Below are 56457 nucleotides of genomic sequence, written 5' to 3'. Positions count from 1 at the left end.
TAAGTATAGAACGTGGATCCGGGGATGGGAGGAAGACAGAGAAGTCTTAGTCCATCACGCGGTGAGTGACGCCATATCAATCACAAAACGATATTTCACATCGCTTTTGAGCATTCTTTCAAATGCGTCATTAATCTCGGCCATCTTGATCACCTCAACGTCTGACGTAATACCGTGCTCACCGCAGAAATCGAGCATCTCCTGGGTTTCGGCAATTCCCCCAATGCAGGAACCAGCAATGGATTTACGGCCAATAATCATTGGAACCGTGTTCACTGGCGGGTTATCTCCCAGGAAACCCACAAACACCAGCGTCCCGTCCAGCGTTAACGTCGACATATAAGGGTCGATATCATGAACGTACGGCACCGTGTCGATGATCAGGTTGAACTGATTAGCGACGGATACCATCTGATTATCGTCCGTTGAATAGACAATCCGGTCAGCCCCTAAACGTCGGGCGTCGGCCTCTTTGCCGGGCGAGCGCGTGAATAGCGTCACTTCAGCCCCCAGACCGTGAGCCAGTTTAATGGCCATATGACCAAGCCCACCTAGCCCAATGACTGCAACCTTGCTGCCCTTACCAATATTCCAGTGACGCAGCGGCGACCAGGTGGTGATACCGGCGCACAACAGCGGTGCGGCGCTTTTCAGGTCCATATTTTGCGGAATGCGCAGCACGAAATCTTCGCTGGCAACGATGGTTTGAGAATATCCACCGTAGGTAGGCCGTTGGTCAAAACGGTCATGACCGTTATAGGTTTGAATATTCCCTTCTTCGCAATACTGCTCAAGGCCCTGCTGACAGGGATGACATTCGCGGCAGGAATCCACCATACAGCCGATACCCACCAGGTCATCCGCTTTGAATTTAGTGACACTGTCACCAATTGATTTTACACGGCCAATGATTTCATGGCCTGGTACGATGGGATATTCGCTAAATCCCCAGTCGTTTCGAGCCTGATGGAGATCGGAATGGCAGACACCGCAGTACAGGATTTCGATAACCACGTCATCAGGACGCGGCTCGCGGCGCTCAAAGTTGAACGGTGCCAGTGGAGCCGTTGGCGTTTTTGCTGCATAACCCAAAACTTTCATCTCTCAACCTCACATGATGGTGCTGCACAGAAGACCCCCAACCTACTGGAGCCCTTCCACGCTGACTATGGATAAAAGTGGAATAGCGTAATGAGCGTAGCTCATTAATCAGGTGAGGCTTCGGACAAGTTCGTCGAGGAACACGCGTTGCGCGGCAGGCTGAAAATCGCGTGACTGGTAAATTCCATAGATTGCCAGCGGCTTAGGCGTCAGTACAGGCAACACGCAGACGAGCAAGCCGCTATCAATTGCCGATTGCGCTTCACTCTCCGGGAGCATTGCGATGCCACAGTGGTTGATGGCCGCCTCCAGCAATAGCGCAGAAATGCTGGCGCTGAGGTTTCCACTTACCGCCACCGAGACCATTTCGCCCCCGGTCGTGAGAAAATTCCACGACTGCCCGGCAAAAAAGCTGTAATGCAAACAGTTGTGTTGCGCCAACTCTTCCAGCGTTTGCGGGGTACCGTTGATGTCGAGGTATCCAGGCGATGCGCAGAGCACCGAGCGGCACTCTCCCAGGCGACGGGCAATCATCCCCGGTTCCGGGTTATCCGTAATGCGGATCGCCACATCGATACGTTCACCCACCAGACTCACAGGATGGTTATTCACATCCATTTCCACCCGAAGCGCGGGATAACGTGCCAGAAAAGCGGGCAGGACGGGAGCCACAATTTGCATCGCGGTGAAATGCGCGCAAGCTACGCGCAGCGTGCCTGTGGGAGTGTCTTTCGATGACTGGTCCTCAATTTCCTGCGACAGTCGCGACAAATTTCGGGTTTTTTGTAGCACCTGTTCCCCGGCTGATGTCAGAGTCAGCTTGCGCGTCGAACGATGGATCAGCCGGGTTCCCGCCCACTTTTCCATCTGCTCCAGGTAGCGACTCACCATAGGCCGCGAGATCCCAAGCGCCCGGGCGGCCGCACTTAAACTCCCCAATTCACATATTCGGTTATAGACCTGGGCTGCGATAACGCGATCCATTCCTGCGACTCCATCTGCTCGATTTATGAAACTAAGCATGTCTTGTTTCAGGAATTCTGGCAAATGAAGAGATCCGTACAATAGAGACTTTCCTAAAACAGAGACATTATGATGAAGCTTACTCGCCTTGCCCTGCTCACTTCCCTTTTCACTCCTGCCGTTTTTGCCGCGCCGCTGGCCCTGGACACCTATAACCCACAGGACAAAGGCATTTTTGCCGTTTCGTCAACGCTGGTTTCCGGGCCAAAAGAAGCTGTGCTCTTTGATGCTCAATTCAGCGTGAAAGAGGGTGAAGCGCTGGTTGATAAAATTCGTCGCAGCGGCAAAACGTTAAATAAAATTGTGATTACCTCCGGAGATCCTGATTTCTACTTTGGTCTGCAACCGCTGGTTAAAGCCTTCCCGAATGCAAAAGTGGTAGCGACTCAGCACGTGGTTGACCATATCAAAGAAACCAAAGATGCCAAACTGGCCTTCTGGGGCCCACAGATGAAAGACGGTGCGCCAACGAAACTGATTGTCCCGCAGGTTATCGCTTCAACGACGTTTATGGTGGATGGCGAGAAAATCGAAATTAAACAGCCTGACAGCTACGCCGCTTACGTCTGGGTTCCTTCTGCAAAAGCCATCCTGGGCGGGACCGGCGTGTCGTGGGGCATCCACCTCTGGACTGCCGATACGCAGACCAAAGAGAGCCGTCAGCAGTGGTTGACTACGCTTGATGAGATGTCGGCCCTCAATCCTGAGCGCGTCATTCCTGGGCACTACCTTGGGACACCACCCGCTGGTCTTGACGCTGTGAATTTCACCCGCACCTATTTACAGCAGTTTGAACAGGCGCTGGCGGAAAATAAAAGCTCCGCACAGGTGATTACCGCGATGAAAAAGCAGTGGCCAGACCTGGCAGAAGAGAGTTCGCTGGAGCTGAGTGCCAAAGTCAATACCGGCGAAATGAAGTGGTAAAACGCTAATTCCCCCCTGCTATATTTAATATATTTATAGCAGGGGAAATATGAATAACCCCGAACCTGACAAGGATGAATAAAAAGAGTTAATTATGATATTTTTATTTCCAGGATGAATCTGAACCACAGCGGAATAAATATTTGCCATTGTGAATGCGAATTACAATTTGTAAACCGGAACATTACACAGATAACGACACGGAGGCAGCATGTTTACTCATTACTCAGCAAATACTCATTCCGCACAACCGGCCCTGGTAAACGCTATTGAACAAGGCTTACGCGCAGAACATGGCGCGGTCACTGAAGATGACATTTTGATGGAACTCACCCGCTGGGTAGAAGCCTCTGACAATGACATCCTCAGTGATATTTATCAGCAGACAATTAACTACGTCGTGAGTGGTCAACATACTCCCCTGTAAAAACCTGCTATGCTGGATCGGCAACCTAAGGGGTACATTTCGTTTGCGAAAGCAAACTTGTCCTTAAAACTATCAACAGGATTGAGGCGTCATATGAAATCGAACCGTAAGGCACGTCATATTTTGGGATTGAACTACAAGCTCTCTAATCAGCGTAAGGTGGTGATTGAGGGCAGCAATGAAACCGTAGTGACCCATGCGTCCGGCAGAAAACGCCACGCAGACAAATAAGATCCCGCGTACGACTGACGACACCATCGGCAAAACCGATGGTGTTTTTGTTTGTGCGTTGAGGTAATTCATATTCACCTCCTTTATAATACCAGCCGACCCAACTCCCTGGCAGTAAGCCAGAAAGATGACAAATGACAGTGCCAGGGACGGATACCCAAAAATCGAGTGAGTAACATGGACAATAACGCCAAGAAACATCGTTCCCTTTACATCCCGTACGCTGGCCCGGTTCTGCTGGAGTTCCCGCTGCTGAACAAAGGCAGCGCTTTCAGCATGGAAGAGCGCGGAAGCTTTAACCTCCTCGGTCTGCTTCCCGAAGTGGTTGAGACCATTGAAGAACAAGCGGAACGCGCGTGGATCCAGTACCAGGGTTTCAAAACCGAGATAGACAAACACATCTACCTGCGCAACATCCAGGACACTAACGAAACCCTCTTCTACCGACTGGTACAAAATCATCTCGAAGAGATGATGCCGGTTATCTATACCCCTACGGTAGGTGCCGCCTGCGAACGTTTCTCCGAAATTTATCGTCGTTCGCGCGGGGTCTTTATCTCCTATCAGAATCGTCACAACATGGACGATATCCTGCAAAACGTGCCGAACCACAATATCAAAGTGATCGTGGTAACCGACGGTGAGCGTATTTTGGGTCTGGGCGACCAGGGCATTGGTGGTATGGGGATCCCTATTGGAAAACTGTCACTCTACACCGCCTGCGGCGGCATTAGCCCGGCGTACACCCTGCCGGTGGTGCTGGATGTCGGGACTAACAACCAGCAGTTGCTGACCGACCCGCTGTATATGGGATGGCGTCACCCGCGTATTACCGATGATGAGTATTACCAGTTTGTTGATGACTTTATCCAGGCGGTAAAACAACGCTGGCCGGACGTACTTCTGCAGTTCGAAGACTTTGCGCAGAAAAACGCCATGCCGCTGCTTAACCGCTACCGTGACGACATTTGCTCCTTTAACGACGATATTCAGGGTACCGCAGCCGTCACCGCCGGTACGCTTATTGCCGCCAGTCGCGCTGCTGGAAGCCAACTGAGCTACCAGAAGATTGTCTTCCTGGGTGCAGGTTCTGCCGGTTGCGGGATCGCCGAGCAGATCATTGCGCAAACCCAGCGCGAAGGTTTAAGCGAGGAGCTGGCTCGTTCTCGCGTGTTCATGGTTGACCGCTTCGGCCTGCTGACCGACGCCATGCCAAATCTGCTGCCGTTCCAGAACAAGCTGGTGCAAAAGCGCGACAACCTGAAAAATTGGGATACCGATAACGAAGTGCTCTCCCTGCTCGACGTGGTGCGCAACGTTAAGCCCGATATTCTGATTGGCGTTTCTGGACAAACCGGCCTGTTCACCGAAGAAATTATTCGCGAGATGCATAAGCATTGCGAACGCCCGATCGTTATGCCGCTGTCTAACCCCACCTCTCGTGTCGAAGCCACGCCCCAGGACATCATCGCCTGGACCGAAGGCAACGCGCTGGTTGCTACCGGCAGCCCGTTCGATCCGGTTATCTGGAAAGACAAGCTCTACCCGATTGCGCAGTGCAACAACTCGTACATCTTCCCGGGAATTGGCCTGGGCGTGATTGCCTCTGGTGCAAAACGTATCACCGACGAAATGCTGATGTCCGCGAGTGAAACGCTGGCAAAACATTCACCGCTGGTGAACAACGGCGAAGGGCTGGTTCTGCCCGAGTTAAAGGATATCCATAAGGTTTCTCGCGCGATTGCCTTTGCGGTCGGGAAGATGGCGCAGCAGCAAGGTGTTGCGGTGAAAACCTCCGCCGACGCGCTGCAACAAGCTATTGATGAGAACTTCTGGATGCCGGAGTACCGCAGCTACCGCCGCACCTCGATTTAAACGTAAAAAGGCAACGAAAGTTGCCTTTTTTAATGTTCCCGTTACACTCTCAGAATACATTAACCAACTGAATATATAAGGAGGACTCTTATGCTGTACTGTGAAATTTTCAATTTTTCACATACTTTAGGCGATCGCATCGACTCAAGCGTTATCGGTATCGTGCTGCGATAACTTCTGCTTGAGCGAAGACAACTTATCCTGATTCCCTTCCCTCAGGCTTACTGAGTTATCGTCAGCGATGTTTGACGAGGCATTCCCATGCCTGTAACTCTTGAGTAAGCAACAAATGAGCACATTACTAACTGCACAATCTCTCCGTGTTGATACTGCGTTTGGAACGCTTTTCGACTCGCTCTCTTTTACCCTGAAGAAAGGTGACCGCATTGGTCTGCTGGGCGATAACGGCTGCGGTAAAAGCACCCTGCTGAAAGTCCTGGATGGTACCGACTCACCCGCCGTCGGCTCGGTAGCCTTAGCCGGGCACTGCCTGATGGCCCGCATTGAACAGCATCTGCCTGAGTCCGTTTTCCCGCTCACCATGCTGGATGCCGTACTGACTCAACTCCCCCTCGCCGAACGCGAAAGCCTTCGCTGGAAAGCTGAAACGCTGCTCGCGGGAATGGGCTTTAGCCCGCAGGATACTGGTCTGCAAACGGCCACCTTAAGCGGCGGGCAACACACGCGTTTACTGCTTGCCCGCGCGCTCGTTAACGATCCCGATCTGCTGTTGCTGGACGAACCGAGTAACCACCTCGATCTTCCTACCATGCTGTGGCTGGAGCAGTTTTTGCAGTCCTGGTCCGGCAGCTTTGTGCTGGTGTCCCACGACAGGCAGTTGTTAGATGTGGTTACCAATAAAAGCTGGATTCTGCGCGATAAAACCTTGCATGACTTCGCGCTTCCCTGCACCGCGGCGCGCCGTGCGCTGGCGGCAAAAGACGAGAGCGATGCCCTGCGGCACAAAGCCGAACAAAAAGAGATCGATCGCGTTGCGGCCAGTGCCAAAAGACTGGCAACCTGGGGCAAGGTTTACGACAACGAAGATCTGGCCCGCAAAGCCAAACAGATGGAAAAACAGGTCGATCGCCTGAAGGAGAGTCAGACCTACCTCACGGCGGGAAGCCAGTGGACGTTAACTCTGCGCGGTGATGCGCTGCGAGCCGATCGTCTGCTGGAAATGGACGCACTTGCCGTGCCGCCAGCACCGGGCCTGCCTGCGCTCTTTTGCGTGGACATGGCGAGACTCAAAAGCGGCGACCGGGTAGCGATTGTCGGACACAACGGCTGCGGAAAATCATCTTTAATGAAGCTAATCTGGCAGCAATTTACGGCCGAACAACACGCAGGTGAACTGAAAATCCATCCCCGCGTCACGCTCGGCTACTATGACCAGACGTTGCGTCAACTACCGGATGATGCTTCGCTGCTCGACGCGCTCGAGCCCTTTGCACCCAACCCGCAGGATCGCAAAATGGCGTTGATTAGTTCGGGCTTTCCCTGGGCACGGCACGGGCAAAAAGTCAGTGTCCTGAGCGGCGGCGAACGCTCGCGCCTGCTATTTGTGGGGCTGACGCTGGCACGCTATAGCCTGTTGATGCTCGACGAACCCACCAACCACCTGGATATGGAAGGCAAAGAGGCATTAGCCCACACGCTGAATCAGTTCGAAGGCGGCGTGCTGTTGGTGAGTCACGACCGGCAGTTAATTAGCCAAAGCTGTAATCGGTTCTGGCTGGTTGAAAACGGCATGCTGACAGAATGGCATGATGCTGAAGCGGTGTTTGATCGCCTACGAGACAAGAGCGGACTGACACATTCCGTCACGCCGTTATCTGTCGCCAGCGCTGGGCACCGGGAAAGCGACGATATCCTTGAAAGACTGGTCACTCTGGAAACACTGCTGGCTGAGGATTTGGCACGCAAACCAAAGCATCAAAAACGCCAGCTTCAGGCGCAATGGCAGGATGAAATTAAGGCCTTAGAAGCGCAACTGTAAGCCTGAGCCCGTCGGTGTAAATCGTCGGGCTTTTTCGTTGTCTTTTTGCCACATACTTTGTATGGATTAATCTCATTATTTCCGCAATAAATGTTCATAAAGACGATGAAATTATTACATTATGTTGCAGTCGCCTTGCATAAGTGATTCAAACAACTAATTCTAAAGGAGTAGAACACCTGCTGTGCAGAATCTCATCATGAACATGGAGAAACATATGAAAGCTGCTGTTGTCACTCAGGACCATCAGGTCAATGTCACCGAAAAAACGCTACGTTCTCTGGAACATGGCGAAGCGTTACTGTCAATGGAATGCTGCGGCGTTTGCCATACCGATCTTCACGTCAAGAACGGTGATTTTGGTGACAAAACCGGGGTTATATTGGGCCATGAAGGGATTGGGATCGTAAAATCAATCGGCCCGGGTGTTAAATCACTTAAAGTGGGCGATCGCGCCAGCGTCGCCTGGTTTTTCGAAGGTTGCGGTCACTGCGAATACTGCAACGCCGGCAACGAGACGCTCTGCCGCGATGTGAAGAACGCTGGATATTCCGTGGATGGCGGCATGGCTGAAGAGTGTATTGTCGTTGCAGACTACGCGGTGAAAGTGCCGGATGGCCTGGAATCCGCTGCTGCCAGCAGTATTACCTGCGCTGGCGTCACGACTTATAAAGCGGTGAAAATCTCTCACATCAAGCCAGGCCAATGGATTGCCATTTATGGTCTGGGCGGTTTGGGTAATCTTGCGCTGCAATACGCAAAAAACGTCTTTAATGCCAAAGTGATTGCTATTGACGTCAATGACGAACAGTTAAAACTGGCCGCCGAGATGGGAGCCGATTTAACCGTTAACTCTCGCACAGAAGACGCCGCGAAAGTGATTCAGGAAAAAACCGGTGGCGCGCATGCCGCTGTGGTCACTGCGGTGGCAAAAGCGGCATTCAACTCAGCGGTAGATGCCGTACGTGCAGGTGGACGCGTGGTGGCGGTCGGTCTTCCGCCAGAGTCAATGAGCCTGGACATCCCGCGTCTGGTGCTTGATGGTATTCAGGTGGTCGGTTCGCTGGTGGGAACACGTCAGGATCTGATTGAAGCTTTCCAGTTTGCAGCCGAAGGCAAAGTGGTTCCAAAAGTTACGATGCGCCCGATGGAAGACATCAATGCCATCTTTAAAGAGATGGAGCAAGGACAGATCCGCGGTCGTATGGTTATCGATCTGCGCTCTTAAACCTGTATGGCCCTTTCCGATCATGGAGAGGGCTTCACGTCACGTTGCACTACGTCTGTCGGTTATCCAGTCCTGAACCTCAATCAAAAAGGTGTCCGGCGCTTTTCGGTACATCTTGCGTGCCAGATCGAGAATAGTATGGCGGCCTAACTCCTCTTCCATACGCTGCTGCGCGCTATCCATCACTGAACGCACCCCGCACGGCCCGTCACACACCCAGGCTGGCGGAGTCTCATCAAACACCGCCAGACGCTGACGCACTTCCCGACACTCAAACATATTTTTCTCACCGTCGATGGCATGTGCCACGTCCAGCACGGTAATCAGCTCGGCGGGCCGCGCAAGCTTAAACCCACCGCCCTTGCCTTCCGTACTGCTCACCAGTCCGGCGCGTGACAGACGCGTGAAGATTTTACCCAGGTAATCGTATGGCACGCCCTGTAAGGCAGCCATCTCCCTGACGCTCATTTCACGCTCGTTACCCTTAGCATCCACCATACACATCAGGCTATGAATGCCATATTCCACACCGGAACTGTAAAAAGCCATGGTTAACTCCGAAATCAATAATCGTGGTTATTATAGCCAGGTTACCGAAAAGAGAAACAGCCAAAAAGATACGCAGTTGTAACCCACTATTTTTATTGCAGTTACGATCATCATTCCGCGCAAACTCAGAAAGAAGTTGTCGTAGTTAACTCCGACAAGTATAGTTGCAGTTATGTCAGACACAAAGCCTGGCGATCAAAAGGAACGAAGATGAAAAAGCAAATTTTAATTGTGGGTAGTGGTTTTTCCGGCATGTGGGCAGCGGTCAGTGCGGCACGCCTGGCAGAACTGAATCAGTGTGATGACCTGTGTATTACGGTACTGTCCCCGAAACCCGAGCTGCGGGTTCGACCACGTTTTTATGAGGAAAAAGTATCAGGCTTTGTCGCCCCTCTGAGTGCGTTATTTGCTGAGCTGGATATCACCTATATTGCAGGCAGCGCAGAACGTATTGACACAAAAGAGAAAATCGTTTGGTACCGCGATAAATCCGGCAACACGACCTCTGCGAGCTTTGAACGTCTGATCCTCGCGACAGGCAGCCAGACTAAACGCCCATCGATAGCGGGCCTGGCAGAATTTGCCTTCGATATCGACCAGATTGAATCTGCACAGGTATTTGAAAACCACCTCGATGCGCTGACGACGCAGCCATCAACGCCTGCTCGTAACACCGTTGTCGTCTGCGGTGGGGGTTTTACTGGTATTGAACTGGCCACCGAACTCCCTGCCCGACTTCGCGCCCGTTTCGGCGATGATACCAGGATTAAAGTTATCGTAGTTGAGCGTGGTGCAGTGAAGGGTGGCCGCTACAGCGAAGCCCTGCGCAGCGTGATTGAAGAGGCCAGCAACGAGTTAGGCATTGAGTGGCGTCTGAACAGCGAAATCGAAGCGATTGACGCCAGCGGCGTGACCTTGAAAAATGGTGAGCGTATCGAATCCTCATCGGTAGTCTGGACAGCGGGCGTGGAAGCGCACTCTCTGACGGGACAGATTGATGGCGAACGCGACGGTCAGGCACGTCTGCGGGTGAACGCGCTTTTACAAGTTCCAGCGCATCCAGAGGTGTATGCTACCGGCGATACGGCTCACGCCAAAACCGATGACCTGGGTAATACGGCACTGATGACCTGCCAGCACGCTATTCAACTGGGTAAATTTGCCGGGCACAACGCCGCCGCAAGCCTGCTGAACGTTGAGCCTTACCCATATCGCCAGGTTAACTACGTCACCTGTCTGGATCTGGGGGCCTGGGGCGCGGTTTATACCGAAGGCTGGGAACAGGACGTCAAATCCGTACGTGCAGAAGCAAAGAAAATCAAAATTGCCATCACCAACGAACTGATTTATCCCCCTGCAGCAGATCGCGCGGTGGCCTTTGCGGCGGCCGATCCGCTGGCGAAGTTTGTTTAACAGACAGGTTTACCGCCCATAGCTGGTCAGGCTAACGCATTGTCGTTGGCCTGACCTCTTTTGGCCTTCTTGTGGCCGTACATCAGCAGCGACGACATCGCCGCAAATGAAAGAAGTGCCGCTGGCAGAGTCACGTAGCTCCAGCTATAGCCAAGCGTGATCATCATTCCTCCGAACCAGGCACCAATTGCGCTCCCCAGATTAAACGCGACCTGACCACCCGCCGCCCCCAACAGCTCTCCGCCTTTCGCATTCTGTAATAACATGATTTGTAAAGGTGCTGACAGCGCGAACAAACCCATACAGCAGATGAAACCCATCATTAGCGATGCCGGCTTGTACTGTCCGAAGGTGAATAACAGCAACAGCGACAGCACAATCACCAGATTGGTGGTTGCCGCTATTCGCAGCGGGCTGTACCGCCCGGAGAGTTTTCCGCTGAGCATATTGCCGAGCACCATTCCCAGCCCCATCAGCATCATGATCGCCGTCATGAAGACTTCTGAAAACCCGGAGACATTCACCATGAATGGCTTAACGAAGCTAAACCAGGCGAATACTCCCGCATTACCAAACATCGTCGCTGCGAAGATAAGCCACGGTTCGGGCCGCTTTAAAAAATGGAATTGTTCGGCAAGTCTGGTATTAGCTTTATCGTAAAGGTTGGGTACCCAGAGGATAATCGCCAGAATCACCAGCGCATCAAACGCGGCGATCATAAAGAAGGTATAGCGCCAGCTATATTCATGCCCAAGCCAGGTCCCCAATGGAACGCCCAGCAGGTTGGCCACCGTCATCCCGGCGATCATCCCGGCTACGGCTAAGGTCACTTTCCCCGGCGGCGCAATTTTAGAGAGGATTATCGCCCCCACGCCAAAAAATGCCCCATGCGGAAAACCAGAAACCAGTCGCCCTATCGCCAGCATGGTATAGGACGTCGAGAAGGTAAAAATAGCGTTACCCGCTACGCACAGCGCTACCAGGAAAAGCAGAATAGTTTTTAAGGAGAACTTGCTGGAAAAGAGCGCAATAATCGGTGCGCCAATCACCACGCCAAAAGCGTAAAACGAAATCATATTCCCGGCCGACGGGATCGTAATCCCCGTATCCTGCGCGAGTTCGGTCAGGACGCCCATGATACCGAATTCAGCCATCCCCAGGCCAAAGGTCCCTAACGCCAACGAAAAAACGGTCTTCTTCATTCCACAACCACTTGTTAAAAATTTGCAACAGGCATTATTGACCAATCTGGTATGGTGAGCCAGTTCGAACTCACCTTCTGACCCATTCATCCATTATTTCGACTTGAGTTGTGTATATGCTTAGCCCATCACCAGGATCCCGAGGCGCTCCATTATTTGCGACACCTGATAGCTGTCTATTTTAACGCCCTGTAAATCAGTGCGGCGAACGTCAAGATCGCCCAGTTCGGAATTAGTGAGGTCGCAATGGGTAAAATTGGCCGCTCGCCAGTCAAAGGAAGAAAACTCGCCGCCGGAGAGATCGGACCCGCTAAAGCTCGCACCAAGGATATTCGCTCCGTTCCAGCGGTTTTCCCACAACTCGCATTTCTCCAGGACCACTTTAGAAAAGTTCGCATAGCTGAGATTGGATTTCGTGATGTAAGCACTGCAAAACCAGGTACGCGAGGTGATCATATTCATAAAGCTGGCACCACGAAAGTCCGCGCCCTGCGCCCGGCAATCGCGGATTTCGATACCCAGCGCGCTGGCGTTGCGAAAATCAGCCATCGATAAATCGCAGCTTTTGAAGGCGGCATCTTTTAATACGGCGCGGCTAAAATTGCCACCCTGCTGGCTCTCGCGATCGTAAAACTGACAGCCCACAAACTCGGTATCGGTCAGATCCGCACCTGAAAAATCACAGTTATAAAACGCGCTATTCTCAATTTTTGCGCCGGTAAACCGGCTACGGTCAATTTTCTCGCCGTTCAATGTCAGCATTATTGCATCACCTGTTTATTTATACAGTATCGCGGAATTCTAACCCGAACGCCGCCGCTACGACATCAAAAATTTCCCACGAAGTTTAAGGGGGCCAATTACACTTCAATATGTTACCTCCATCCACGATACGAGCGTTGCTATGGGAAATTCAAAAAAAGCTAAAACTTCTGCTGAGAAGGTGATTTACGTTCCGCTCAAGCAGAAGGAGTATGAAAAGGAGTTACGCCGTCTTCATGTGGAGCTGGTTAAGCTCCAGCAGTGGGTCGTTAGCAAAGGGCTCAAGGTATGCATCGTTTTTGAAGGACGAGATGGTGCGGGCAAAGGCGGCACGATCAAAGCCATTACCGAGCGTGTCAGTCCTCGCGTTTTTCGCGTTGTCGCGCTACCCGCGCCAACCGACAAAGAAAAAAGCCAGCTCTACTTCCAGCGCTACGTGCCTCATCTCCCTTCTGCCGGCGAAATCGTTATTTTCGATCGCAGCTGGTACAACCGAGCGGGCGTTGAGCGAGTGATGGGTTTTTGCACATCCGATGAGGTCAATAAGTTCCTGGACGGTGCCCCCATTATCGAGAAGGCGATGGTCGATGCCGGTATCATCTTGATAAAGTACTGGCTCGAAGTCACACCGAAAGAGCAGGAACGCCGCCTGCACGACCGCATCAACGATGGACGCAAAACCTGGAAGCTTTCCCCAATGGATATAAAATCCTTCAAGCTGTGGGATGAATATACCGTCGCGCGCGATGCCATGTTTGCCTCTACCGATAGTGCCTGGGCCCCCTGGTTTGTCGCGCGTTCAGAGGATAAAAAACGCGTACGGCTCAACGTCATTTCGCATCTGCTTGCGCAAATACCTTATAAATCACTGCCAGTCGAGCCGGTGAAATTACCAAAACGTAAAGTGGGTAAAGTGAAACCAACCGATTATCCGTTCCGCTATATTCAGGAGCGATTTTAATAAGACGTTTTTTTGTAACTTACATTCCCCACTGGAATGATGCTCGCATTTTTTATATTACCAGGGGGAACGGTATTGTTTTTTATTGGAGAGTATTGATAATGCGTGCACCAACACAGGAGGTGAAATGTGAAAACACAAAGTGTTACCAATCGCAAGGCAGAGCAGCCGATGGCAGGCGCACTGCCACGTCCAGAGATATCAACAGAGGAACGAAACCAGCAACGCCAGCGAGATAAAAAATTCATACGAGCTATGAATGAGTTCACAAAGAAAGCAGGTTTATTATCTGATGATCCTTTTTTTGGAGGATTGTGATGGGTTTTCAATTTGATATTTACCGAAATACATCAGACAAAACCCGCGAACTACAGCCTTATTTTATGATTATCCAACATGATTACTATGATGATCTATCAACGAGGCTTATTTTACCCCTGAGTTACTGTCGTCATATTCACGGTCATAATCATGCAGTAACACCATTAGTGAATATTGATTTTCAGAAATTTTTTCTCAATACTCCAGGGATTACGCATGTGGAGAGAAAGAAGTTAAATAATAAGAATTTTGTATGCAATCTTCGAAACGAAAGAAGCTGCATCGTTTCCGCTATTGACGCCTTAATCACCAATACCTGACTCCCGAAATACCCGCACCGAATCAATATCACCATCCGGTGCGGGGGATCTTACAGAGACTTACTTCATCCCTTCGGTACTCTCTTTTTTCGCTTCCATACGTTCAACGTCGCGATACCAGCGCGGGTGGTGTTTTTGCGCCCAGCGGCGGCTCACCTTCCCTTCAACCATGCCCTTAATCGATCCTTTCACCCAGAACGCCATATACATATGGATCAGGATGGCGTGGATCAAAATAATGGCCGACGTCGCATGGATGAGCAGACTGTAGCGAATCACCTGCATCGGGAAATAGTGGGCAAAATACGGACGCCAGATAATAACGCCGGTCACCAGCAGCACAAAAATCATACTCATGATGGTCCAGAACATCATCTTTTGTCCGGCGTTGTATTTGCCGACTTCAGCCACTTTATGCTCGTTCCCTTTCAGGACTTCGACGATCCCTTTCACCCATGGAATATCCTGCTTGTCCGGGATGTTGTGATGCACGAAGCGCACGAACATAAACATCAGCACCACGAAAATCAGCACGCCGAAGAACGGATGCAGAATACGCCCCATCTGCGGGGTGCCGAAGGTCTCGGTCAGCCATTGCAGCGTCGGGAAGAAGAACGAAATCCCGGACACCGCCACCAGGAAGAAGCAAATCACCACTGTCCAGTGACAGGCGCGGTCGATAAACGTCGTGCGCATAATCATCTTCGACTTACTCATGGCGATCTTCCTCGTCATCGTCCACCTCTTTGTTCGGCCCGATACCAATGTAGTGATAAATCAATCCGGCAAAGGTGGCGATAAAGCCCGCGGCGGCAAGCGGCTTAAGCGCCCCTTTCCACAGGTTGATTGAAGTATCAATCGCGGGTTCTTTCGGCAGATTGTGATACAGCTCTGGCCGATCGTTATGGTGCAGCACATACATCACGTGCGTTCCCCCGACGCCCTGTGGGTTGTAAATCCCGGCCTTGTCGTAGCCGCGTGCTTTTAGCTTATCCACACGCTCCTGCGCCACATCCAGCATCTCTTTCTTGGTACCGAAATGAATTGCTCCGGTCGGGCACGTTTTCACGCAGGCAGGTTCCTGACCCACGCTCACACGATCCACGCACAAGGTGCATTTGTAGACCCGGTTATCGTCTTTATTCAGACGCGGGACGTTGAATGGACACCCGGCAATGCAGTAGCCGCAGCCGATGCAGTTGTCCTGCTGGAAATCGACGATACCGTTGGCATACTGAATAATCGCCCCGGCAGACGGACACGCCTTAAGGCACCCGGGATCTTCGCAGTGCATGCAGCCGTCTTTGCGAATTAACCATTCCAGCTTGCCGTTTTGGTCGGTTTCGCTAAAGCGCATCACCGTCCAGGATTTAGCGCTCAGATCCGCTGGGTTGTCGTACACCCCGACGCAATGCCCGACCTCTTGACGGATATCATTCCATTCTGAACAGGCCACCTGGCAGGCTTTGCAACCCACGCAGGAGGAGACATCGATAAGCTTCGCCACTTCTGCCTTATAATCCCGCACGCGGGGCGCGGGGGTTATCGGGTTGGTCGCTGAGCGTTTAATAACGTCTTGTGTTTCCATCGCCATTTAATCGCTCCTTACGCTTTCTCAATGTTGACCAGAAACGCCTTATATTCCGGCGTTTGCGAGTTGGCATCACCGACGTTTGGCGTCAGGGTATTGGCGAGATAGCCTTTTTGCGCGACCCCTTCAAAGCCCCAGTGCAGCGGAATACCGACGGTTTCGACCTGCTGGCCGTGAACGTTCAGGCTCTGCAAACGACGCGTCACCACCGCCACCGCGCGAATAAACCCACGCTTGCTGCTCACCGTCACGCGATCGCCATTCGCAATCCCTTTCGCTGCCGCCAGCGTTTCGCTGATCTCCACAAACTGTTCAGGCTGTGCGATAGCGTTAAGCCGCGCGTGCTTAGTCCAGGTATGGAAATGCTCGGTCAGGCGGTAAGTCGTCCCCACGTACGGGAACGTGTCCTTTTTGCCCAAACGCAGCACATCGTCTTCGTAGATGCGAACCACCGGGTTCGATACCACATTCGGGTGCAGGGGGTTGGTACCTAGCGGCGTTTCCATCGGCTCGTAGTGTTCCGGGAACGGTCCTTCTGCCAGCTTATCGAGGGCAAACAGACGTCCTAACCCTTCCGGCTGCATGATGAACGGCCCGGTCGCACTGCCTGGTGCGGCAGTGTTGTAGTCAGGAATATCGTTACCCGTCCACTTCGATCCGTTCCACTCGATCAGCATGCGCTTCGGATCCCACGGTTTGCCGTTGACGTCCGCTGACGCGCGGTTATAAAGCACGCGACGGTTTAACGGCCACGCCCACGCCCAGCCGAGCGTATTGCCAAGGCCTGACGGGTCGGCGTTATCGCGGTTAGCCATCTGGTTGCCCTGCTCCGTCCAGCTACCGGCATAAATCCAGCAGGAAGAGGATGTGCTACCGTCATCACGCAGCAGCGCAAAGCTGTTTAGCAGTTGGCCTTTTTTCGCCACAAGGTTGCCGTTAGCGTCATAGAGATCCGCCAGCGCCTCGCCGTTGTTCTCCTTTGCCACCTCTTCTGATTCCGGATGATCTGGTCGCTTATAGCTCCAGCTCATCTTCAGCAGCGGTTCGACGCCTTTACCGCCATCAGTGCGATACATCTCGCGCAGGCGATGGTAAATCCCGGCCAAAATCTCGCCGTCGTTACGCGCTTCGCCTGGCGCATCCTGACCTTTCCAGTGCCATTGCAACCAGCGACCGGAGTTAGCAATTGAACCATCCTCTTCGGCAAAGCAGGTCGACGGCAGTCGGAAGACTTCGGTCTGAATCGACGCGGTATCGACATCGTTCATCTCGCCATGGTTCTGCCAGAAGTTCGAGGTTTCAGTTACCAGCGGGTCGATGACGACCAGGTACTTCAGCTTGCTAAGCGAGCGCACGACTTTGTTTTTGTCCGGGAAGGACGCCACCGGGTTAAAGCCCTGGCAGATATAGCCCGTGACGCGGCCCTTATCCATCATGTTGAAATACTTGATGACGTCGTACGCCTGATCCCACTTGGGCAGCCACTCAAAGCCCCAGTCGTTCTCTTTCTGCGCTGCATCGCCGTAGAAGGATTTCATCAGACTGACAAAGAACTTTGGATAGTTGCCCCAGTAATTCACCTGATCGGCGAGCGTCGCTTTCGGCGTAGTGGCGGTGAGATAAGTCTGCAAGTCCGTCTGTTTATCGGACGGCAAAGTCAGGTAGCCCGGCAGGCTAGTGGAAAGCAGTCCCAGATCGGTTAGTCCCTGAATGTTGGAGTGTCCACGCAGAGCATTCACGCCGCCACCCGCCATCCCCATATTGCCCAGCAGCAGTTGGATCATCGCCATGGTACGGATGTTCTGCGCACCGACGGTGTGCTGTGTCCAGCCCAGCGCATACAGGAACGTTGTGGTTCTGTCCGCCGCGCTGGTGGAGGCCAGCACTTCACAGATTTTCAGGAAGTCGGCTTTTGGCGTACCGCAGATATTTTCCACCACGTCTGGCGTATAGCGAGAAACGTGTTGTTTCAGCAAATTCCACACGCAGCGCGGGTCGGTCAGGGTTTCATCGCGTTTGGCGTAGCCGTTTTCGTCGAACTGATAGTTCCAGCTCGATTTATCGTATTGGCGTTTTTCAGCGTCATAGCCGCTAAATAAACCGTCGTCGAAGGCAAAATCTTCCCGCACCAGCAGATTGGCGTTGGTGTAGTGCTTGACGTATTCCGCATTGATTTTGTCGTTTTCAAGAAGGTACAGCAGCACGCCGGACAGAAAAGTAATGTCCGTGCCGGAGCGAATTGGCGCATAAATGTCAGCCACCGATGCCGTACGCGTAAAGCGAGGATCGACGACGATCAGTGTCGCATCGTTATTATTTTTCGCTTCCATCGCCCAGCGGAACCCCACTGGATGGGCTTCAGCGGCGTTACCGCCCATTACCATCACGACGTTGGCGTTTTTGATATCAACCCAGTGGTTGGTCATCGCACCGCGACCAAATGTTGGAGCAAGACTTGCTACCGTTGGTCCGTGTCAGACGCGCGCCTGGTTATCGACTGCCAGCATGCCGAGCGAGCGCACAAATTTTTGCGTCAGCATGCCGGTTTCATTACTTGCCGCAGAGGCACACAGCATCCCGGTGGAAAGCCAGCGGTTAACGGTCACGCCCTGGTCATTTTTCTCAACGAAGTTGGCGTCACGGTCGGCTTTCATTAATTTTGCTATTCGGGCAAACGCGTCATTCCAGGAAATACGCTGCCACTGGTCTGAACCTGGCGCGCGGTACTCCGGATAACGCAGTCGGTTGTCGCTGTGGACGTAGTCCAGCAGGCCTGCCCCTTTCGGGCAAAGCGCCCCACGACTCACCGGATGATCCGGATCCCCTTCAATATGATAAATCGTTTCTTTGGCGTTCTTCGCGCCATCGCCCAGGCTATACATCAATAGCCCACAACCCACGGAGCAGTATGTGCAGGTGTTGCGGATCTCTTTGGCGCGCAGCAGTTTATAGTTACGCGATTGAGCCAGCGCCATTTTGGGAACAAATCCCAACGCAGCAGCTGTTGTTCCGGCCATACCGCCCGCGCAGATTTTGAAAAACTTTCTGCGGCTGACGTCCATCGTTGTCCTCGTGATAGAAATAAGACTTCCGGCCGCAAACTAACAGCAATGCCTCTGCATTTTTTGCGTCAAATCAATCTCCCGGATCTTCGCCCCCTTAATAGTCAACGCTGGCGATTTTGAATAATACCTTGGGGTTATTTGCAGGTAGTTATAGTCGTGGAACCCCCTGAAAAAATGCTATAAATTTGCTCTTTGGCAGGAATATCGTTAGGGAAAAGATGGACAGAAAAAAAGCAACGCTCATTGGCCTGGCCGCCATTATATTATGGAGCACAATGGTCGGGCTGATTCGTGGCGTAAGTGAAGGCCTGGGGCCCGTGGGGGGCGCTGCCATGATTTATACGGTGAGCGGATTGCTCTGTCTGGTCACCGTCGGCTTCCCCACTATTACGCGTTTCTCACCGCGCTATCTTATTGCTGGCAGCGTGTTATTTGTGAGCTACGAAATTTGTCTCGCGCTTTCCCTCGGATACGCCAGCACCCGTCATCAGGCGATCGAAGTGGGCATGGTGAATTATCTGTGGCCCAGTCTGACCATCGTATTTGCCATTCTGTTCAACGGGCAAAAATCCACGCTGTGGGTGATACCAGGATTAATGATTTCGCTGCTTGGCGTCGCGTGGGTTTTAGGTGGCGAAGGTGGGTTACACGTTGATGAAATCATCAGCAACGTTGTGTCCAATCCACTGAGCTATGGCCTGGCGTTTGCCGGCTCCTTTATCTGGGCCGCGTACTGCACCGTGACCAGCAAATATGCCAAAGGGCAAAACGGCATTACGCTGTTTGTGCTGCTGACTGCGTTGAGCTTGTGGCTGAAATATCTGTTTAGCGAACAGCCTGAAATGGTCTTTAGCGTGCCGGTGGTGATTAAGCTGTTGATGTGCGGCGTGGCGCTGGGATTTGGCTATGCGTCATGGAATATCGGCATTCTGCACGGCAACGTATCGGTGCTGGCGACCGTCTCCTACTTTACCCCGGTTCTCTCCGCCGCGCTGGCGGCGGTGTTGCTCAGTGCCCCTCTCTCTTTTGCTTTCTGGCAAGGCGCGCTAATGGTGTGTGCAGGGTCATTAGTGTGCTGGTACGCAACGCGACAGCGAAAATAGTCTGGAGCTAGACCCGAGGCTAATCAAATGGCTTGAGAAGAATCTCAAGCCATAATGTTATCTATGCCTCACCGGTATAAAAGTTAATTAATTGTGACATCGCCTGTAATTCTGCTTTTGATATCTGGTAGTTCGATTTAGCTTTTGACAATATGCGCTTTCGGTAACGTTTTCTTACATTATCACTGACGTAAACTGACAACGATAAGTAACTAATAACTTCCTTATATTCCCCACCGATATAGCACGTTATGCAATAGTGTGTTTCTGAATATTTCAAATATATTAGCTCAAATATCGCCCAGTCAATTCATCAAGCCACTGTTTTTGAAAAAGTTTAAATCTCGAAAAGATAAGCATTAACGTGATATTGCTGTTAATTACTAAAGAAAATTAAAACAGGTGAAAACTATCCCCCCTAATATGATTAACCAAAGAAAATAATATAGTCCAGATTATTAAATAATCAATTTTGGCATTTTTAGCCTCTTTTATCCGATCTCGATCACACTCTTTGCAATTATAGGTAATAAATTGAAACTTATTATTGAAACAACACTACAAGATTCATAAAAATAGCATGCCGTTGACGAACCACCTCGTTTAGAAAACGTTTAGAAATGGCACAGGAAATATCCAAATAAAATTATAAGGATTATTACAATGAATCTTAAATTAGTTGCAGTGGCAGTGACTTCCATGTTGGCGGCAGGTGCGGTAAACGCTGCCGAAGTTTATAACAAAGACGGTAACAAGCTGGATCTGTACGGCAAAGTAACAGGTCTGCACTATTTCTCTGATGACACCGATAGCGACGGCGACAAAACTTACGTTCGTCTGGGCTTCAAAGGTGAAACTCAGATTAACGACCAGCTGTCCGGTTACGGCCAGTGGGAATATGAATTCAAAGGCAACAACGAAGAATCCAACGGCGACAAAGGCAACAAAACTCGTCTGGCGTTCGCTGGCCTGAAATTCAACGAATTTGGTTCTTTCGACTACGGTCGTAACTACGGTGTTGCTTACGACATCGGCGCATGGACCGACGTTCTGCCTGAGTTCGGTGGTGATACCTGGACGCAGACTGATGGCTTTATGACTGGCCGTACTACCGGTGTGGCAACTTACCGTAACCAGGACTTCTTCGGTCTGGTTGATGGTCTGAACTTTGCTGCTCAGTACCAGGGTAAAAATGACGAACGCAGCATCACCGAAGCAAACGGCGATGGCTGGGGTCTGTCATCTACTTATGAAATGGACGGTTTCGGCGTGGGTGCAACCTATGCGAAATCTGACCGTACCGACAACCAGGTTGCGGCTGGCCGCGTAGCGGGCACCATGAATGCTGCCGGTGAAAATGCAGAAGTGTGGGCTACTGGCCTGAAATACGATGCGAACAACATCTATCTGGCAACGACCTACTCTGAAACTCGCAACATGACCAACTTCGGTGATGGTTATATCGCGAACAAAGCACAGAACTTCGAAGTAGTGGCTCAGTACCAGTTCGATTTCGGTCTGCGTCCCTCTATCGCATACCTGAAATCCAAAGGTAAAGACATCAACACCTATGGCGATCAGGATCTGGTTGAGTACATCGACCTTGGCGCGACTTACTACTTCAACAAAAACATGTCCACCTATGTTGATTACAAAATCAACCTGATTGATGACAGCAACTTCACTAAAGCTGCTGGCGTTTCTACCGACAACATCGTTGCTCTGGGTCTGACCTACCAGTTCTAATCATGTGTTGTTAAAAAGGCCAGCCCATGTGGCTGGCTTTTTTGTATTGCAGTCATCTGGCGTGATAAAGGAGTACGCCATGCCTATGTATACTGGACGCTGCTTATGTGGGATGAGTCATTTCAGCGTAAATATTGAGGCTCTTGATGTTTACGCTTGCCATTGCACCCTGTGTCAGAAATGGTCAGGCGGCATCGCTATGTATCTGGAGGCCAGCCAGCCAGAAATAGAAAAAGAGTCGATAGCCCCTTCTCATTTCGCTTCCTCGGCTCGCGGAGAGCGCTGGTTTTGCCCAGGCTGCGGCTGCCATCTCTGGTTTCAACTCACTACCGTCGACCGCTATTTCGTTCCCTGGACGCTTCTGGATCTGAACGAGAGCGAACGTCGCAGGCTCGTGCTGGCGGCAGAAATCTATACCGAAACACAGCCAGCCTTCTGGCGGCTGACAGGACAATACGCACGCTTTAGCGGAACGGAAATCGAAGCGCTGGATAAAGGCTGTACCTTTACAACGTAATCTCGCCGCTCCCGGCCACGCGACGTAGCCAGGATTGCAGCAGCTTGCCGTCCTGGGTCATCTCGGAATCCTGACGGACGCACAGATAATAATCGCGCCCGTCTTCTATTGGCGCATCGATGATTTTGACCAGTTCACCGCTTTCAAGATAGGGTGCAATTAAAGGCTCACGCATCAGCGCACAACCCAATCCCGCTTGCACACCCGCCAGCGTCAGTAAACCGTCTTCAAACATCGGCCCACTGCGGCGCGGTGGACGCTTCACGCCCTGTTGCATAAACCATTGTTGCCAGGTGGAACGTTCTTCATCGTGCAGCAGCGGCATTTGCAGCAGCTGATCTGCGGTATCGATATGTCCGTGGACGCGCAGAAACGCGCGACTGCACACCGGCACCATCTGCCCCGAAATCAGTTTTTCACTTTGATACCCCGCCCACTGGCCATTTCCAAAACGAATCGACATATCCGATGCGTCGCTCAAATAGTTACGGTGGTTAGCGTATACCACGTTGATTTCCGTTTGCGGATTGGCGCGCATAAACGCAGGAAGACGCGGAATAAACCAGCCCATACCGAACAGCGGAATAAGGCTGATCGTGACCTGCCGGGTCTGCGCCTGCTCGACCAGATGCTCCGTTGCCTGGCGCAGGACGTTAAACGCCGCACGTATCGAGCGGTAATAGTCACGCCCCTGCTGGCTCAGAACCAGCCTGCGCCCCTGTCGCTCGGTGAGCGGCATCTGTAAATACCCTTCCAGCACTTTGAGCTGATGACTCACTGCCGAAGGTGATATCGCCAGCTCAATCGCGGCCTGCGTCACGCTTCCTAAACGGGCAATGGCCTCGAAGGCACGCACGGCGCGAAGCGGCGGATCGTTCGCCAGACGGCTTTCGGCATAGGCAGGCAGCGCGATCGATTGTTCTGTTTTATTCATATGTTGATTTTATTGGCGTAGTCAGGGTCTTTGGGGTGTTTTCTATTGTGTTGTAAATCATAAAGATAAAACAAGTTCGAAATTTCATAAGAAATAATATATGCGTATTTCACAATTTAATTCATTTGTTAGATGTTACCCGCTGAAAGAGCAATTTGTCGGGTAGGAACGTTGGACACTCTCATACAACAACTGATCAACGGCGTGATGCTGGGCAGCATCTACGCGCTGATCGCGCTGGGCTATACCATGGTGTATGGCATTTTGCGCATTATTAACTTTGCTCATGGCGATATCCTGATGGTGGGCGCACTCACCACGCTGTCGGCCATTAACGCCCTGAACAACACTTTTCCTCATATGCCGCTGCTATTACAGCTGGGTTTCGCGCTGGCGATCGCCATGGCGGTCTGCGCCCTGTTGGCAATGGCCGTGGAGCGATTTGCTTATCGCCGCCTGCGCAATGCGCCGCGCCTGGCCCCGCTAATTTCGGGGATTGGCGTGTCGGTGTTGTTGCAAACCGTGGCGATGATTATCTGGTCGCGCAATCCGCTGATGTTCCCGCAGATCCTGCCAATGGACCCCATTGCCGTCACTGCGGGTAGCGAAGGCCATCCCCCGGCGATTGTAACCGTCACGGGTATCGTCACCGTAGTGCTGGCGCTGGTCGTGATGACCGGCCTGTGGCTGTTAGTGGAATATACCCGCCTCGGGCGCGGCATGCGCGCCGTGGCCGAAAACCCGCGCGTCGCAACGCTGATGGGCGTCAATCCCAACGCCATTATCACTCTCACCTTTGCAATTGGCGGCGTCTTTGCCGCACTTGCCGGCGTGATGATGGCAAGTAACTACGGCAACGCCAGTTTCTCGATGGGTTTTTTACCCGGCATCAAAGCGTTCACTGCCGCGGTGCTGGGCGGTATCGGCAATATTCGCGGGGCGATGGTGGGCGGGATCCTGCTGGGCATTATTGAAGCGCTCGGCGCGGGCTATCTTGGCGAACTTACCCACGGCGTCTTTGGCAGCAACTATCAGGACGTCTTCGCTTTTATCGTGCTGATACTGGTACTGGTTTTCCGTCCGGCGGGCCTGCTGGGTGAACGCGTGGCGCACAGGGCCTAGAGGATAATATGACGACTGCACAAATACAGGCTCCGGCCACCTCTCGCCGTCTCTGGTCCGGCATGACGCTATTTATTGTCGCGCTGCTCGTTGCCCCCGTGGTGGCGAGCCAGCTTGGCGGCAACTACTGGGTGCGGGTGATCGATTTCGCACTGCTCTACGTGATGCTGGCGCTGGGCTTAAATATCGTCGTTGGCTACACCGGCCTGCTGGATATGGGCTTTATCGCCTTTTACGCCGTCGGCGCGTATCTGGCTGCACTGCTGGCCTCCCCACATCTGCTTGACGTTTTTCCGATCCTTAACGTCTGGTTCCCGAACGGGCTGCATACCTCTTACCTGTTGATTATCCCGCTGGCAGCACTGGTCGCCGCGGTGTGCGGCATTCTCCTTGGCGCGCCGACGCTCAAGCTGCGTGGAGATTATCTGGCGATTGTGACGCTGGGCTTTGGCGAGATCGTCCGTATTCTGATGCGCAACCTTGACCGCCCGGTGAATATCACCAACGGCGCAAAAGGCATTACCGGCGTCGATACGCTCAACTTTTTTGGTCTCAAGTTTAGCGGCGTATACCACTGGTTAGGCGTCAAGGTTCCCGCCCTGTGGCTGTGGTATTACCTGCTGATGCTGGTGATTGTAGCGATCATTTTTGTCTGCCTGCGCTTACAGCACTCGCGCATCGGCAGGGCGTGGCATGCGATTCGTGAAGACGAAGATGTGGCCCGCGCCATGGGCATCAATGTGCGAAATTACAAACTCTTAGCCTTTGCGATAGGCGCATCGTTTGGCGGCGTAGCGGGCGCGCTGTTTGGTGCATTCCAGGGCTTTGTCTCTCCGGAATCCTTCACCTTGCAAGAATCTATCGCCGTGCTGGCGATGGTAGTGCTCGGCGGAATGGGCCACATTCCGGGCGTTATCCTCGGCGCAGTGCTGCTCACCGCTTTGCCGGAGATTCTGCGCAGCCAGGCCGCCCCTGTTCAGCAGGCACTGTTCGGTACGGTTCTGGTGGATCCGGAAATCTTACGTCAGCTGTTTTACGGCCTGGCATTGGTCGGTGTGATGCTGATCCGCCCTTCCGGGATTTGGCCCGTTCGTCACAAGGAGGTAAAAGTATGAGCCTGCTCAGCGTACGCAACATGTCGAAGCGCTTCGGTGGCCTGACCGCCGTGGACGACGTTTCACTATCAATCAGCAAAGGCGAAATCTATGGGCTGATTGGCCCCAACGGCGCGGGGAAAACGACCTGCTTTAACCTGATTACCGGACTGTATCCAGCCGATAGCGGCGAGTTTTCGATTGCCGATAAGCCCTATTACCCTAAAAAAATCGAGAAAGTGACCGCCGCGGGCATCGCACGCACGTTCCAGAACGTACGGTTATTTAACGAGATGTCGGTGCTTGAAAACGTGATGGTTGGTCGTCACGTGCGCACCCACAACGGACTATGGGCGGCGTTGACCCGGCATAAGCGCGCGCGTGCTGAAGAAGCACAAACCCGCGAACTGGCCTGGCATTGGCTGGACTACACCGGCATCGCCAAATTTGCCCATTACCGCGCCTGCGATTTGGCCTACGGCCATCAGCGTCGTCTGGAGATTGCCCGTGCGCTGGCCACCGACCCGCTTTTGCTGGCACTCGACGAACCCGCAGCGGGGATGAATGCGGTCGAAAAAAACGCCCTCGGTGAATTGCTGATCCGCATTCGTGACGACGGCAAAACCTTACTGATGATTGAACACGACGTTAAGCTGGTCATGGGCATTTGCGATCGTCTGACCGTTCTCGATTACGGCAAAACGCTCGCCAGCGGCACGCCGGACGCTGTACGCCGAGACCCGAACGTGATCGCCGCCTGGCTTGGAGGCCATGCCCATGTCTGAACTGCTGAAAGTTGAGCATCTTGACGTGCATTACGGCGGTATTCAGGCGGTGCGTGATGTCTCTTTTTCACTCAATGAAGGCGAACAGGCGACGCTGATTGGTGCCAACGGCGCGGGCAAAAGCTCGACCGTGCGGGCGATTACCGGGCTTGAAACCTTTGGCGGCAACATCGTATTTAACGGCAAACCGGTACGCAAGCATAACGCTGAAACGCTGCTGCGCGACGGGCTGGTGATGGTCCCGGAAGGTCGCGGTATCTTCGCACGCATGACGGTGCTGGAAAATTTACAGATGGGGGCCTGGTTAAGGCGTGACACTGTCACGATAAAACAAGAGATGAAAGCGATTTTCGAGCGCTTCCCGCGCCTCGGCGAGCGTCAGCATCAACTGGCCGGGCTACTGTCTGGCGGTGAGCAACAGCTGTTGGCGCTGAACCGCGCCCTGCTCAGTCACCCGCGTCTGTTGATCCTCGATGAGCCATCGATGGGGCTGGCACCCAAAATGGTCGAGAACATTTTTCAGGTTATTGCCGGGCTGCGTGAACGCGGCGTCGCCTTGCTGCTAATTGAACAAAATGCGCGGCTGGCGCTGGAGGTCACCGATAACGCCTGGGTGATGGACAGCGGCAGCATCGTTCACCACGGCGAATCGAAGGCCATGCTCGCCGACGATCGCATTGCACAAATTTATTTGGGCGAATTGCCCGTTTAACACACCAACCAACACCAGAGAAAACAATGAAAACAGTAAAAATCAGTGCGCTTAGCGCCGCCATTCTGCTCAGTGGTTTTACCTCTACGGGCGCATGGGCGGCAGACAGCGAAACCGTCATCATCGGCCTAGCAGGCCCGCTGACCGGCCCTTCCGCACGTATCGGTAAGGATCTGGAAAACGGCGCACAGCTAGCAATTGATGATATTAACAAGCAGCATCCGATCATCGGTGGGAAAGCTGTCACCTTCAAATTGCAGTCCGAGGATGATCAGTCCGATCCGCGCACTGCGGTGGCCGTCGCCCAGCGCCTGGTCGATAACGGCGTCGCAGGTGTGGTGGGTCACTGGAACACCGGGACCAGCATTCCGGCAGCGCGTGTTTATCACGATGCGGGCATCGCGCAGGTTGCCCCGGTTGCGACTGGACACGCCTATACCAAACAAGGTTTTGACACCAGCTTCCGCGTGATGGGCCACGACGATGACGGCGGCCAGTTTGCCGGGGAATACGCGGTGAAGACGCTGAAAGCCAAACGCATCGCGGTGATCGACGACCGTACTGCGTTTGGTCAGGGCCTGGCGGATGAGTTCATCAAATCGCTGGAAGCCCAGGGCGTGAAGATTGTTGACCGCCAGTATGTCGATGATAAAACCGTGGACTTCAGCGCCGTGCTGACCGCGATCCGTAGCAAAAATGCGGATCTGGTCTTCTTTGGCGGCGTGGATAGCCAGGCGGCACCGCTGGCGCGTCGTATCAAACAGCTGGGTATGAACGCCACGCTGATGGGCGCAGGCGGCTTTGTTAGCCAGACCTTCCTGCAACTGGCGCAAAAAGAAGGCGAAGGTGTCGTGGCGCTGGAACCGGGTCTGCCGGTTGACCAGATGCCAGGCGGCAAAGCGTTTGAGCAGGCGTATCAATCGCGCTATCACACCCATATCGAACTGCACGCGCCGTTCGCCTATGACGCCACCCGCGTGCTGGTTGCCGCAATGCAAAAAGCCGACTCGGTCGATCCATCTGAATACCTGCCCGCCCTGCGCGCTATCCATTATTCCGGCGTCACCGGGCAGATAGCGTTCGACAAAGAAGGCAACCTACAGGCCCCGTCATTTACCGTTTACAAGGTGGTCGATGGCAAATGGCAGCCGCAAACCGTCCTGGGCGGCGCAAAAGCGAAGTAACGTCGTGAGGCAATGTGATGAGTGATAATAACGAGCTGGGCATTCTCGCCCGCCGCAAAATTGAAGCAGAAATTATTAAGCCAATTTATGAAATCCTGGTGCGCGAGATAGGGAAAGCTCGCGCCCAGGCGGTTATTGGCGAGGCCATTGAGCAAGCGGCCATCGATGCCGGGCAGCACTTTGCCCGTCAGGAACCCAACGGCGCTGACGTCAAAAGCTTTATCGCCCTACAGTATCTTTGGGAAAAAGATAACGCGCTGGACGTAAAAGTGATCGACGCAGATGACCAGCAGTACAACTACAACGTCACCCGCTGTCGTTACGCCGAGATGTATCACGAGATGGGACTGGGCGAGATTGGACACCTGCTCTCCTGCGCGCGTGATGAGAAATTTATCGTCGGCTACGCGCCGGACGTGGAGCTGACGCGCACCACTACCATCATGCAGGGCGGCGCGTGCTGCGATTTCCGCTACCGCAGCAAAAAGGATGACGCATGATCCGCATTAACGCACAACGGCTGTGGTCTTCGCTTGAGATGATGGCGCAGATCGGCGGCACGCCCGCGGGCGGCGTTACCCGCCTCGCCTTAAGCGAAGAAGACCGGATTGCGCGCAACCTGCTGCGCGACTGGGCGCAGGAAGCCGGTTTCACCTGCGACGTGGACAGCATGGGCAACATGTTTATTCGCCGCGCGGGCAAAAACCCGGCGCTACCGCCGGTCATGACCGGATCGCACGTAGACACTCAGCCGCTAGGCGGAAATTACGACGGGATTTATGGCGTGCTGGCCGGGCTGGAACTGCTGCGCACGCTCAACGACGGTGGCATCGAAACCGAGCGCGATATCGTGCTGGTGAACTGGACCAATGAAGAAGGCGCGCGCTTTGCTCCAGCGATGCTCGCCTCCGGCGTCTGGTCCGGACAGCTATCTCAAGCGTTTGCCTATGCCCGCACCGATAACGCGAAAGTGACGGTACGCGAAGCACTCGAAGCTATCGGCTATCGTGGAGACATCCCTGCCCGGTCTTTTCCGGTGCATGCCTGTTATGAACTGCATATCGAGCAAGGCCCGATTCTGGAAGATGACGCGGTTGATATCGGTCTGGTGCGAGCGGCGATGGGCCAACGCTGGTTTACCATTACACTCGATGGTTTCGCTGCCCATGCAGGAACCACCCCGATGCACAGCCGGCGCGATGCGTTAACCGCGTTTGCCGAACTGGCGCTGAAGGTCGAAACCATTGGCTATCAGCACGCACCGGATGGGCGTGCGACCATCGGCATGGCGCAAGTCACGCCGAACTCACGTAATGTCGTCCCCTCGCGCGTGGTGTGCAGCGTCGAGTTTCGCCATCCGCATTCAGACGCGCTTGAGGCCATGGAAGCCTCATTGCATCAGGCGGTGCAAAGCCTGGAAGCGCGCGGCGTCACGGCCAGCGTGGAGCGTATATTTGACTATGCCCCCATTGCGTTTGACGCCGACTGCCTGGCCCGAAGCGAACGGGCGGTTTCAGCGCTGGGATATTCATCCAAACCGATGGTTTCAGGCGCAGGGCACGATACCTGCTATATCAGCAAGGTTGCGCCTGCCAGCATGATTTTTATCCCCTGCGTGAAAGGCATCAGTCATAACGAAGCTGAACGGATCCTCCCTGAATGGTCGGAGAAAGGCGCAAATGTCCTGCTGCATAGCGTGCTGAGTGCGGCACTGGAGCGTTAGAAGGTGTCCATCTGGAAGCGGGAAATATCCCATTTTTAAACGAGTAAAGACTGGCAGGCCACTATTACGCCTGCCAGAAGCCCCCTTACTCTTCTTTGGGGTTGCCCCGCTTCATCATTATCTCAGTCTTGCCGGGCTTTTCAGCATCCAAATCAGAGCCATACTGCAGATCATGACAACCGCCGCCAGCAACGCCATGGTCTGAAGACCGACTCTCGTTGACACCTGCCCTCCGACAAGCGCGCCGGTACCGATTGCGGCATTGAAAATGGCGACGTAGACCGCTGATGCAGGCTGTACCATCTTTCCCGCGCTACGCAGCAGCCAGGTTTGTAAACCAACGAATACAATGGCCATTCCTGCTCCCCATATTGCCAGCAGCGTACCGGTGAACCAGATCGGAAGCGATGACCCGCTCTTCATACCCAACATTCCCAACGCGCCTGCACTTAACAGCAGTGAAGTCATCACCAGTATCTTGATATGTCGATCAATCAGTTTACCTGCAATGATATTTCCCAGTAGTCCGGAGAGTCCTGAAATAAGCAGCAGAGCTGAAATGGTTCCCACCGGTATCCCATGGGTTTGAGTCAGCAAGGGCTCAATGTAGGTGAATGCAGCAAAATGGGCGGAAATAATGCAGGCCGTGGCGCCAAAGAGTGAAAGCAGTCGCGGATCTTTAAATATCCCGAGGTAAATCCTCAGTCTCAGCGGTTGCGGTGCAGCCAGCGTGGGAAGCGTCCAGAATAACGCTACTGCGGTAGCCAATGACAGTAGGGTTATCACGGTGAATGCCTGTCGCCATCCGGCTATGTCGGCAATCAAACTGGATAACGGTACACCCAGCACGCTGGCTGCTGAAACGCCTGAGAAAATGATTGAGGTGGCCAGCCCCAACCTATCCGCCGGAACCAGCTGTATCGCCACGGTACCAATTAATGCCCAGAAAGCGCCGTGTGCCACTGCCCCTGACATCCGTGCCGTCATAAATGTCTGCATGGTGAGTGACTGCGTTGCCGCCAGGCAAGAGAGTGCCAGAATCAGCATCAGCGCAATCAGCAGCGCCTTGCGAGAAAACCGGGAGGGGATCGCTCCGGCCAGCAAAGCGGCAAGCGCGGCCACCCAGCCGTAGGCGGTAACGGCAAGACCGGCTCCCGCTTCCGTCTGGTGTAAATCTTTAGCCAGTGCGCTGAGCATGCCAACGGGTGCAAGTTCGCTGGTCACAATCGTAAATGCGCTGATCCCAAGAGCGGTTACCGCGAGCCAGGCACGCGTAGGTACCTGGTTTACCTGTAAAATACTGTCGTTCATGTCATGTATGTCCCTGAAAAAAATTGATGAAAAAGGATTGGCTTACCCGATGCGGTCGGATTATTACGTCACTCCTCATTGCCATCTCGTTGCATGGCGTGCAGTATCATCCTGAGATAAGTGATAAAATAGCCCTGAAAACGGAGAGCCGTTTTCCATAAACGGAAAATGATGAAAGCAGATTTTAACTGGGACGATGCGCGGATTTTTCTGGCTGTCGCCCGCGCGGGTACGCTAAGCGGTGCAGCAGAAGCCATGGATATGGGTATTGCCACCCTGTCAAGAAGGCTGGACCGGCTTGAAAAGTCACTGGCTATTCCTCTTTTCAGCCGACATCAGAGCGGCTACCAGTTAACGGATGATGGCGAGGCACTGCTGGAACACGCCGAGGCGCTTGAATATGCCGGACTGGCATTTGGAGAAATGGCGAGACTGCAAGGGCACGTTGCCGGCCATGTCCGGCTGGCTACGTCGGATAATCTGGCCGCGCATTTTATTTTGCCTTCGCTCAACGCGTTGATGGAAAAACATCCTGACCTGCGGGTAGAAGTGCTCAGCGGCGTGAAATCGCTAAATCTGCATCGACGGGACGCAGATTTAGCGATACGAATGGTCAAACCTGATAGCGGAAACCTGACGCTGAAGCGTCTCGGAAGCGTGGGGTTTGGCTTATACGGCGCAGCCTCCTATATCAAAACGTATGCTGAAGGCACTGCTGACATCGCGTTCAGTCACGCTCAGTATGTTGGGTGGCCAGAATCTCATCAGCACCTGCCTGCTGCACGCTGGGTCACGCGGACACTTCGCGGCAGGCCGTGCCGGATGGAAGCCAACACGCTAGTGGCCCAGTTAGCGGCTGTGTCATCCGGTATAGGCCTTGGCGTATTGCCGCACTTCATGGCGAGGAAAAACGGCCTGCATTGTGTGAATGCGCAGCTCGGCGTCGATCAAACCCTATGGCTGGTGATGCATTCCGACTTAGCCAACTCGCGGCGAGTCAGAGTTATCGCCGATCATTTAATTGCCCTGTTTGCTGAAATAAAAGATCAGCTAACGCTGCCATAACCCTGCAACGAAGGCCCTAAATCGGTATGAGAACATTATCAACCTGACGTGCACCTGAAAACCTGCTGGGTCTGTCACGATATAAACCCAATGCCGAACAACTTTTAATGTCTGGATAAGGTTGACTACCTTGGCACTTTCGCCAGACTAAACCACATCCCGACTGCCAGCAGCATTAGCATCGCCCCGGCGCTCCCCAATGCCACGCTGTGCGAGGTGATAAACGCCGCTTTGGCGGCCTCAATCACCGAATCCGCCATCGCTGGCGTGAGATCTTGTGCGACCTTCATCGCCTCACCAATAGAGGACGAGACTTTGTCTGCCAGACCGGCATTAAGTCCCTGCGGCACCGCGATTGATGCCGAGAAGCTGCGGGTCAGCAGCAGGCCGAAAATCGCGATCCCCAGCCCCGCGCCTAATTCATAGGACATGGTTTCGATCGCACCCGCCGCCGCTGCTTTCTCTTTCGGAGCGGCGGCCATGATTGCAGAGGTCGAGGCCAATAACGCACTCGCGGCACTGAATCCAAGCAGGACCATCAGGCTCCAGGCCTGCCACTGCTGGGTGCTGAAATCAAGCGTCGAAAGCCCGAGGAAGCTCACCGCGCTCAACCCCATGCCACCCGCTGCAACAATCCGCAGGCCCAGCCTGCCGACCAGCACGCCCGCAATGGGTCCGCTAAAACCGCTGGCTACCATCACCGGCAGCATAAACTTGCCCGCTTCAAACGGCGTGAAGCCGTGGACAAACTGGAGCTCTTGTGCCATCAACAGTTCAAAGCCCACCAGCGCAATCATGGCCGTCATCGCCATCACCACGCCGCTTAAGATGATGCGATTGCAGAACAGACGCATGTCGATCATCGGCGTGCTGGCGCGCAGTTGAATGCGTACAAAAATGAACAGCATCACCGCGCCGGTCAGCAGCGTCCCCGCTACCATCCACGGTGACAACACGCCCTTCAGCGCGGTTTTGGCGCTGTACACCAGCAGCAGAATGGCCACGATCAGCATCAGCGCGTGGCTGATATTCAGCGGTTGTTCAGGCCGTCCCTGCTGTGCCGGAACAAGACGAGCAGCCAACGCCACCACCACGATGACGATCGGTACGTTGATCAAGAAGACCGAACCCCAGTAGAAGTGCTCCAGCAACATTCCGCCGACCAGCGGACCAAACGCCGCACCGCCCGAACCAACGGCTGCCCACACGCCGAGCGCAATATTACGATGACGCGCGTCGGTAAACAGCGTGCGGATCCCGGCAAGCGTGGCCGGAATGATCATCGCCGCACCAATCGCGAGGGAGGCACGCGCCGCTATCAGCCATCCGGCCGTTGGCGCAAACGCCGCCGCCAGCGATGAGACGCCGAACAGCACGCTGCCCAGCATCAGCAGCTTTTTAAAACCGATACGATCGCCCAGCGCGCCCATCGGCAGCACCATGCCCGCCATCACCAGCGAATAAATATCGATAATCCACAGCAATTCATTGCCGCTGGCTCCCAGCGTCATGCTCAATGTTGGCGCGGCAACGTGCAGCACCGTCGCGTCAATCGCTACCGGGATATACACCAGCACGATAATCACTAACGCTAACCACTGACGAAACATAAATTTCCTTTTCATACGAAACCTGGACACATGTCCAGGATGCGATCCTACGGAATGTTGAACGCATGTCCAGCTTTTTGTTACACTCGTTTCATTGCCATTGAGAGTAAAAAAACATGACCTATCTAAGCAAGGACGAGCGCAGAGAAGCAATCCTTCAGGCCGCCATGCGTGTGGCGCTGAATGAAGGGTTTACCGGCATGACGGTCCGACGCATTGCCGCCGAAGCCAACGTCGCCGCCGGGCAGGTTCACCACCATTTTGCGAGTATTGGAGAACTAAAATCTCAGTCCTTTATTCACCTGATACGTGCCCTTCTCGATGCTGAGGTCGTACCTGAAACGGCAAGCTGGCGCGAACGCCTGCACGGTATGCTGGGCAGCGACGAAGGAGGACTGGAACCCTATATTCGCCTGTGGCGTGAAGCACAGTTCCTGGCAACCCGTGACCCAGAGATTAAAGGCGCTTATGTGCTGACGATGGAAATGTGGCATCAGGAAACCGTCGCTATTATTCGTGCGGGTGCGGCGGATAATGTTTTTATTTTAAAGGATCGCCCGGAAGATATTGCCTGGCGTTTAATCGGACTGGTGTGTGGGCTTGATGGTATTTATGTCCTGAACATGCCCGACATGGATGACGACGCATTTAATAGCCATCTTGATAAATCTATTTCCCTGGAATTATTTAATACTCCTAACTGAGTATTAAAACGCGATTGTTTTACAATTAGTAACACTTAAAGCGAGCCCTCTTTTCCCTTCCAAACACAGGGGTTCGCATTTTTATCTATCCTTCAGACGTATCCCAAAATATCCAAAAAATTCATAAAGTCACATCTACAGGCAACTGCCTGTAATCACTTTCCTTTTTCTGTCAGATATGGGTAAGTATGAGGGCGATATGTCACAACAAGGTGAGAAAAATAATCATTATCTTTTGAATAACTGGAAACCTGAAAACCCGGCTTTTTGGGAAAATAAAGGTAAACCTATCGCGCGACGAAACCTGTGGATCTCCGTCGCCTGCTTACTTCTGGCGTTCTGCGTGTGGATGTTATTTAGTGCTGTTGCGGTCAACCTTAATAAAGTCGGATTTAATTTCACCACCGATCAGCTTTTCATGTTAACGGCGTTACCCTCTCTTTCTGGCGCAATATTGCGTGTCCCCTACTCCTTTATGGTACCGATATTTGGTGGCCGTTGGTGGACGGTATTAAGTACGGTCATTTTAATTATCCCCTGCGTATGGTTAGGGATTGCCGTGCAAAATAGCGCAACCCCTTACTGGGTCTTTATTACCATTGCGCTGCTGTGCGGATTCGCGGGCGCGAACTTTGCTTCCAGCATGGGCAATATCAGCTTCTTTTTCCCGAAATCCAAACAAGGCAGCGCGCTGGGCATCAACGGAGGGCTTGGCAATTTGGGCGTCAGCGTGATGCAGATGGTTGCGCCAGTGGTCATCTTCCTGCCGATGTTTGCGTTTATGGGCGTACACGGCGTGCTTCAGGATGATGGCTCAACGCTCTCGCTGGCCAACGCCGCCTGGATTTGGGCACCGCTGTTACTCCTGGCGACTATTGCGGCCTTCTTTGGCATGAACGACATTGCCAGCTCAAAGGCCACTATAGCCAGCCAGCTTCCAGTGTTAAAACAACCACATCTGTGGCTGATGAGCCTGCTTTATCTGGCCACCTTCGGCTCCTTTATTGGTTTTTCAGCGGGTTTTGCGATGCTGTCTAAAACCCAATTCCCCGATGTGAATATTCTCCATCTTGCGTTCTTCGGGCCATTAATCGGTGCGCTGGCGCGATCGGCGGGCGGCGTGGTGTCGGACAAGCTCGGCGGGGTGCGCGTTACGCTTGTGAACTTTGTCTTTATGGCAATTTTTAGCGCGCTCATTTTCCTCACATTACCGGGTTCAGGCTCGGGCAACTTTACCGCTTTCTATCTGGTCTTTATGGGCCTGTTCCTGACCGCCGGTTTAGGCAGCGGATCGACCTTCCAGATGATTGCGGTCATCTTCCGCCAAATTACCGTCTACCGGGTCAAGCTGCACGGCGGCACCGAAGAACAGGCGCAGAAAGAGGCAGTGACGGATACCGCCGCCGCGCTGGGTTTTATCTCCGCGATTGGCGCGGTGGGCGGGTTCTTTATCCCCAAAGCCTTTGGCACATCCCTCGCCATGACCGGCTCGCCGGTGGGTGCCATGAAGGTCTTCCTGGTCTTTTACATCGTCTGCGTGCTGGTGACCTGGCTGGTCTATGGCCGCCGCCAAAAGCACGTCAAATCATAACCATTCAGTTCGACACTTTGTGAGCAGTGTAACCACGGGGCCGGAGTTGCCCCGTCAGGAGAAACGTCATGAGTAAACTGTTGGATCGCTTTCGTTATTTCAAACAAAAAGGCGAGTCTTTTGCCGACGGGCACGGTCAGGTGTATCACACCAACCGCGACTGGGAAGACAGCTATCGCCAGCGCTGGCAGTTCGATAAAATTGTACGATCCACTCACGGCGTGAACTGTACCGGCTCCTGTAGCTGGAAGATTTACGTCAAAAATGGCCTGGTGACGTGGGAAACGCAGCAAACCGACTACCCCCGCACTCGCCCTGACCTGCCCAATCACGAACCGCGCGGCTGCCCGCGAGGTGCAAGCTACTCCTGGTATCTGTATAGCGCCAACCGCCTGAAGTATCCCCTGGTGCGCCGCAAGTTGATTGAACTGTGGCGTGAAGCGCTGGGTCAGCACAGCGATCCGGTGAACGCCTGGAACGCGATCATGAGCGATCCGCAAAAGACCCAAAGCTACAAACAGGCACGCGGACACGGTGGTTTTATCCGCTCAAACTGGAAAGAGCTGAATCAGCTGATTGCCGCCGCCAACGTCTGGACGATAAAACAGTACGGTCCGGATCGCGTCGCCGGTTTTTCGCCTATACCCGCCATGTCGATGGTGTCGTACGCCGCCGGTACACGTTATCTCTCGCTGCTCGGCGGCACCTGCCTGAGCTTTTACGACTGGTACTGCGATCTCCCGCCCGCCTCGCCGATGACCTGGGGCGAGCAGACCGACGTGCCGGAATCCGCCGACTGGTACAACTCCAGCTATATCATCGCCTGGGGCTCTAACGTGCCGCAGACGCGCACGCCGGATGCCCACTTCTTCACCGAGGTGCGCTACAAAGGCACCAAAACCATAGCCATCACGCCGGATTTCTCGGAAGTCGCCAAGCTCAGCGACCAGTGGCTGGCACCTAAACAAGGTACGGACAGCGCGCTCGCCATGGCAATGGGTCATGTGATCCTCAAAGAGTTTCACCTCGACAACCCGAGCGAGTATTTCCTTAACTACTGCCGCCGCTACACCGACATGCCGCTGCTGGTGATGCTGGACGAGCGCGAGGACGGCAGCCTGGTGCCGGGGCGCATGCTGCGTGCCTCCGATCTGGCGGACGGTCTGGGCGAAGCCAATAATCCGGAATGGAAAACCATCGCCTTTAACGTGGTGGGCGACCTGGTGGCACCCAACGGATCGATTGGTTTCCGCTGGGGAGAAAAAGGCAAATGGAACCTCGAACCGGTGGCGGCAGGTCAGGAAATCGAGCTGACGCTGTCGCTTTTGATTACTCACGATAACGTGTCGAACGTGGCATTCCCCTACTTTGGCGGCAATGAAAATCCGCATTTTCGCAGCGTGAAGCAGGAACCAGTGCTCATTCGCAAGGTGCCGTCAAAAACCTTAACCCTCGCCGAAGGCAGCCAGAAGCAGGTCGCCAGCGTTTACGATTTGGTGCTGGCAAACTATGGGCTGGACCGCGGCCTTGACGATGAAAACGCCGCCAAAGACTACGCCGAGGTCAAAGCCTATTCTCCCGCCTGGGGCGAGCAGATTACCGGCGTACCGCGTCGCCATATCGAACAAATCGCCCGCGAGTTTGCCGATACCGCAAATAAAACCCACGGTCGTTCGATGATCATTCTGGGTGCGGGCGTTAACCACTGGTATCACATGGACATGAACTACCGTGGGATGATCAACATGCTGGTCTTCTGCGGCTGCGTGGGGAAAAGCGGCGGCGGCTGGTCGCACTACGTCGGCCAGGAAAAACTGCGCCCGCAAACCGGCTGGCTGCCGTTGGCCTTCGCGCTGGACTGGAACCGCCCACCGCGCCAGATGAACAACACCTCCTATTTCTACAACCACGCCAGCCAGTGGCGCTACGAAAAACTCACCGCGCAGGAGTTGCTTTCACCACTGGCGGATGCGTCGAAGTTTACCGGGCATTTGATCGACTTTAACGTGCGTGCCGAACGCATGGGCTGGCTGCCCTCCGCGCCACAGCTGGACCTGAATCCGCTACACATCAAGGCTCGCGCTGACGCAGCGGGCATGACGCCGCAGGATTACACCGTGCAGGCGCTAAAATCAGGTGACGTTCGCTTCGCTTGCGAGCAGCCGGACAACGGCAAAAACCATCCGCGCAACCTGTTCGTCTGGCGCTCAAACCTTCTCGGCTCGTCCGGCAAGGGCCACGAGTACATGCTCAAGTACCTGCTCGGAACAGAGAGCGGCATTCAGGGCGACGATCTTGGCTCAACCGATGGCGTCAAACCAGAAGAAGTCGAATGGCAAACCGCCGCTATCGAAGGCAAGCTCGACCTGCTGGTGACGCTCGACTTTCGCATGTCCAGCACCTGCCTGTTCTCGGACATCGTGCTGCCGACCGCGACCTGGTATGAAAAAGACGACATGAATACCTCGGATATGCATCCGTTTATTCACCCGCTCTCTGCCGCCGTCGATCCCGCCTGGGAATCACGCAGCGACTGGGAAATCTATAAAGGGCTCGCCAAAGTGTTCTCGGAGGTGTGCGTCGGCCATTTGGGCACCGAAACCGACGTGGTGCTACACCCGCTTCAGCACGACTCTCCGGCGGAGCTGTCTCAGCCGTTTGATATTCAGGACTGGCGCAAAGGCGAGTGCGAGTTAATCCCCGGCAAAACTGCGCCGAATATCGCCGTGGTTGAGCGCAACTATCCTGAAACCTACGAGCGATTTACCTCGCTCGGCCCACTGATGGACAAGCTAGGCAACGGCGGGAAAGGCATTTCCTGGAACACGCAGGAAGAGATCGACTTCCTCGGCAAGCTGAATTACGTCAAGCTCGACGGCCCGGCAAAAGGTCGCCCGCTGATTGATACCGCGATTGATGCCTCAGAGGTGATACTGGCGCTCGCGCCAGAAACCAATGGTCATGTGGCGGTGAAAGCCTGGAAGGCGTTAAGCGAGTTTACCGGTCGCGAACACAGCCATCTGGCGCTCAACAAAGAAGACGAAAAAATTCGCTTCCGTGATATTCAGGCCCAACCGCGCAAAATCATCTCCAGCCCAACCTGGTCCGGCATCGAGAGCGAACACGTCTCCTACAACGCCGGATACACCAACGTTCACGAGCTGATCCCGTGGCGCACGCTCTCCGGGCGTCAGCAGTTGTATCAAGATCATCAGTGGATGCGCGCCTTCGGTGAAAGCCTGGTGGCCTATCGTCCGCCCATTGATACCCGCAGCGTGACGCACATGCGTGAGATCCCGCCTAACGGCTTCCCGGAAAAAGCGCTGAACTTCCTGACACCGCACCAGAAATGGGGCATTCACTCTACCTACAGCGAAAACCTGCTGATGCAAACCCTGTCGCGCGGTGGGCCAATTGTCTGGATAAGCGAAGCTGATGCCAAAGAGTTAGACATCGAGGATAACGACTGGATCGAGGCCTTTAACGCCAACGGCGCCCTCACCGCCCGCGCGGTGGTCAGCCAGCGCGTGCCGCCGGGCATGACCATGATGTATCACGCGCAGGAGCGCATCCTGAACATTCCAGGCTCGGAAGTGACCGGACGACGCGGCGGGATCCACAACTCCGTCACCCGCGTCTGCCCGAAACCCACGCACATGATCGGCGGCTACGCGCAACTGGCCTACAGCTTCAACTACTACGGCACAGTCGGCTCGAATCGCGACGAGTTCATCATGATCCGCAAAATGAAAAACATTAACTGGCTGGATGGCGAAGGTCGGGATCAGGTACAGGAGGCGAAAAAATGAAAATACGCTCACAGGTTGGAATGGTTCTGAATCTCGACAAATGCATCGGCTGCCACACCTGCTCGGTGACGTGTAAAAACGTCTGGACCGGGCGCGAAGGCATGGAATACGCGTGGTTTAACAACGTCGAAACCAAACCGGGTATCGGCTATCCCAAAAACTGGGAAGACCAGGACGAGGGGCAAGGCGGCTGGGTGCGCAGCATCACCGGTAAGTTAACGCCACGCCTCGGCGGACGCGTGGGCGTGCTGTCGAAAATTTTCGCCAACCCGTCGCTGCCGGGCATCGACGATTACTACGAACCGTTCACCTTTGACTATCAGGATCTGCACCGCGCGCCGGAAGGCGATCATCTGCCCACCGCCCGCCCACGTTCGCTGATTAGCGGCAAACGAATGGACAAAATCGTCGGCGGCCCCAACTGGGATGAGCTGCTCGGCGGCGAGTTCGAGAAACGCGCTCGCGACCGCAACTTCGACAAGATGCAAAAGGAGATGTACGGTCAGTTCGAAAACACCTTCATGATGTACCTTCCGCGCCTGTGTGAGCACTGCCTTAACCCAAGCTGCGTCGCCACCTGCCCGAGCGGTGCTATCTACAAACGTGAAGAAGACGGCATTGTGCTGATCGACCAGGACAAATGCCGTGGCTGGCGCATGTGCATTAGCGGCTGTCCGTACAAAAAAATCTACTTCAACTGGAAAAGCGGCAAGTCAGAAAAATGCATCTTCTGCTACCCGCGCATTGAATCCGGCCAGCCGACCGTGTGTTCGGAAACCTGCGTCGGGCGTATCCGCTATCTCGGCGTGCTGCTGTACGATGCAGACCGTATTGAAGAAGCGGCCAGCACCGAGCATGAAACCGATCTGTACGAGCGCCAGTGCGACGTATTCCTGAACCCGCACGATCCGGCGGTTATTGAAGAAGCGTTCAAACAAGGCATCCCGCAAAACGTTATCGACGCCGCGCAACGCTCGCCGGTATATAAAATGGCGATGGACTGGAAGCTGGCCCTGCCGCTGCATCCGGAATACCGCACGCTGCCGATGGTCTGGTACGTACCGCCGCTGTCGCCGATTCAGTCCTACGCCGATGCGGGCGGCCTGCCGCAGACCGACAGCATCCTGCCCGCAGTCGAAAGCCTGCGTATTCCGGTGCAGTATCTGGCGAATATGCTCAGCGCAGGCGATCCCGGCCCGGTGCTGCGCGCGCTGAAACGCATGATGGCAATGCGCCACTACAAGCGTTCACAAACCGTTGAAGGCGTCACCGATACCCGCGCCATCGACGAAGTGGGTCTGAGCGTTGAGCAGGTTGAAGAGATGTATCGCTATCTCGCCATCGCCAACTACGAAGACCGCTTCGTGATCCCGACCAGCCACCGCGAAATGGCCCGCGATGCCTTCCCGGAGAAAAACGGTTGCGGCTTTACCTTCGGCGACGGCTGCCACGGCTCCGACACCAAATTCAACCTCTTCAACAGCAGCCGTATCGACGCCATCAACATCGACGAGGTGCGCAAGCATGGGGAGGGTGAATAATGCAAATCCTCAAAATCATCGCCCTGCTGATCGAGTATCCCGACGAGACGCTGTGGGAAAATCGCGACGAGGCCCTTTCCCTGATTGAACAAGATGCACCGGCGCTGCTGCCATTTGCGCAGCAGCATCTTGGGGCCTTGCTACTGGATAAACAGGCGCAATGGTGTGAAGTGTTCGAGCGCGGACGCGCCACCTCGCTGCTGTTGTTCGAGCACGTTCACGCCGAGTCGCGCGATCGGGGTCAGGCGATGGTGGACCTGATGGGCCAGTATGAGAAAGCCGGTTTGCAGCTGGATTGCCGCGAACTCCCTGACTATCTGCCGCTCTATCTTGAGTACCTGAGCATTGTGTCCGACGCCGAAGCCCGCGAAGGGTTGCAGAACGTAGCGCCTATTCTGGCCCTGATCGGCGGGCGGTTAAAACAGCGTGACGTCCCGCACTATCAGCTGTTTGACGCCCTGCTTCAGCTTGCCGCCAGCCCGTTAACAAGTGACAGTGTCACGCAGCAGATTGCAGGTGAAAAACGTGACGATACCCGGCAGGCGCTGGATGCGGTATGGGAAGAGGAACAGGTGAAGTTTATTGAGGACAACGCGACCGCCTGCGACAGTTCACCGATGCAGCAATATCAACGACGCTTTAGCCAGGACGTCGCGCCTCAGTACGTTGACGTCGGTGTCGGAGGCCCCAAATGATGCACTATCTGAACGTCTTTTTTTACGATATTTACCCGTACATTTGCGGCACCGTTTTCCTGGTTGGGAGCTGGCTTCGCTATGATTACGGGCAATATACCTGGCGTGCCTCGTCCAGCCAGATGCTCGATAAACGCGGAATGGTGTTGTGGTCGAACCTGTTCCACATCGGTATTCTGGGGATCTTCTTCGGGCATCTGTTTGGCATGCTGACCCCGCACTGGGTTTATTCCTGGTTCCTGCCGATGTCGCAAAAGCAGCTGATGGCGATGATCTTAGGCGGGGTGTGCGGCGTGTTAACGCTGGTTGGTGGCGCGGGATTGTTGGTTCGCCGTCTGACCAATCCGCGTATTCGCGCGACCTCCTCAACCGCGGATATTCTGATCCTCTGCATTTTGCTCATTCAGTGCATCCTGGGGCTGGCAACGATTCCCTTCTCCGCGCAACATCCCGACGGCAGCGAGATGCTGAAACTGGTTGACTGGGCGCAGGGTGTGGTGACCTTCCAGGGCGGCGCATCCGCGCATCTTGACGGTGTCGCGTCTATCTTCCGCGTGCATCTGGTGCTGGGCATGACCATCTTCCTGCTGTTCCCGTTCACGCGCCTGGTACACGTGTGGAGCGCTCCAGTGGAGTATCTGACGCGACGGTATCAGGTGGTGCGATCGCGGCGCTGAGGCTAAAAATGCCCGGTGGCGCTACGCTTACCGGGCCTACCCTGATTTTATAGCCTGACGCACGTATCGACATTGTTGACACAGTAAACCCATAGACCCATAATGGATATACATTGTATATCCATCTGGAGTTTTTTTATGCCACAGGTCACCGTTAAAAAATGGGGAAACAGCCCTTCCGTCAGGCTTCCTGTCGCCGTAATGCGTGAAGCCGAACTGAACGTTGATGATGTGGTGAATATCAACGTAGACGAAGAAGGACGCATCATTTTGTCACCCGTCAGAAACGACGAGCCGTCGCTCGAATCGCTGTTATCAGCCATCACGGATGAAAATCTGCATCACGAAATTTCCTTTGGTAAACCACAAGGTAAGGAGCAGTTGTAATGGATTACGTTCCGGAAGCTGGAGATGTTGTCTGGCTTGATTTTGACCCACAGTCTGGCCATGAACAGGCGGGACATCGACCGGCTTTGGTTATCTCGCCAGCCACTTATAATGGTCGCACCGGTTTAATGCTGTGTTGCCCATTAACGTCGCAGGTTAAGGGATATCCTTTTGAGGTCGCCATCAGCGGCGCTCGGCCCAGCGTTGCTCTTGCCGACCAGATAAAGAGTATGGACTGGCAGGCAAGAAACGCTATAAAAAAGGGAACGGCAACAGTTGAAGAACTCGAGTCCGTAAGAATGCGGACAAAAGTACTTATCGGCTAAATGCTAAGGGGCAAACGCCCCTTCCCGTCCTATTTCCCCGCTTCCGGGTGTGTATCAAATCCCGCCATAACCGCCGTCAGTTCCGCCAGCGTAAATCCATGCTTAGGATCGTCCACGCCCAGACCAAATCTTTCCTTCATGAGTTCATAAAGTGCAGCTGCATCGGGTAAGTTAATCTGCTCGATGGCTTGCGTTCCCTGCCAGTGGGTAAAGTGGAAATTGGTGAGGGTTAGCTTGCCGCCGTCCGGCAGATGACGACACATCAGCAAATGGTGGCGGAAATGAGATTGCGGCCAGTGGGCTGACCAGAAATTGCCCATCACGTAATCGGTGAAATACTGTGTTGCCAGATCGAAGTGGTACATAGACTGCCAATGTTCGTGATGGCGGAACTGCAACACCCAGTCGTTGCCCTCGCTCATCAGGCGGTACAATCCATGCGGTGTGGCCTGCTCGACGCCCGCGATCAGCCGGATTGGCGCGGTTAGCGTCTGCCCACCAAACCCCACGTCGGCAATCCAGCGTTCACCGCTGAGTTCAACCAGAATCAGACGATGCGTGCGTGGCGGCATTTGCGGTGGATTCGCCAGTATCACGCGGCCCAGCACGCTGCGAACGTTAAAACCGACCTCCCGTAATACACGCTCGAAAAGCCCGTTTTGCTCAAAACAATATCCTCCGCGACGGGCAGAAACGAGTTTGTCGGCTACGGATTGATCGTCGAGTTGGATTTCACGCGGTAGCACCACGTCAATATTCTCAAACGGAATCGAGGCGTTATGCTGTAAATGCAGAGCGCGCAGGGTATCGAGATCAACGGATACCGGCTGCTGCATGCCGATTCGGGCTAAATACGCGATCAGAAATGGGGACATCGTGATGCTTCCTTGAAAAGAGATTCCCTGTTTATAAACTATTTTGACGTCCCCACTGGCGCAAAAGTGCTTTTTATCTGCGAGCCCCTCGCTGCACGATCCCAAGCGCGGTCAGCATCAATATCAGCCCGGTTAACAGCGTTAACGTCGCCATCGCCATTCCTTGCCCAATCGAGCCTTGTTCAAACTGACGCCAGATAAACACCGACACCGTCTGCGTTCCGGCGGGTGCAAGCAGCAGCGACGTCACCAGCTCGCGCGACGCAATCGCGAACACCATCAACATCGCTGCCAGCATCGCGGGCGACACTAGCGGCAGGACGATAAACCGTAGCGCCTGGAATGCCGACGCCCCATGAACCCGCGCGGCAGGTTCAAGATTGCCACCGAGCTGGCGCAGTGCGCTGCCGACATAACGCACCGGCCACGGGAGCAGCAGGCAGCAGTAGGAAAGCAGCAATATGGCCCAACTGTTGTACGGCGAAACGGGCCAGAATGCGCGGTTCCATAGCAGGATCAGTCCCACGCCGACCACGATCCCCGGAAGTGCGGCAGGCATCAGCGACAACGCATCGAGCACCCCGCGCCCTTTTATCTTTTGCATCACCACCAGCCACGAAACAACCAGGCCAATCAGGCCGGTGATAAGAGCGGTGCCGAGTGCCAGAGACAGGCTGGTGCCGAGCGCGGTTAGCGCATCTCCCTGCTGACTGAACAACGCCGCATAATGCGAGAGGGTTAAGTTATCAGGAGTGACGCCGCCGGAGAGTGTTCCCAGCACGCCAGAGAGCGCCATGGATGCACCGGGAAGAATGACTGCGATCGTACCGATCAACGCCATCATCAGCACGATCGGAAGCGTAAACACGCCTGCATCCGCGCCCATATTTTCAGTCGGTTTGCCCGTCACGCTGGTCACATCCCGATCGCCCGTCAGCTTTTTCTGTAGCCACCAGGCGCATAACGCTATGGTCACCAGCACCACAGAAAGCAACGACGCGCCGGAGAGATCTATCGGCCAGTCGGCCAGTTTTTTCTCAATACCGGTGGTTAACATCAGCACTCCAGAGCGAGTCCCTAATGCTGCCGGAACGCCGTATTCTTCGATTGCCAACGTGAAGGACAGCAGCATCCCCGCCGCCAGCGCCGGAGAGACCATCGGCAGCGTAATATGCCAAAAGGCGCGCCAGGCGCTGGCTCCGTGGACACGTGCCACCATCGCCAGCCGTTGTCCGCTGGCAAGCAAGCTGCGAGAAACCGCGAAATAAATCACCGGGAAAATATTCAGCGCCATCACCAGCACGATGCCCGTTTTGCTGAACAGCAGAGTGTTCAGATTAAGCCCGGTGATCTGCTGCAAATAGCCGTTGGTCTGTAATACCAGCATCCACGACAGCGCAGCGATATAGGGCGGCGTCAGAAATGGAATCAAAAACAACAGGTCCCACAGACGCGGTAACGGCAGATTAAAGAGTCCACGAGCGACACCGAGCGGAAGGCCTATCAGCATGCTGACCAGCGCAACGCCGAAGGCAATTTGCAACGTACCACCCAGCATTGAGGCTAACTGCGGCTCACCGAACAGGACGTTAATCCCGGTGAAAGCGCCAGATAGCGAACCGGCGCTTAACTGCGGAAAAACCGCCTGTAAAAGGATGAAGACAAGGGGAAGCGCCACCAGAATCCCCAGCAGCGTAAACGTCATCAGAGCGAGTAGTCGTTGATTCACGAGGCAATCCAAAAGACGGGGCTGCCCCCGTCAACGTGATTTACAGAGAGAAGATGGCGTTGAAACGCTTGAGGATATCGCCGCGCTCGCTACTGCCGTCGCTTTTGGTTGGCAGGATTTTCAACTCGTTGAGCAGCGGGCGTTTGGCCTTCACGTCAACGCGCGCTGGCATCAGCCATGCATCGGCGACCATAGCCTGGCCTTCGGGTGATAAGACGTAATCCACAAATGCTTTTGCATCGTCAGCATGCTGTGTAGATTTGAGGATCATCATCGGGCGTGGGGCAATCACCGTGCCGCTGGCCGGGAAGATCACCTTCAGGGATTCACCCTGGTTGATGTTGCCGTAAGAGACATAATCCACCGCGCCAAAAACGGCCGCTTTTGCGCCCTGCATTACCGGCGTGACCGCCTGGGCGTTAGGGCCGCTGACCACCATGCCGTTCTTTTTCAGTTCATCAAACAGCGACCAGGCTTTGTCGCCCATGCCGTTTTGCAGACCGATCAGCAAATCCAGCGAGGCACCTGAAAGAGCCGGGTCGGGCGTGGTGACTTTATCCTTAAACGCCTCGGTCGTCAGGTCTTGCCACTCTTTGGGCTCTGGCGTGCCGCTTTTGGTATTCCATACAATGCCCAGCGCGGAGATGCCCTGAGCCACATAATCGGCAGATTTCAGCTCAGCCGGGACTTTCTCGGCATTGGCACTCTGGTACGGCAGCAGCCAGCCGCGAGTGTGCAGATCTTCAGCGGTATCCCACGAGGCAGAAATTAAAATATCCGCCTGCGGATTAGCCTGTTCGGCTTCCAGTCGCGCCATCACCTTACCGGTGGTCGCCTGGAAAATATCGACCTTAACGCCGCTTTTCTTTTCAAAACCGCTGGCCAGGTTTTTCGCAAGCGATCCTGGCCCGGCGGTGTAAACGGTCAGCGCGTGAGCACTGGACATCATGACGGAAGATAACGCCATCGCGAGCAAAACTCCTTTGTTGACGGATAATGACTTTTTCATGCGAACTCCCCTGAGGATGAAATCAAACGATCGGCAGCGACGCTGCCAGCAGATAAATGCACGATTCGATCGGCCAGAATTTCAGCCTCCCGGCGATCGTGAGTCACGTAAACGGCAGTGGTCCCGAGCTGGCGCAGCAGCGTGGCCATCTCCTGACACAGGGATTCGCGCAGTTCGCTATCAAGGTTAGAGAGCGGCTCGTCAAACAGCAGAACGCGCGGCTCGGCGACAATCGCCCGAGCCAGCGCCACGCGCTGCTGTTGCCCGCCAGACAGCCCGGCAGGTTTGCGATCGGCAAACTCGCACAGACCGACTCGCGCCAGCGCTTGTGCCACACGTGTTTCGCATGCCTGACGAGGGATATTGCGCATCTTCAGCGGAAACGCGACGTTCTGCGCCACCGTCATGTGCGGCCATAGCGCGTAATCCTGGAAGACCATGCCGATATCGCGCGCCTCTGGTGGCAACGACCATCCGGCTTTCGCTACCAGGCGATCGCCAAAGTGGATCTCACCTTGCGCGGGCGACGTTAAGCCCGCGAGCAGTCGCAGCAGCGTGCTTTTCCCGCAGCCAGAAGGACCGAGCAGCGCAACGACACTCCCCGCCTCAATGTGCAGATCGATTTGATTTAATACGGTGTTCGCACCAAAAGCGTAAGACACGCCGTTGAGCGAGATATCGGTGACCATCTTGTATCCTCTTTGGGATTTGATGTTCGCCACTGTAGGTAGCCAATATGACGAATGCATGACGATCGTGTTGCGTCTTGATTTCATCCCCGTTTCAGTCGTTTAATGCGCTTGACTACCCACTGAGGAATTTCTATGAGCCACTTTCGTCCCGTCGAGTTGAAACACGCCAGCCGCCTTTTGAATCACGGCCCCACCGTGCTGATCACCAGTCGTGATGACAGCATTGGCAGACGTAACGTGATGGCCGCAGCCTGGTCGATGCCGGTTGAATTTGAGCCCCCGCGAATGGCCATTGTGGTCGACAAAAGCGCCTGGTCGCGGGAGCTAATCGAGCGCAGCGGCACGTTTGGGATAGTGATTCCGGGTGTGGCGGCAGCCAACTGGACCTACGCCGTAGGCAGCGTCAGCGGTCGTGATGAAGATAAGTTCAACAGCTATGGTATTCCGGTAGTGAATGGCCCGGTTTTAGGTCTGCCGATGATAGAGGAAAAATGTCTGGCGTGGATGGAGTGTCGTTTATTGCCAGCAACGTCTGCGGCAGAAAAATACGACACGCTCTTTGGCGAAGTGGTGGCGGCCGCAGCGGATGAACGCGCATTTGTGGCGGGACGTTGGTTATTTGATAGCGACAAGCTGAATACGCTGCATCATCTGGGGGCGGGAACGTTTGTGACGAGCGGGAAAATAGTGAAGGCACCGAATTGACTATATCTATTATATTTCAATGATTCATAGAGATTCTATATAACACAATTTGTCTACCGCAGAAGGCGATAGAAAGCGCTTATTGTCAACGTCGTTGCATTAGCAACGCATTGTCGAATGGAGCGCGTAATAGAATGTCATGGAATAAATATGCTGCCGTTGTATATGCCAGAAATCATGTTTTTCACGAGAGTCACAGAAAGTGTGAACTCTTCGTTAAAAACGCCATTATTGCAGGAGGGTTACCCATCAAGGGGACTAGTTCTGCAAAAGATATGGGTCTTACGTTAACACAGGTCGGTTTTCAAAAGGTCTATGGCGCTCCGCAGCTGGGTGACGTTGCGGTGATACAATCGATAGTGAATCACCCCGACGGTCATGTTTGTATTTATGACGGGCATCAGTGGTTAAGTGATTTTGCTCAGCGCACCTTGTACCCTGGCGGTGCTTACCGGAAAGCTCACCCTGATTATCAGCTTTACAGGCACTACTGATATGAAAAAAATCATCATTATTGCCGCACTGATTACATGTTCAGCCCAGGCGAAATACAGTGATACCGCATCTCAAGCGGCGCTGAAATTTAATAAATGGTATCTCGCTCAGGTCACTGCGGAACGTTATCCTATAACGGATGGCGCTGAAATAGAAAAATATGTCACGGTCGAAACCTTAAAAAGGTTACGTCATGCGCAGGATCCCCGTTTTGCTGATGATGAATTTTATGATGCAGATTTCTTCCTGAAGTCGCAGGATATTGGAGAAGATTGGACTAAACATCTGTCAGTGATAGCTTCTGAATACGATCCCATCTGCACAAACATTTATGTCTCATTCGGCGAAAAGAACAACCATACCGTTATTGACTGTATGGTAAAGGAAAAAGGAGTCTGGAAAGTTCAGTCTGTTGCCAGACAAAAAATAAGCGAGAATGAACTGCTTAAATAATCATTAAAAAATTCGCGGATACACGTCAAATGCCGCCGGGCAGCGATGCGCAACCCGGCTTATCAACTTACATCGAGTAACCCGGTTTCTTAATCAACTCATCAAGCTTCGGTCCAATCTCCGTATCCCAGACCTGCGCTTTCCAGTCTTCCTGCTGAATCTGCTGTAACGCAACGGACACCGAGCCGTCCTTACTGTTGAAATGACGGATAATCACCTCAGCTATGTCCGCCGCCAGTGCGGTTTTTTGCTCTTCATTCAAGTCTCGGGGAAAACATTTGATATCGACGTGCGGCATGTGCAGGCTTCCTGTTGTGAACGAGTATTCCAGGATATCAGATTATCCTGGGCTAAGGCTAAGATAAGCGCCTGTTCAAACCATACTTTCTCTGCCTTCACAATTCACAATATTAATGAATGTCATTCATAGTCCCTATGCTCCCGCCTGTGATTATCCGCATGAACAAACCCGTTAACATGCCCTTATCTCTTCGCCTCTAACGGATCACCATGCTTAATCAACAGGCACGTACACAGTCGGCTGCCGCTAAAAAAACCGGGCTATCGTTTCTGCTCATTCTCAGCGCCCTGATGGCTGTTACCTCTTTATCAACCGACATCTATCTTCCGGCGATGCCGGTTATGGCTAAAGATTTACAGGGTAATGCTGAGCTGACCATCACAGGATTTTTGATCGGCTTTTGCATCGCACAGCTGATTTGGGGACCCATTAGCGACCATTTCGGGCGACGCCTGCCACTGTTCATCGGGATGGTTTTATTCGTTATTGGCTCTGTGGGCTGTGCATTATCAACCGATATTGTGCACATCGTCTTTTGGCGCGTATTTCAGGCTTTGGGAGCCTGTACCGGCCCAATGCTGGCGCGAGCGATGATCCGCGATCTGTTTAGTCGCACACGTGCAGCACAAATGCTTTCAACTTTGATGATCATTATGGCCATTGCACCCATTGCCGGCCCCCTGATCGGCGGACAAATGATTAAAGTCACTTCGTGGCACGCTATTTTCTGGCTGCTGGCGATTATCGGAACATTAATGCTGATGTCGTTATGTTGGTTACCGGAGACATTACCTGCTGAAAAACGCTCGCAAGCCTCCGTCCCCAAAGCCTTTCACAACTACTATGCCTTGCTCACCAACGCCAAATACATGCGTTTTACGCTATGTCTAACGTTCTACTACGTCGCGGCCTACGCCTTTATCACTGGCTCCCCGTTTGTGTACATCACGTACTTCGGCGTTGATCCGCAGCACTACGGTTGGCTGTTTGCAGTAAACATTGTGGGATTAATGGCGGTGAGTATGGTCAACAGACGCCTGGTTCACCGCTACCCACTGGAAGCGTTGCTCAAGAATGCCGTGTTCATCGCCACGATTGCCGCAACAATATTGGTGGTCGCAACAGGCCTTGGCGTAGGTGGAATGACCGTGATTGTTGGGACCGTATTCGTCTTCTTCTCTATGAATGGCATCATCGCGGCGACATCCACAGCTTGCGCGCTTGACGCAGTGCCTAATGTGGCTGGTTCCGCATCGGCGCTAATGGGGGCGTTACAATACGGCAGCGGCATCATCTCTTCACTGCTTCTCGCCCTGTTCAGTGACGGCACGCCATGGACGATGGGCTGGATAATTGCGTTGTTTACAGCAGCCAGCGCCTTGATGGCATTGACTGTTCAGGTCAAAAACAACTATCCCCTGCCCGAATGATTTTATGAATTTCATTCATAGTGGCAATTAACCATGCGTAATTATCTTTCCTCCCGACTCCGTTAATCTGAACGGTAAATTCTGGATAAGTCGATACCACTGGGGTATCGACCGATGCGGATTAAATATTCTTATCGAAGAAGACGTCTAACTTTTGCATTGCCTGGTCTACATATTTAGGCACCCAATACGTCTCGATATGAGTAGCACCATCGATCAGGAAGAGTTCTTTGTCCTTTGTACCGGTGGCTTTCGCGAACGCATCATCCGTCATATAGAGCGTATCCGCTTTTGTACCGGCAATCATCAGCAGCGGTTTATTGATGAGATTGATATGGTCCGTGACGTCAAAGTTCATCAAGTCTAACAAGCTGCTTGTGGTGTATTTGAACGTTGAATTCGGGTGAGCGTGGGTTTTCCAGTAGTACTCATAGCCCTGGCGATACAAGGCAAAAGGTAATTTAGCGATCTGTTCATCAGTCAGGTTGGCATCGCCGGAGTAAAGCACTTCTCCTCCTGCGGCTTCCTGAGCGCGTGCATCAGAAGCCTGCTGAAGACGCTGCTGGATAGTATCCAGCTGTGAATCCTGCATACCGTTGCGGCGCACAAGGCCTGAATTAAACATGCTGATGGTGGCAATCGATTTGAACCGCTTGTCCGTCTCGGCCGCAACAAGTGAATAACCGCCGCCTCCACAAATACCCAGCAGGCCAAGGCGGGCGGTATCTACACCAGGATACTGGCTGATGTAGTCAGCCATGCCGTGGATATCCTCAATGCGATTAGCGGGTTTATCCACGCTGCGAGGCATACCACCGCTCGCGCCCTGATAAGCCGCGTCGGCGGTAATCGTGATGTAGCCCTGCTCGGCGAGACGCTGGGCATACAACCCGGCGACCTGCTCTTTTACGCCGCCATTAGGATGTGCGACCACCACGGCTGGGTATTTTTGGGCGGGATCGTAGTTAGCTGGGGTATAGACATTCGCAGCAATCTGGATGCCATGCAGATCGTATTTCACGGGGTGAATGTTGACCTTGCCTTTGACGTTCTCGGTGATGGCACCGTCATAGACGAGTGTGAATGGATTTTTTTTGTAATCAGCCGCATTGACTGAGGTCACTCCAGCCATTGCCGTGAGTAGCATTGCACTGATAAGTGTGAATTTCATGGTCTCTCCCATTGAGTGTCGGCCTGGTTTTACAGGCTCGCGGAATCAAATTTGCAGGCTCAGATTAGGCGGAGAGGACTGTCAGCATCGTGACAGGGAAATAACATTTTTGTCAGGAAACGGACTGGGATGGATAAGTGTTTCTGACAACGCTGTCAGGTAACCGTCAGCTTTATGTTGGCAATCACGACGCAGAATGGTCTCGCTTAAATGAGATTCATGTTCAATTTTCTGATAAACGGAGCGATCAATGAAAAGCCAGAATGACCCAACAATGCCAGCGCGACGCAAGCTATTAGTCGCCGGGGCCGGTATTGCCGCCGCCTCAATGATTCCGCACGTATCAGCGGCGAGCCCGTCCTCTCAGGTCGATTCATCCAGACAACCCAGCCAACTCAATGCTGCTCCTGGCAAGCGTAAACTCGGGAAGCTGGAAGTTTCTGCCGTCGGTCTGGGCGTGCAGAACATGAGTCGCAAATACGACACTTCCGTTCCCTGGCGTCCCGAGATGATCAATGTTATCCACCGGGCATTTGATGAAGGGGTAACGTTCTTCGACGCTGCTGAAGCCTACGGCCCGTTTGAAGTCGAAAAAATTCTCGGGGAAGGCGTCGCCCCGTTCAGGGACAAAATCGTTATCGCCACCAAGTTTGGCTGGAACATTGACCAACAGACGGGTAAGCGTCTGCCGGGCCTTAACAGTAGGCCGGAGCATATCAGGCAGGTCGTCGACAATATGCTCAAACGCCTGCGTACCGATCGTATCGATTTACTGTATCAACACCGGGTTGACCCGCAGATCCCTATCGAAGATGTCGCCGATGCGGTGAAAGATTTAATGGCTCAAGGGAAAGTCCTGCACTGGGGTCTGTCTGAAATGGGCATCAACACGTTGAGACGCGCTCATGCCACATTACCCGTGACCGCCGTGCAAAGTGAATACTCCATGCTCTGGCGCGGCCCTGAAAAGCAGGTATTTCCGGTGTGTGAAGAGCTGGGCATTGGGTTCGTGCCATGGAGTCCACTCGGCGTGCAATTTTTAACGGGCTGGATTGATGAGAATACCCGGTTCGCTGCCGGTGATTTCCGCGCGACAGAAACACGCTTCTCACCTGATAACCTTCCACACAACTTACAGCTGGTTGAATTACTGAAATCCTGGGCAATAAGAAAAAATGCCGCGCCGGGGCAGATTGCACTGGCATGGCTCCTGGCCCGTAAACCCTGGATTGTTCCCATCCCTGGCACTACCAATAAAGACCATATGCTGCAAAACACAGCGGCTACCGGCGTGTCGCTGACCGCCGCTGAGATGACCGAGCTTACCCGCTCACTGGATGCGATCACTATCCAGGGGAAACGTCTGCCGGATGCTGTGCAGGTTTATTCCGATGTTGAAGCACCGTTGAAAAGTTAAGAGGAAGTCCCGCTATGCGCCTGCTGTTAGTCGAAGATGAAGAAAAAACGTCAACCTATCTCAACCGCGCGTTGAGTGAGTCCGGATTTACGGTAGATGTCTCTGCTGATGGCGCTGAAGGTCTTCATTACGCACTGGAGTTCGACTACGACGCGATAATACTGGATGTGATGCTGCCGGGGATGGATGGCTACCGGGTACTAGAGGGTGTGCGGGCAGCTAAACAGACGCCGGTGCTGATGCTCTCGGCACGGGGATCGGTCGACGAGCGCGTTAAAGGGTTGCGTCTTGGCGCGGATGATTATCTCCCTAAGCCCTTTTCGCTTATTGAACTGGTGGCGCGCATTCAGGCACTGGTGCGTCGCCGCGCTACGGATGGCGCAGACATCACCCAGCTGCAAATTCACGATCTGCATCTCGACCTGCTGGCTCGCCGCGTATTCCGCGCCGGAACGCGGCTGGAACTGACCGCAAAAGAGTTTTCCCTGCTGAGCCTTCTGGCCCGGCATCAGGGGGAGATTCTGTCAAAAATGATGATTGCGGAGCAGATATGGGACATGAATTTTGACAGCGATGCCAACGTGGTTGAAGTGGCCATTAAACGACTTCGGGCTAAAGTGGATGCCCCGTTCGATATCAAACTGCTGCATACCGTTCGTGGCATGGGCTATGTCCTCGAAGTCCGGTCCGCATAAATGAAGGGGGTAAGCATGCCTAAGCGTTCCATCTCCGTTCACCTGGCGCTGATGTTTGCCTTATCCGCGCTACTGATTGTGTCCGTTATCGGTATCTTGCTCAGAAGCTCTTTGCATGATTCTTTGCAAAAGCAGATGCACAACGAACTGCTGTTCAGGGAATCATTAATGAGTCCGTGGATCACCGCACGCACCTCGGCTGAAGGCTGGTCACTGCTTGCCAATAAATTCACCGTGTTAACCAATTCTGAAGGTGAACGCGTTCGCTACTGGATAGTGAGCGATAACCCACGCTTTAGCATGGGGGGAACACCACCGGTAGGTGTTCAGTGGTCTTCTTTACAGGAAGGCTTTAATAAAGTGCCCGGAGCATCGGAAGGTGCATGCTCGCTGTTCCTGTTAGTGAAAATCATCCCCGCCAACGGTGAGCGGCCTGAGTTGCGCTATGTGGTTGCCATCGACTCCACGCCGTACATGGGCACACTCGATGCGTTCACGCGTACATTGCTGATCATTACCGCACTGGGCGTCGTGATTGTCGCCTTACTGGGATACGTCGTCTCAAGGATCGGTCTTCGTCCCGTTGGGGCGCTCAGTAGACAGGCCCGGCAACTCGCTCCCGGGGACCATGGTCAGCGCCTGAATACCGAAGCATTACCTGACGAACTACAGCAGTTAGCCTCATCTTTTAATGGCGTGCTGGAACGGCAAGAGGTCGCCTGGAGGCAGCTCGAAAGCTTTAACGCCGATGTTGCGCATGAACTCCGGACTCCGCTGACAAATCTGATCGGCCAGACGCAACTGGGGCTCTCGCGCCGACGCTCGCAGGATGAACGGGAAGAGTTATTGGGTTCCAATCTGGAAGAACTTGAACGCATGACCTCGATAGTTAACGACATGCTGTTCCTGTCCCATGCTCACGCGGGTGAGCATGCTTCCCAGCTTACGCAGGTATCCCTGCGGGAAGAAACCCTGAAAACAGCGGAGTATGTGGAGCCCTCTTTTGCTGAAAAACAGCTCTCTCTGGATGTTCAGGGCGACGTCACCGCGGACATCGATCGGCGACTGTTCCACCGCTCACTGGCTAATTTACTGGAAAACAGCGCAAGGCATTCGCCGTCTAATAGCACGGTTACGGTGCGCTTAAGCGAAAAAGGTCATCAAGCCTGGGTAGAAGTTTCGAACCCGGGCGATCCAATAACACCTGAGCACTTACACCGACTTTTCGAGCGGTTCTATCGCGTTGACACCTCCCGGGCCAGGAGTGATACCCATCATGGACTGGGCCTGTCGATCGTGCGTGCCGTCGCCATTATGCACCGGGGGGATGTCTTTGCCCGTAGTGAAGGTGGCATCAACACCTTTGGCCTCACCTTTGCGATGCAAGCAGATAAAGCGGTGGGCAATGCTCACTCCGACACTGCGCCAGGAAAAGGGTTAACTGACAGAATTGTCAGGGGGGCGTCAGCCTGACGTCATCACCCCCTCGATAAAATCATCGCAGGCATTCCCCTCTTCATTGATAAGGACGCTTTGTATGATCGGACATTTACGTTACCTCGGGCTGTTACTGCCTATTACATTTTCATCCTGGGCAGCGGAGCAAAATCCCGCTGTCCATATTGCCCCCGCAGGAAGTCAGAACGCGGTGCATGGACCCGCCGAGAACTTTACCGGCCGCGTCCGGGTTGATCCTCTCTTCAAGCCGGATAACGACATCCCTGTTTCCGGGGCTTATGTCACGTTTGAGCCCGGCGCTCGTTCCGCCTGGCATACGCATCCGGCAGGTCAGCGGCTGATTGTGACCTCGGGTGTTGGGCTCACCCAACAAGAAGGCCAGCCGGTGCAGGTTATCCG

General features: G+C 53.8%; 54 protein-coding genes (1 of these 54 running past the window's edge). 37 read left to right on the top strand and 17 right to left on the bottom strand.

From position 1 onward, the window contains the following. Positions 1–54: 54 nt before the first annotated feature. Together AC6EMZ_RS15745 and AC6EMZ_RS15740 are read right to left on the bottom strand one after the other, a co-directional pair. Positions 55–1101 carry an NAD(P)-dependent alcohol dehydrogenase gene (locus tag AC6EMZ_RS15745; RefSeq protein WP_498403527.1) on the bottom strand — a complete coding sequence of 349 codons (1047 nt, stop codon included), beginning with the start codon at positions 1099–1101 and terminating at the stop codon, positions 55–57. 108 nt (positions 1102–1209) lie between these two features. Beyond that, positions 1210–2085: a LysR family transcriptional regulator gene (locus tag AC6EMZ_RS15740; protein ID WP_498403526.1), complete on the bottom strand. Its 876-nt coding sequence runs from the start codon at positions 2083–2085 to the stop codon at positions 1210–1212. Positions 2086–2196: 111 nt separating this feature from the next. Here AC6EMZ_RS15740 and AC6EMZ_RS15735 point away from each other — a divergent pair, with 111 nt between their 5' ends. From AC6EMZ_RS15735 to adhP, 6 genes are all read left to right on the top strand, one after another. Next, positions 2197–3048 (top strand): Vmh family MBL fold metallo-hydrolase, encoded by an 852-nt coding sequence (locus AC6EMZ_RS15735; protein ID WP_498403589.1) that lies wholly within the window; start codon positions 2197–2199, stop codon positions 3046–3048. A 211-nt stretch (positions 3049–3259) separates the two neighbouring features. Then, a complete protein-coding gene (gene bdm / locus AC6EMZ_RS15730; protein ID WP_498403525.1) occupies positions 3260–3475 on the top strand; it encodes a biofilm-dependent modulation protein in 216 nt (71 codons plus the stop codon). A gap of 93 nt (positions 3476–3568) precedes the next feature. After that, the gene (gene sra / locus AC6EMZ_RS15725) at positions 3569–3706 is read left to right on the top strand and encodes a stationary-phase-induced ribosome-associated protein (protein WP_498403524.1); all 138 of its coding nucleotides are present in this window, start codon (positions 3569–3571) and stop codon (positions 3704–3706) included. Positions 3707–3883: 177 nt separating this feature from the next. After that, on the top strand, positions 3884–5581 hold the full coding sequence (locus tag AC6EMZ_RS15720) for an NAD-dependent malic enzyme (RefSeq protein WP_498403523.1): 1698 nt from the start codon (positions 3884–3886) through the stop codon (positions 5579–5581). Between the two features lie 289 nt (positions 5582–5870). Then, positions 5871–7580: an ABC-F family ATP-binding cassette domain-containing protein gene (locus tag AC6EMZ_RS15715; protein ID WP_498403521.1), complete on the top strand. Its 1710-nt coding sequence runs from the start codon at positions 5871–5873 to the stop codon at positions 7578–7580. Between the two features lie 217 nt (positions 7581–7797). Beyond that, positions 7798–8808: an alcohol dehydrogenase AdhP gene (gene adhP, locus AC6EMZ_RS15710; protein ID WP_498403520.1), complete on the top strand. Its 1011-nt coding sequence runs from the start codon at positions 7798–7800 to the stop codon at positions 8806–8808. A gap of 39 nt (positions 8809–8847) precedes the next feature. Here adhP and AC6EMZ_RS15705 read toward each other — a convergent pair whose 3' ends face one another. Next, positions 8848–9357 carry an RrF2 family transcriptional regulator gene (locus AC6EMZ_RS15705; RefSeq protein ID WP_498403519.1) on the bottom strand — a complete coding sequence of 170 codons (510 nt, stop codon included), beginning with the start codon at positions 9355–9357 and terminating at the stop codon, positions 8848–8850. 210 nt (positions 9358–9567) lie between these two features. Here AC6EMZ_RS15705 and AC6EMZ_RS15700 point away from each other — a divergent pair, with 210 nt between their 5' ends. Then, positions 9568–10770 (top strand): NAD(P)/FAD-dependent oxidoreductase, encoded by a 1203-nt coding sequence (locus AC6EMZ_RS15700; protein WP_498403518.1) that lies wholly within the window; start codon positions 9568–9570, stop codon positions 10768–10770. A gap of 26 nt (positions 10771–10796) precedes the next feature. On the opposite strand, the gene araJ is transcribed toward AC6EMZ_RS15700, so the two are convergent. Together araJ and AC6EMZ_RS15690 are read right to left on the bottom strand one after the other, a co-directional pair. Next, positions 10797–11972, bottom strand: a complete 1176-nt coding sequence (araJ, locus tag AC6EMZ_RS15695) for an MFS transporter AraJ (protein ID WP_498403516.1) — start codon at positions 11970–11972, stop codon at positions 10797–10799. 120 nt (positions 11973–12092) lie between these two features. Next, on the bottom strand, positions 12093–12737 hold the full coding sequence (locus AC6EMZ_RS15690; RefSeq protein ID WP_498403588.1) for a Qnr family pentapeptide repeat protein: 645 nt from the start codon (positions 12735–12737) through the stop codon (positions 12093–12095). Positions 12738–12876: 139 nt separating this feature from the next. Between AC6EMZ_RS15690 and ppk2 the strand changes: the two genes are divergently transcribed. The 3 genes from ppk2 (at position 12877) to AC6EMZ_RS15675 (ending at position 14336) form a co-directional block, all read left to right on the top strand. Further along, positions 12877–13695 (top strand): polyphosphate kinase 2, encoded by an 819-nt coding sequence (gene ppk2, locus AC6EMZ_RS15685; RefSeq protein ID WP_498403515.1) that lies wholly within the window; start codon positions 12877–12879, stop codon positions 13693–13695. Between the two features lie 129 nt (positions 13696–13824). Then, positions 13825–14013, top strand: a complete 189-nt coding sequence (locus AC6EMZ_RS15680; protein ID WP_498403513.1) for a hypothetical protein — start codon at positions 13825–13827, stop codon at positions 14011–14013. Beyond that, the gene (locus AC6EMZ_RS15675) at positions 14013–14336 is read left to right on the top strand and encodes a CcdB family protein (protein WP_498403512.1); all 324 of its coding nucleotides are present in this window, start codon (positions 14013–14015) and stop codon (positions 14334–14336) included. The genes AC6EMZ_RS15680 and AC6EMZ_RS15675 overlap by 1 nt, the downstream gene beginning before the upstream one ends. Before the next feature lie 60 nt (positions 14337–14396). Here the strand turns inward: AC6EMZ_RS15675 and fdnI are convergent, their stop codons facing one another. From fdnI to fdnG, 3 genes are read right to left on the bottom strand one after another with little or no spacing between them, the layout of a single operon-like run. After that, positions 14397–15053 (bottom strand): formate dehydrogenase-N subunit gamma, encoded by a 657-nt coding sequence (fdnI, locus tag AC6EMZ_RS15670; protein WP_498403511.1) that lies wholly within the window; start codon positions 15051–15053, stop codon positions 14397–14399. Beyond that, on the bottom strand, positions 15046–15930 hold the full coding sequence (fdxH, locus tag AC6EMZ_RS15665; protein ID WP_498403509.1) for a formate dehydrogenase subunit beta: 885 nt from the start codon (positions 15928–15930) through the stop codon (positions 15046–15048). Before fdxH ends, fdnI begins: the two co-directional genes overlap by 8 nt. A gap of 11 nt (positions 15931–15941) precedes the next feature. Next, on the bottom strand, positions 15942–18989 hold the full coding sequence (gene fdnG / locus AC6EMZ_RS15660; RefSeq protein WP_498403508.1) for a formate dehydrogenase-N subunit alpha: 3048 nt from the start codon (positions 18987–18989) through the stop codon (positions 15942–15944). Between the two features lie 221 nt (positions 18990–19210). Between fdnG and yddG the strand changes: the two genes are divergently transcribed. From yddG to AC6EMZ_RS15645, 3 genes are all read left to right on the top strand, one after another. After that, the gene (gene yddG / locus AC6EMZ_RS15655) at positions 19211–20095 is read left to right on the top strand and encodes an aromatic amino acid DMT transporter YddG (protein WP_498403507.1); all 885 of its coding nucleotides are present in this window, start codon (positions 19211–19213) and stop codon (positions 20093–20095) included. Positions 20096–20758: 663 nt separating this feature from the next. Continuing rightward, entirely contained in the window at positions 20759–21841 is a 1083-nt protein-coding gene (ompC, locus tag AC6EMZ_RS15650; protein WP_498403505.1) for a porin OmpC, read from the top strand. Positions 21842–21920: 79 nt separating this feature from the next. Further along, on the top strand, positions 21921–22358 hold the full coding sequence (locus AC6EMZ_RS15645) for a GFA family protein (protein ID WP_498403504.1): 438 nt from the start codon (positions 21921–21923) through the stop codon (positions 22356–22358). Here AC6EMZ_RS15645 and AC6EMZ_RS15640 read toward each other — a convergent pair. Beyond that, positions 22348–23292 carry a LysR substrate-binding domain-containing protein gene (locus AC6EMZ_RS15640; RefSeq protein WP_498403502.1) on the bottom strand — a complete coding sequence of 315 codons (945 nt, stop codon included), beginning with the start codon at positions 23290–23292 and terminating at the stop codon, positions 22348–22350. The two genes, AC6EMZ_RS15645 and AC6EMZ_RS15640, sit on opposite strands and share 11 nt — an antisense overlap. A 171-nt stretch (positions 23293–23463) precedes the next feature. Here AC6EMZ_RS15640 and AC6EMZ_RS15635 point away from each other — a divergent pair, with 171 nt between their 5' ends. The 7 genes from AC6EMZ_RS15635 to AC6EMZ_RS15605 are packed head-to-tail and all read left to right on the top strand — an operon-like array spanning position 23464 to position 29912. Next, positions 23464–24414 (top strand): branched-chain amino acid ABC transporter permease, encoded by a 951-nt coding sequence (locus AC6EMZ_RS15635; protein ID WP_498403501.1) that lies wholly within the window; start codon positions 23464–23466, stop codon positions 24412–24414. A gap of 8 nt (positions 24415–24422) precedes the next feature. Further along, positions 24423–25529 carry a branched-chain amino acid ABC transporter permease gene (locus AC6EMZ_RS15630; protein ID WP_498403500.1) on the top strand — a complete coding sequence of 369 codons (1107 nt, stop codon included), beginning with the start codon at positions 24423–24425 and terminating at the stop codon, positions 25527–25529. Then, positions 25526–26293, top strand: a complete 768-nt coding sequence (locus tag AC6EMZ_RS15625) for an ABC transporter ATP-binding protein (protein ID WP_498403499.1) — start codon at positions 25526–25528, stop codon at positions 26291–26293. The genes AC6EMZ_RS15630 and AC6EMZ_RS15625 overlap by 4 nt, the downstream gene beginning before the upstream one ends. After that, positions 26286–27005, top strand: coding sequence for an ABC transporter ATP-binding protein (locus tag AC6EMZ_RS15620; RefSeq protein WP_498403497.1), 720 nt, complete (start codon positions 26286–26288; stop codon positions 27003–27005). Before AC6EMZ_RS15625 ends, AC6EMZ_RS15620 begins: the two co-directional genes overlap by 8 nt. 26 nt (positions 27006–27031) lie before the next feature. Then, positions 27032–28189, top strand: coding sequence for a branched-chain amino acid ABC transporter substrate-binding protein (locus tag AC6EMZ_RS15615; RefSeq protein ID WP_498403495.1), 1158 nt, complete (start codon positions 27032–27034; stop codon positions 28187–28189). A 17-nt stretch (positions 28190–28206) separates the two neighbouring features. Next, complete coding sequence (locus AC6EMZ_RS15610; RefSeq protein ID WP_498403494.1) at positions 28207–28689, top strand: L-2-amino-thiazoline-4-carboxylic acid hydrolase; 483 nt, start codon at positions 28207–28209, stop codon at positions 28687–28689. After that, on the top strand, positions 28686–29912 hold the full coding sequence (locus tag AC6EMZ_RS15605) for a Zn-dependent hydrolase (protein ID WP_498403493.1): 1227 nt from the start codon (positions 28686–28688) through the stop codon (positions 29910–29912). The genes AC6EMZ_RS15610 and AC6EMZ_RS15605 overlap by 4 nt, the downstream gene beginning before the upstream one ends. Before the next feature lie 117 nt (positions 29913–30029). On the opposite strand, the gene AC6EMZ_RS15600 is transcribed toward AC6EMZ_RS15605, so the two are convergent. Then, positions 30030–31223: an MFS transporter gene (locus AC6EMZ_RS15600; RefSeq protein ID WP_498403491.1), complete on the bottom strand. Its 1194-nt coding sequence runs from the start codon at positions 31221–31223 to the stop codon at positions 30030–30032. A 171-nt stretch (positions 31224–31394) separates the two neighbouring features. Between AC6EMZ_RS15600 and AC6EMZ_RS15595 the strand changes: the two genes are divergently transcribed. Beyond that, positions 31395–32288, top strand: a complete 894-nt coding sequence (locus tag AC6EMZ_RS15595) for a LysR family transcriptional regulator (protein ID WP_498403587.1) — start codon at positions 31395–31397, stop codon at positions 32286–32288. 125 nt (positions 32289–32413) lie between these two features. Here the strand turns inward: AC6EMZ_RS15595 and AC6EMZ_RS15590 are convergent, their stop codons facing one another. Beyond that, positions 32414–33898 carry an MFS transporter gene (locus AC6EMZ_RS15590; protein ID WP_498403586.1) on the bottom strand — a complete coding sequence of 495 codons (1485 nt, stop codon included), beginning with the start codon at positions 33896–33898 and terminating at the stop codon, positions 32414–32416. 116 nt (positions 33899–34014) lie between these two features. Between AC6EMZ_RS15590 and AC6EMZ_RS15585 the strand changes: the two genes are divergently transcribed. The 8 genes from AC6EMZ_RS15585 (at position 34015) to mazF (ending at position 43628) form a co-directional block, all read left to right on the top strand. Then, positions 34015–34602 (top strand): TetR family transcriptional regulator, encoded by a 588-nt coding sequence (locus AC6EMZ_RS15585; RefSeq protein ID WP_498403490.1) that lies wholly within the window; start codon positions 34015–34017, stop codon positions 34600–34602. Between the two features lie 199 nt (positions 34603–34801). After that, complete coding sequence (locus tag AC6EMZ_RS15580) at positions 34802–36193, top strand: NarK family nitrate/nitrite MFS transporter (RefSeq protein ID WP_498403489.1); 1392 nt, start codon at positions 34802–34804, stop codon at positions 36191–36193. 68 nt (positions 36194–36261) lie between these two features. Continuing rightward, positions 36262–40002 carry a nitrate reductase subunit alpha gene (locus AC6EMZ_RS15575; protein ID WP_498403488.1) on the top strand — a complete coding sequence of 1247 codons (3741 nt, stop codon included), beginning with the start codon at positions 36262–36264 and terminating at the stop codon, positions 40000–40002. Beyond that, positions 39999–41543, top strand: coding sequence for a nitrate reductase subunit beta (gene narH, locus AC6EMZ_RS15570; protein WP_498403487.1), 1545 nt, complete (start codon positions 39999–40001; stop codon positions 41541–41543). The genes AC6EMZ_RS15575 and narH overlap by 4 nt, the downstream gene beginning before the upstream one ends. After that, positions 41543–42238 carry a nitrate reductase molybdenum cofactor assembly chaperone gene (narW, locus tag AC6EMZ_RS15565; protein ID WP_498403486.1) on the top strand — a complete coding sequence of 232 codons (696 nt, stop codon included), beginning with the start codon at positions 41543–41545 and terminating at the stop codon, positions 42236–42238. Before narH ends, narW begins: the two co-directional genes overlap by 1 nt. Next, positions 42235–42915 carry a respiratory nitrate reductase subunit gamma gene (narI, locus tag AC6EMZ_RS15560; RefSeq protein ID WP_498403485.1) on the top strand — a complete coding sequence of 227 codons (681 nt, stop codon included), beginning with the start codon at positions 42235–42237 and terminating at the stop codon, positions 42913–42915. Before narW ends, narI begins: the two co-directional genes overlap by 4 nt. Positions 42916–43053: 138 nt before the next feature. Next, entirely contained in the window at positions 43054–43302 is a 249-nt protein-coding gene (locus tag AC6EMZ_RS15555; protein WP_498403484.1) for an AbrB/MazE/SpoVT family DNA-binding domain-containing protein, read from the top strand. Next, entirely contained in the window at positions 43302–43628 is a 327-nt protein-coding gene (gene mazF / locus AC6EMZ_RS15550; protein ID WP_498403483.1) for an endoribonuclease MazF, read from the top strand. Before AC6EMZ_RS15555 ends, mazF begins: the two co-directional genes overlap by 1 nt. A gap of 29 nt (positions 43629–43657) precedes the next feature. Here mazF and nhoA read toward each other — a convergent pair whose 3' ends face one another. The 4 genes from nhoA to AC6EMZ_RS15530 all read right to left on the bottom strand — a co-directional run bounded on the left by nhoA (position 43658) and on the right by AC6EMZ_RS15530 (position 47930). Further along, positions 43658–44503, bottom strand: a complete 846-nt coding sequence (gene nhoA, locus AC6EMZ_RS15545; RefSeq protein WP_498403481.1) for an N-hydroxyarylamine O-acetyltransferase — start codon at positions 44501–44503, stop codon at positions 43658–43660. 73 nt (positions 44504–44576) lie between these two features. After that, positions 44577–46232 carry an ABC transporter permease gene (locus AC6EMZ_RS15540; protein ID WP_498403480.1) on the bottom strand — a complete coding sequence of 552 codons (1656 nt, stop codon included), beginning with the start codon at positions 46230–46232 and terminating at the stop codon, positions 44577–44579. A gap of 40 nt (positions 46233–46272) precedes the next feature. Then, a complete protein-coding gene (locus AC6EMZ_RS15535) occupies positions 46273–47241 on the bottom strand; it encodes an ABC transporter substrate-binding protein (protein WP_498403479.1) in 969 nt (322 codons plus the stop codon). After that, a complete protein-coding gene (locus AC6EMZ_RS15530) occupies positions 47238–47930 on the bottom strand; it encodes an ABC transporter ATP-binding protein (RefSeq protein WP_498403478.1) in 693 nt (230 codons plus the stop codon). Before AC6EMZ_RS15530 ends, AC6EMZ_RS15535 begins: the two co-directional genes overlap by 4 nt. 135 nt (positions 47931–48065) lie before the next feature. Between AC6EMZ_RS15530 and AC6EMZ_RS15525 the strand changes: the two genes are divergently transcribed. From AC6EMZ_RS15525 to AC6EMZ_RS15515, 3 genes are all read left to right on the top strand, one after another. Further along, positions 48066–48638, top strand: coding sequence for a flavin reductase family protein (locus AC6EMZ_RS15525; protein WP_498403477.1), 573 nt, complete (start codon positions 48066–48068; stop codon positions 48636–48638). Between the two features lie 134 nt (positions 48639–48772). Next, positions 48773–49132, top strand: coding sequence for a CHAP domain-containing protein (locus tag AC6EMZ_RS15520; protein ID WP_498403476.1), 360 nt, complete (start codon positions 48773–48775; stop codon positions 49130–49132). A 1-nt stretch (position 49133) separates the two neighbouring features. Next, on the top strand, positions 49134–49586 hold the full coding sequence (locus tag AC6EMZ_RS15515) for a DUF3828 domain-containing protein (protein WP_498403474.1): 453 nt from the start codon (positions 49134–49136) through the stop codon (positions 49584–49586). A 67-nt stretch (positions 49587–49653) separates the two neighbouring features. Here the strand turns inward: AC6EMZ_RS15515 and pptA are convergent, their stop codons facing one another. Beyond that, a complete protein-coding gene (pptA, locus tag AC6EMZ_RS15510) occupies positions 49654–49884 on the bottom strand; it encodes a tautomerase PptA (RefSeq protein ID WP_498403473.1) in 231 nt (76 codons plus the stop codon). 212 nt (positions 49885–50096) lie between these two features. On the opposite strand from pptA, the gene AC6EMZ_RS15505 reads away from it, so the two are divergent. Further along, positions 50097–51317: a multidrug effflux MFS transporter gene (locus AC6EMZ_RS15505; protein ID WP_498403472.1), complete on the top strand. Its 1221-nt coding sequence runs from the start codon at positions 50097–50099 to the stop codon at positions 51315–51317. 121 nt (positions 51318–51438) lie between these two features. Here the strand turns inward: AC6EMZ_RS15505 and AC6EMZ_RS15500 are convergent, their stop codons facing one another. Next, on the bottom strand, positions 51439–52488 hold the full coding sequence (locus AC6EMZ_RS15500) for an alpha/beta hydrolase (RefSeq protein WP_498403471.1): 1050 nt from the start codon (positions 52486–52488) through the stop codon (positions 51439–51441). Positions 52489–52738: 250 nt separating this feature from the next. Between AC6EMZ_RS15500 and AC6EMZ_RS15495 the strand changes: the two genes are divergently transcribed. The 4 genes from AC6EMZ_RS15495 to AC6EMZ_RS15480 all read left to right on the top strand — a co-directional run. Continuing rightward, on the top strand, positions 52739–53905 hold the full coding sequence (locus AC6EMZ_RS15495) for an aldo/keto reductase (protein ID WP_498403470.1): 1167 nt from the start codon (positions 52739–52741) through the stop codon (positions 53903–53905). Positions 53906–53919: 14 nt separating this feature from the next. After that, positions 53920–54600, top strand: coding sequence for a heavy metal response regulator transcription factor (locus AC6EMZ_RS15490; protein ID WP_285923421.1), 681 nt, complete (start codon positions 53920–53922; stop codon positions 54598–54600). A gap of 15 nt (positions 54601–54615) precedes the next feature. Beyond that, entirely contained in the window at positions 54616–56073 is a 1458-nt protein-coding gene (locus AC6EMZ_RS15485) for a heavy metal sensor histidine kinase (protein ID WP_498403469.1), read from the top strand. A gap of 64 nt (positions 56074–56137) precedes the next feature. Beyond that, on the top strand, positions 56138–56457 hold the 5' portion of the coding sequence (locus tag AC6EMZ_RS15480) for a (R)-mandelonitrile lyase (RefSeq protein ID WP_498403468.1). 157 nt of this gene lie beyond the right edge of the window; only the first 320 of its 477 coding nucleotides appear in the window; its start codon is at positions 56138–56140; its stop codon lies beyond the right edge, outside the window.

It is taken from the genome of Enterobacter sp. SCRI0065, assembly GCF_059766475.1.
This window is presented reverse-complemented; position numbering and strand designations above follow the sequence as displayed.

What these genes read in the sequence shown, in the direction of transcription:
- AC6EMZ_RS15645 (WP_498403504.1), top strand. Translation starts at nt 21,921, where the DNA reads ATGCCTATGTATACTGGACGCTGCTTATGTGGGATGAGTCATTTCAGC.
- AC6EMZ_RS15585 (WP_498403490.1), top strand. Translation starts at nt 34,015, where the DNA reads ATGACCTATCTAAGCAAGGACGAGCGCAGAGAAGCAATCCTTCAGGCC.
- AC6EMZ_RS15495 (WP_498403470.1), top strand. Translation starts at nt 52,739, where the DNA reads ATGAAAAGCCAGAATGACCCAACAATGCCAGCGCGACGCAAGCTATTA.
- AC6EMZ_RS15485 (WP_498403469.1), top strand. Translation starts at nt 54,616, where the DNA reads ATGCCTAAGCGTTCCATCTCCGTTCACCTGGCGCTGATGTTTGCCTTA.
- narI (WP_498403485.1), top strand. Translation starts at nt 42,235, where the DNA reads ATGATGCACTATCTGAACGTCTTTTTTTACGATATTTACCCGTACATT.
- AC6EMZ_RS15500 (WP_498403471.1), bottom strand. Translation starts at nt 52,488, where the DNA reads ATGAAATTCACACTTATCAGTGCAATGCTACTCACGGCAATGGCTGGA.
- AC6EMZ_RS15610 (WP_498403494.1), top strand. Translation starts at nt 28,207, where the DNA reads ATGAGTGATAATAACGAGCTGGGCATTCTCGCCCGCCGCAAAATTGAA.
- AC6EMZ_RS15705 (WP_498403519.1), bottom strand. Translation starts at nt 9,357, where the DNA reads ATGGCTTTTTACAGTTCCGGTGTGGAATATGGCATTCATAGCCTGATG.
- pptA (WP_498403473.1), bottom strand. Translation starts at nt 49,884, where the DNA reads ATGCCGCACGTCGATATCAAATGTTTTCCCCGAGACTTGAATGAAGAG.
- narH (WP_498403487.1), top strand. Translation starts at nt 39,999, where the DNA reads ATGAAAATACGCTCACAGGTTGGAATGGTTCTGAATCTCGACAAATGC.
- AC6EMZ_RS15735 (WP_498403589.1), top strand. Translation starts at nt 2,197, where the DNA reads ATGAAGCTTACTCGCCTTGCCCTGCTCACTTCCCTTTTCACTCCTGCC.
- AC6EMZ_RS15625 (WP_498403499.1), top strand. Translation starts at nt 25,526, where the DNA reads ATGAGCCTGCTCAGCGTACGCAACATGTCGAAGCGCTTCGGTGGCCTG.
- mazF (WP_498403483.1), top strand. Translation starts at nt 43,302, where the DNA reads ATGGATTACGTTCCGGAAGCTGGAGATGTTGTCTGGCTTGATTTTGAC.
- AC6EMZ_RS15720 (WP_498403523.1), top strand. Translation starts at nt 3,884, where the DNA reads ATGGACAATAACGCCAAGAAACATCGTTCCCTTTACATCCCGTACGCT.
- AC6EMZ_RS15520 (WP_498403476.1), top strand. Translation starts at nt 48,773, where the DNA reads ATGTCATGGAATAAATATGCTGCCGTTGTATATGCCAGAAATCATGTT.
- ompC (WP_498403505.1), top strand. Translation starts at nt 20,759, where the DNA reads ATGAATCTTAAATTAGTTGCAGTGGCAGTGACTTCCATGTTGGCGGCA.
- AC6EMZ_RS15490 (WP_285923421.1), top strand. Translation starts at nt 53,920, where the DNA reads ATGCGCCTGCTGTTAGTCGAAGATGAAGAAAAAACGTCAACCTATCTC.
- AC6EMZ_RS15575 (WP_498403488.1), top strand. Translation starts at nt 36,262, where the DNA reads ATGAGTAAACTGTTGGATCGCTTTCGTTATTTCAAACAAAAAGGCGAG.
- AC6EMZ_RS15700 (WP_498403518.1), top strand. Translation starts at nt 9,568, where the DNA reads ATGAAAAAGCAAATTTTAATTGTGGGTAGTGGTTTTTCCGGCATGTGG.
- fdnI (WP_498403511.1), bottom strand. Translation starts at nt 15,053, where the DNA reads ATGAGTAAGTCGAAGATGATTATGCGCACGACGTTTATCGACCGCGCC.
- AC6EMZ_RS15630 (WP_498403500.1), top strand. Translation starts at nt 24,423, where the DNA reads ATGACGACTGCACAAATACAGGCTCCGGCCACCTCTCGCCGTCTCTGG.
- AC6EMZ_RS15605 (WP_498403493.1), top strand. Translation starts at nt 28,686, where the DNA reads ATGATCCGCATTAACGCACAACGGCTGTGGTCTTCGCTTGAGATGATG.
- AC6EMZ_RS15590 (WP_498403586.1), bottom strand. Translation starts at nt 33,898, where the DNA reads ATGTTTCGTCAGTGGTTAGCGTTAGTGATTATCGTGCTGGTGTATATC.
- AC6EMZ_RS15530 (WP_498403478.1), bottom strand. Translation starts at nt 47,930, where the DNA reads ATGGTCACCGATATCTCGCTCAACGGCGTGTCTTACGCTTTTGGTGCG.
- AC6EMZ_RS15745 (WP_498403527.1), bottom strand. Translation starts at nt 1,101, where the DNA reads ATGAAAGTTTTGGGTTATGCAGCAAAAACGCCAACGGCTCCACTGGCA.
- AC6EMZ_RS15675 (WP_498403512.1), top strand. Translation starts at nt 14,013, where the DNA reads ATGGGTTTTCAATTTGATATTTACCGAAATACATCAGACAAAACCCGC.
- yddG (WP_498403507.1), top strand. Translation starts at nt 19,211, where the DNA reads ATGGACAGAAAAAAAGCAACGCTCATTGGCCTGGCCGCCATTATATTA.
- nhoA (WP_498403481.1), bottom strand. Translation starts at nt 44,503, where the DNA reads ATGTCCCCATTTCTGATCGCGTATTTAGCCCGAATCGGCATGCAGCAG.
- sra (WP_498403524.1), top strand. Translation starts at nt 3,569, where the DNA reads ATGAAATCGAACCGTAAGGCACGTCATATTTTGGGATTGAACTACAAG.
- ppk2 (WP_498403515.1), top strand. Translation starts at nt 12,877, where the DNA reads ATGGGAAATTCAAAAAAAGCTAAAACTTCTGCTGAGAAGGTGATTTAC.
- AC6EMZ_RS15740 (WP_498403526.1), bottom strand. Translation starts at nt 2,085, where the DNA reads ATGGATCGCGTTATCGCAGCCCAGGTCTATAACCGAATATGTGAATTG.
- AC6EMZ_RS15525 (WP_498403477.1), top strand. Translation starts at nt 48,066, where the DNA reads ATGAGCCACTTTCGTCCCGTCGAGTTGAAACACGCCAGCCGCCTTTTG.
- AC6EMZ_RS15535 (WP_498403479.1), bottom strand. Translation starts at nt 47,241, where the DNA reads ATGAAAAAGTCATTATCCGTCAACAAAGGAGTTTTGCTCGCGATGGCG.
- narW (WP_498403486.1), top strand. Translation starts at nt 41,543, where the DNA reads ATGCAAATCCTCAAAATCATCGCCCTGCTGATCGAGTATCCCGACGAG.
- AC6EMZ_RS15715 (WP_498403521.1), top strand. Translation starts at nt 5,871, where the DNA reads ATGAGCACATTACTAACTGCACAATCTCTCCGTGTTGATACTGCGTTT.
- AC6EMZ_RS15640 (WP_498403502.1), bottom strand. Translation starts at nt 23,292, where the DNA reads ATGAATAAAACAGAACAATCGATCGCGCTGCCTGCCTATGCCGAAAGC.
- araJ (WP_498403516.1), bottom strand. Translation starts at nt 11,972, where the DNA reads ATGAAGAAGACCGTTTTTTCGTTGGCGTTAGGGACCTTTGGCCTGGGG.
- AC6EMZ_RS15595 (WP_498403587.1), top strand. Translation starts at nt 31,395, where the DNA reads ATGAAAGCAGATTTTAACTGGGACGATGCGCGGATTTTTCTGGCTGTC.
- AC6EMZ_RS15620 (WP_498403497.1), top strand. Translation starts at nt 26,286, where the DNA reads ATGTCTGAACTGCTGAAAGTTGAGCATCTTGACGTGCATTACGGCGGT.
- AC6EMZ_RS15615 (WP_498403495.1), top strand. Translation starts at nt 27,032, where the DNA reads ATGAAAACAGTAAAAATCAGTGCGCTTAGCGCCGCCATTCTGCTCAGT.
- AC6EMZ_RS15555 (WP_498403484.1), top strand. Translation starts at nt 43,054, where the DNA reads ATGCCACAGGTCACCGTTAAAAAATGGGGAAACAGCCCTTCCGTCAGG.
- AC6EMZ_RS15580 (WP_498403489.1), top strand. Translation starts at nt 34,802, where the DNA reads ATGTCACAACAAGGTGAGAAAAATAATCATTATCTTTTGAATAACTGG.
- adhP (WP_498403520.1), top strand. Translation starts at nt 7,798, where the DNA reads ATGAAAGCTGCTGTTGTCACTCAGGACCATCAGGTCAATGTCACCGAA.
- AC6EMZ_RS15600 (WP_498403491.1), bottom strand. Translation starts at nt 31,223, where the DNA reads ATGAACGACAGTATTTTACAGGTAAACCAGGTACCTACGCGTGCCTGG.
- AC6EMZ_RS15515 (WP_498403474.1), top strand. Translation starts at nt 49,134, where the DNA reads ATGAAAAAAATCATCATTATTGCCGCACTGATTACATGTTCAGCCCAG.
- bdm (WP_498403525.1), top strand. Translation starts at nt 3,260, where the DNA reads ATGTTTACTCATTACTCAGCAAATACTCATTCCGCACAACCGGCCCTG.
- AC6EMZ_RS15505 (WP_498403472.1), top strand. Translation starts at nt 50,097, where the DNA reads ATGCTTAATCAACAGGCACGTACACAGTCGGCTGCCGCTAAAAAAACC.
- fdxH (WP_498403509.1), bottom strand. Translation starts at nt 15,930, where the DNA reads ATGGCGATGGAAACACAAGACGTTATTAAACGCTCAGCGACCAACCCG.